Raw genomic sequence first — 42,077 nt, 5'->3', positions numbered from 1 at the left:
CAGGATAAGGATAAAAAAGATCAGCAGGATAAAAATCAGAAGAACAAGAACGATCAGAATAAAGACCAGAACAAACAGAATCAGGATAAAAAGAATGACCAGCAAAACAAGCAGCAGCAACCCCGTCCTGACCAGCTTTCAAAGGAAGACGCAGAGAGAATGCTGGAAGCCCTCAATAACCAGGAACAAGGCACACAAGACAAACTGAAGGATAAAAAGTTTAAAGGTGCCCGGCGTCCGATATCGAAAGACTGGTAGCTTAACCGTGAAAAGACCATGATGGCCAGACATTATATACTTGCTTTTTTATTAATTATTAACGCCGGAGCTTTTGCCCAGGGAGTCAGGTTCACTGCCTCAGTCAGCAAAACGATAGCAGGCACCGGGGAGGAATTCGAGATTTCGTTTTCCGTCAACAGCAATGCCGACAATTTTACCCCTCCCGATTTCAGGGGCTTCCAGGTATTGGCCGGACCGAATGTTTCGTCGAGCATGACGTCCATCAATGGCAACATGTCATCCAGCACCTCCTATAGTTACTACCTGATGCCGGTAAAAGAAGGCACTTATACCATTGGGCCGGCGGCAATATCCGTTAACGGCCGCACCATCCGGTCAAACGCGGTACAGGTCAGGGTAGTAAAAGGGCGACCGGTTCCCCGGAGCGGACAACAGGCACAGGCAGCTCCCCCGGATGAGGATATCATCGAAAGCCGCCCGGCAAAATTGTCTAATTCAATTTTCCTCCGCACGGTTGCTGATAAAACAAATGTATTCCACGGACAACAGATCACAGTAAGTTATAAGCTCTATACCCGGGTATCGATTGTTGCGAGCCAGGTCGACAAGCTGCCCGACCTGAATGGCTTCTGGAGCGAAGATGTCAAAACTGATAACCAGAATGCAGAATGGACAACTGAGACCTATAAAGGACAGAAGTATCACGTTGCAACTGTGAAGAAAACTATCCTTTTTTCTGACCACGCAGGAAACCTGACTATCGACCCCCTGCAAATGACATTTGTGGTCAGGCAGGCAGCACCCGCCAGGACCCTCATGGACGAATTTTTCGGAACGTATGAGGATGTAAAATACAAGGTCAAAAGCCTTCCCTTAACCATCCACGTGAAACCTCTTCCGGAAGCAGGGAAACCACAGGATTTTACAGGAGCGGTAGGAAATTTCACCATAGCGGCCTCCGCTGATAAAAAAGAACTGAAAGCCAACGAAGCACTGAATTACAGCTTTAAGATCAGCGGATCCGGAAATCTGAAACTATTAAAAGCTCCCCTCATCAGCTTTCCGCCCGACTTCGAAAAATATGATCCCAAAATTACCGATGCTATTTCAGTTCAGGAATCTGGTGTCTCTGGCAGCAGAAGCTATAATTATTTGCTGATCCCCAGACATGAGGGTGACTACGCGATAGAAGCTCAGCACTTTTCTTATTTTAACCCCTCTACGGGAAAGTATGTTACGCTCAGTACCCCTTCTTTTCCGGTTAGGGTCAATAAAGGGAATCCTGCAGACAACCAGGTATACACTTCTTCGGATAAGCAAGACGTTAAGCTGTTAAATAAAGATATCCGGTACATTAAAACCGGCGATCCCGAACTCTATAAGGAAGGAGAAGAATTTTATGGTTCTTTCCTGTTCTATATACTCCTGCTCCTGGGGCCTCTCGCGTTTGCCGGCGCCCTCTGGTACAGAAACTGGCACCGGAAGAATAATGCTGATCCGGTACTCGTTAAAAGCAGGAAAGCCGCAAAACTAGCTGCAAAGCACCTGGCGAATGCCGAAAAACAGCTCACTGCCAATCGCGGCAAAGAATTTTACGAAGATATCTCAAGGGGGCTTTACGGTTATCTCAGCGACAAACTGAATATCCCGTCTGCCGACCTCAGTAAAGAGAGAATTGCGGCAGACTTGAGGTCTCAGAACGTGAATGATGAAACGATCGGTCAGCTGACCGAAACCCTCAGTCTGTGTGAAATGGCCCGCTTCGCACCCATCACCGGAATTTCAGCGAAGGAAGTATTTGAAAAAGCAAAAAGCACGATCTATGCAATTGAAAGTAACTTATAAAATAGCCCGAATCCTGTTTTTTCTGCTCTGCTTCTGGCAATTGTCTCCTGTGTTCGCAAATGACGACAGTGAACAACTTTTTGCCAGGGGCAATAACCTGTTCGCCAAAAGCAGGTACAAGGAAGCCGCAGACACCTGGTTAAAGATCGTTCAGGCCGGGCACCGTTCTGCTTCCCTCTACTACAATCTCGGTAACGCCTTCTACCGTACCGGGGATATTCCCTCTGCCCTCCTCTACTATGAGAAGGCTCATAAACTCGATCCGGGCGATGAAGACATCATCTTCAATATCCAGGTAGCAAATCTCAGGACTACCGATAAGATGGAAGCCGTTCCCGAATTCTTCATCTTCCGCTGGTGGCGCGGGTTTATCCTCCTCTTTTCCCTTAACACACTGGCGGTTTTAAGCATTATCTTCTTCATCCTCGGATGCAGCAGTCTTATATTCTACTTATTTGCCGGCTCAGTCTCTTTAAAGAAAGCGACCTTCTTTCCCGGCGTTTTCCTCTTGCTTTTTGCTTTCACCACCCTTTTTATGGCCAACCGTCAGGCCCATTACTTCTCACTGCAGCGTGAAGCCATTATCTTCAGCGGTTCTGTCACAGCGAAAAGTGAACCCGACGATGTCTCCAAAGCAGTATTTGTCATTCATAGCGGCTCGAAAGTAGATATCACGGGGAAAGAAGGCGACTGGATGAAGATCAGGCTCCCTAACGGCAATTCAGGCTGGATCAGAAGTTCTGCTGCCAGGGAAATATAGCCTCTGAAAATTTCTGCACGCAAAAATTCACTTTTCCTGTTGACGTTATCATTTTTTATCACTTACTTTGAAACACAAAGTTCTTTTATAAAAAACATAAAGATAAAATCTAATAGCCGCAAAGAGCACAGAAACTAAAATCAGCCTGATAAGGGCTCATTTTTTTAACCATTAACTTTGAATCACAAAGTACTTTAAGCAATATGACACCTCAAGATCCATCCTCGCTCTATAACAGCTTCAGAAGCTGGTTTGGAGAATCCGTCTTAATTAAACTGTTTCTTATCGGAGTACTGACACTAATCCTGTTAATCCCCTCCGTCGCCATCCAGGACCTCATCCGGGAACGCCAGGCACGCCAGGAAGAAGCCACAAGTGAAATATCCGATAAATGGTCAGGAAAACAGGAAGTAGCCGGTCCAGTTATGGTGCTGCCCTATAAAACAACAATAGGCACGCGCGATACTACCGGCAAAATGACTTACAGGGAAGCCATTACCAATATCTGTATCCTACCCGAGGTACTGAATATCAAAAGCAATGCCTCTCCCGAGGTACTTCACCGGGGAATATTTGATGCGGTAGTATATAACAGCACGGTCTCGTTCAGCGGCAAATTCGCGCCTCTCGAACTAAAAAAGTCGGGAATCAATCCGGCGATGATCCAGTGGGACAAAGCCAGGCTGGTAGTGGGCGTTTCCGATCTGAAAGGACTCAGAAGCAATCCCGCAATCCGGCTGGGTAAGCACACTTATGAAGTAGAACCAGATTTCTCTCCGCTGAAACTGTTTGACAACAACCTGATGATCATGCCCGGACTGCTCCCGGAAGAAGGCACCTCCCTGCCTTTCAGTTTCAACCTCAACCTGCGCGGAAGCAGTGCCCTGAGCTTTGTTCAGCTAGGCAAGACCACCACAGCGACCCTTTCCGGTAACTGGAACAATCCTAAGTTTATCGGCCGCACCCTTCCCGACAACCGGAATATTACATCCGGAACATTCAGGGCCAGCTGGAACCTGCCTTATTTCAGCAGACCTTTTCCTCAGCAATGGATCCAGGAGAACACGGCATCTAAAATCTTAAATGAAGAGGCAGCCTTCGGGGTAGAATTTATCCTGCCTGTCGACCAGTACCAGAAAACCATGCGCTCGGCCAAATACTCGATGCTGATCATCCTTTTGTCTTTTATAGCCCTGATCTTTACAGAGCTCCTGACAAAAAGAAAAGTTCATCTGCTTCAGTATATCCTGATCGGCGCCGCCATGATCATCTACTACACACTCCTTTTGTCGTTCAGCGAACGCTGGGGCTTCAGCATCGCCTACCTGATCGCTTCAATCGCCACAGTAACGCTGATCACCAGCTTCATCACAGCCCTTCTCAGGAATAAAAAAGCGTCGCTTGTTTTTGGAAGTATTCTGGCCGTCTTTTACAGCTTTATATATGTCATTATCCAGCTGCAGGATCTGGCACTTCTCTTCGGCAGCATAGGTTTATTTATCATCACCGCAGTACTCATGTATCTCTCAGCCAAAATAGACCTTTATAAAAGAAGTCTTCCTCAGGATGAAGCTGCGGTGTCATAAGTTAAGGTAAAGGCGGGGCTTAAAAAAGCCCCTGCCTGCTTAAAAATTGACAGTAGCACCGCCATCAACGGGCAATACCACACCTGTAATATATCTTCCGGCCTCCGAAGACAGGAACACCACAGCATTGCCGATATCTCCGGGATTTCCGAAGCAAGACATAGCGATCCTGTTCTCTATTTTTTCCTTCCTGGCAGGATCAGCGTTTACAGCATTCAGGAACATAGGCGATTCTATCCATCCCGGAGCAATTGTGTTTATCCGCACGTTATGCTTCGAAAACTCAGTCACCAGGTTGTTCATCAAACCGGTAAGGGCAGCCTTAGAAGTACCGTATGCAGATACCCTGTCGATACCGAAAATACCGGCCATAGAACCAATGAAAACGATCGAACCGCTTTTCCGTTCCGTCATATACCTGCCACATTCCCTCGACAGGGAGAATACCGACAGAAGATTGGTCTGCATAATACTTTCGAACTCGTCATCCGATGTCTCCAGGGCCATCTTCTTCAGATGAATCCCGGCATTGTTCACCAGGATATCAATTGCCCCGTATTCTGTGTTCACCCGGGACACGAATGCCGGAATGGCGGTTTTATCTGTGACATCCATCACCTCATACCCGGCGTTCCCTCCCAGCTCTTCCACCGCTTTCCTCAGCACCTCTTCCCTCCTGCCAGTGATCAGCACCCTCGCTCCTGCCTCAGCAAGAGCCTTACTGATCCCAAACCCGATCCCGGTACCTCCGCCAGTAACCAGCGCAACTTTATCTTTCAGAGAAAATGCTTCAAGTCCCATTTAAAATGCAATTTCAGTTAAACGATCGTCAATAAAATTAAAGCCCCATCCCGGTCCCTCGTGCGGATAAGCAAACCCATCCTTTATTACCATCGGATTGTCGATCAGCGGATCTATCCAGTCAAACGATTCTACCCCGATACCGTTAGGCACCGAACAAACCAGCGGCACATCATAATCCTTGTAATAATGCGGCAGCACCGGCACATGATAACTGCCGGCAAGCGCAGCACTATCACGCCATGCCTCTACACCACCTATCCGCAGCAAGTCGGGCTGCCAGATATCAATGGCCTTTCTTTCCAGTAACTGGCAAAGGGCAAGCGTATCATATTCCCTTTCACCCATTGCCAGCGAGATACCGGTCTGCTGCTTCAAAGCCTGGTAACTGTCAAAATCCTGGTGGTGCACCGGTTCCTCAAACCAGAATATATCAAGATCCCTTGCTGCCCTGGCCAGTTGTATAGCCGAAGGAAGTGTCATGCCCTGGTTGGCGTCCATCATAATGTTTACCTTATTACCCACCGCATTCCTGACAATCTTCAAACGTTCAACATCTGTGCGCCAGTCAGGCGATCCAACCTTAATCTTGACGGCCGGAAATCCCCTGCTCACGTAGTCAGAAACTTCAGCAACCAACTCATCAATGGTATAGGAGATCCAGCCGCCGCTTCCGTATATCGCACACTTGTCGCGGTTCGTACCAAACAGCTTTCCTACCGGCTGATTCAGATATTTACCCCATGCGTCCCACATAGCCACATTGATCGCCGCCTGCGCCCACCGGTTGATCCCGGTATTTCCGAAATACTCAGACACCCCGTCGAGCATGCTGAACACCTTGCCTGTCTCATTCACAGAATAGCCTTTTACCAAAGGCAGCAGGTCTTTAAAGGCGCCCTGTATCGCATTAGGAGAATACTGGAACGACAAAAGATAAGACTCTCCTACAATTCCGTTTTCAAGCTGCAGCCTCAATACCAGAAACGATATCTCATCCAGCGTATGTGTAGCATCCGCAATTGGTTTCTTTAACTGCGCAACAGCCTTGTATAATTTAAAATCCCTGATTTTTATTGAAGAACTCATGTTTCTTTTTTTCTTCAAATTAAAAGCAGATCACTTTTTAATTGCAGCCTTTTTTGGCTAATTTAACGCCAATTATTTCCCAAAATGAGAAAAAAAGTATTTGTACATCTCGAATCAGGAAGAGGATACAGCAGGGACCTTCTGAGAGGTATTTACGACTATAATAACCAGGTCAGCCAGTGGCAGATCATATTTGAACCGGCCTGGTTTCTCAAAACAAAGCCCGCCAGGAACGACTTAAGTATCATCAGGACAGTTAAGCCTGATGGCTGCATCCTCGAATTCGGAGACAATATCCCCGAACTCCGCGAACTGGGGATTCCCATCATTCAGGTTACTTCCGTTAATCATTTTGAAGACATCCCGTACGTAAAAGGGAATTACGACACAGACGGAGCACTGGCGGCCAGCTACTTCAGCAACAAAGGATTTAAAAACCTGGCATTCTTTGGTATCGAAAAACTGGAATGGTCTGTTGCACGGCTCAAAAGCTTCCAGAAACACGCACAGCAGTCAGGAGCACAATTTTTCTCCTACCTGCTTAAAGGAAACGAGAGCGACATCCTAACCCATAACTTCGGCGAACTTATCCGATGGTTAAGGAGTCTGCCCAGTCCTACGGGGATCCTGTGCTGCAACGACGACTTCGGGCAAATCCTCATTAATGCCTGCTCAATGGCCGAAATAAAGGTACCCTACGAAATCGCTGTACTGGGAATTGATAACGACGAACTGATCTGCAATATCACCTATCCTAACCTCTCCAGCATCTCCCGGAACCACCATCAAACCGCCGCCATCATTTGTTCCACGCTGGGCGATATGATGAACGGAGCAGAACCCCGGGAAAAAGTAATCCTGACGGAGGCTGCAGAAGTTGCAGAACGCTCTTCCACCGACACCATCGCAGCAGCAGATGAAGAGGTCGCCAGGGCTATAAACTTCATTTCCCGTAACACAGGGAGGCCAATAAATCCGGCCGACGTGATTGCGGAGACCTCCCTGTCGGCAAAAACCCTGAACAACCGGTTCAGAAAAGTAACCGGACATTCCATTCATGACGAAATCCAGCATAGAAAGCTCATCAGGTTCAAGCAATTGCTGAGAAATAATATGAGTATAAAAGAAATAGCCTTTGCATTAGGTTTTCCCGACCACAGTCATGTCAGCAGATGGTTTTCCAACCTCGAAGGGATTAGCCCCGTAGAGTGGAAAAAGAAATTCTCACCTGCCCTTTCTTCCGGCAATCATCATATGGGGACTAAAACTCAGTAGGTCTTCCCTGTCCTCTGTCAATTTCAAAAGCTCCAGCAGGCGCTGTTTTTTTTCAGGATTGTTCCAGCTCTGAAAGAAACTACCGTCCAGCCATGCCATCCCTTCCACTGCGAGAAGGGCTTCTGTTGAAAAGCCCGCCATTTCGAGCTCCGTCCTCAGTAAATCAGGCCGGTGGAAAAAGGCATCGGAAAGGATCCCGGGAAACTCGGCCGGAGGATGATGAATCCCGGTAATGAGCTCTTCCCTGCACATATTGAAAATACTATCATGATGGATCAGACCATTGCCAAGAGCGGCAACCGTCGATGCGGCAGAGGTAATGGCAAAGCCCAGCACCACACCGCCCTTTCTAAGTACCCGGTGTGCCTCATTTAGTGCAGCAATCCGGTCTTTTTGTTGCTGCAGATGGTACAGGGGTCCGTGCAGGATCACCATATCAGCCGATCCGTCCGCGAACGGCAACTTGCGCGCCTCTCCCAGGATACATTCAAACGGCTTCTTCGCATTACGCGAACGCTTCTGAGCTAGTTTAATATGCTTGGTTACCGGATCAACCAGGGAAACCCGGTGCCCCACAGACGCCAGCCATTCCGAGTAATGCCCTGTGCCGCCTCCCACATCGAATATATCTGCCCGCTTCTGAATAAAAAAGCGGGAAATGAGGTCCCTATTCCTCTCAAATTCAAGTGGCCCGACTCCCTGGGTTAAACGCGTATCCTCAGAGCTTTTAGCATAAAAATCAGAAATGCTGGAATCTATCAAATTCATAAAGCCCCGAAGATAAGGAAACAAACGGCCCTGTTCAAAATGATATTTGCGACTTTTGTACCGATCATTTACCTTCGGAGCCCATACATATAATACACATGAAAATAGAGCATTTAGCCATCTGGGTCGGAGACCTTGAAAAGATGAGGAATTTTTACGAAAAGTACTTTCAGGCGAAAGCAGGAGAACAGTATCATAATCCAGTCAAACAATTTAAGTCCTACTTCCTCGCATTTCCGGGCGGAAGCACCCGGATTGAGCTGATGCAAAAGCCCGGCATCGACAATTCAGGAACAGCGCGCGGGTTCAGTCAGGGCATCGCTCACATGGCTTTTTTAGTTAGCAGCAAAGAAGAGGTCAGGCAACAAACCGAACGGTTGCGCGCAGAAGGATACCAGGTGGTAAGCGAACCCCGGCTTACAGGAGATGGATATTACGAAAGTGCCATTCTGGATCCTGAAGGAAACTATATTGAGATCTGCAGCGAATAAACTTTTCAGCGAAAATATTTCCCGTAACCCTTATCAATTTTTCGGCGTATAAGATCGCATAGAGAGCAACTAAGTTGTTCTCTTAAAACATCTTATAACATGAAACAACGAAACTACTCTTCACCATAAGTATCCGATAGCCCCCAACTGGCGCTTCTTCACAATACCCCACCGGCAATAAATTAATTCTCATATGACTAATGTTTATTTCTCACTTAAAAACTGGCTTGTAATGTCGATCATTATAAGTATAGGATTTACTTCATGTAAGAAAGAAGATTCTGGCGAACCGGGACAACGAGGACAGCAAGGCATCAGCGGAATCGCAGGGCTCAACGGGAAAACCGTTCTATCTGGCCTCACAGCCCCCTTAGCGAGCGCCGGAGCAACGGGTGATTTCTATCTGAATACAAACACCTCTGAATTATACGGCCCTAAAACGGCACGGGGCTGGGGTGCTCCGGTTATTCTGATCGGCGCCAAAGGAGAACCCGGAACTCCTGGAACGGATGGAACAAATGGTCAGAACGGTACCAACGGGCAAAATGGACAGAACGGTACCAATGGCCTCGACGGAAAGAATGGGACAACGATTCTTAGTGGCACAGGAACCCCATCAGTGACGACAGGCAATACCGGCGATTATTTTATCAATCTCACTTCTGCTCTTGTGTTCGGGCCAAAGACCGCTAACGGATGGGGCAACGGAGTAAGTTTATTCATTACGAACACTGAATACGGAGTCAAAACATTACATTATATTACCCTTCGGCTGCAGAATATAGTAACGTCTGCAGAAACCGGTATCACAACCGGCACCATCAACATTGGTCTGCCAGGCCTTACAGGAACTCCATATGAAGACGGAACAGTCCTGATCTATTTCCGGGACAGCTATGATCCCGAAAGCGTGTGGAGATTGGCATTTGTACAGGCACAGGATCTTTGGCAGGGAACAACCCGGGTCTATGCCAATCAGGCAAAGTCAACCAACTCTAACCTGGTAATACAAGGAACTTCTTCAGAAAGCACTGCAGAATCTGACCTTACGGCCATCGCTGTAGATGTTAAAATAGTGATGATTCCGGCATCCGGCGTTCCTCCATCGATGTAAGAATAAAGAGAAATGAATAAGTAACCAATGAAATATAATGATATGAACATTTTTTCATCGTCTATAAAAAAGACATATCTTCTGTGTTTCGTCCTGATATCTCTCGTCGCAGTATCCTGTCAAAAGGGGGCACAGGGAGAATTAGGCACCACAGGAGACCAGGGGATTCAGGGAGTAAACGGGCTGGACGGCAAAGTAGTCTACTCGGGCCCTGTTGCACCATCTGCGGAAACCGGTGCAAACGGAGACTTGTACATCAATACATCCAGCTCAGAAATATACGGTCCTAAAACAGCCGAAGGCTGGGGAACACCTTTCAGCCTGAAAGGCCTGAAAGGCGAAAAAGGGCCAAACGGCATCAATGGACAAAACGGAACAAATGGCCGCGACGGCATCAACGGTTCCAACGGGAAAGACGGAAAAGATGGTACAAACGGGAAAGACGGTTCTGCATTGCTAAGTGGGATGGATGCTCCGCAAGCATTTATAGGGAAACCAGGGGATTTTTATATTGACAAATCGCGGTCAGCCATTTACGGTCCCAGGACCGAAAGCGGTTGGGGAGCAGGGCTCAGCATCAGCTCGTCGGGTTCAGAATCTGGCATTAAAACCATTTTCATCACAGGTTTAACTTTCTCAGTCGCCCCCTCAGCACCTCCGCTGCTTAGCACAGGCGAAATTGTTGTGGTTCCCGGAGGTGATTATGCATCGGTGTTCGAAGCAGGAAGTGTGAAAATATACTTTAAACTAGGACAGCAGGAAGATTCCGGATGGCACGATGCCGATTTTTCGGGCCAGACATATTATTACACTCCCACCTCGGAAATATTTATATATCGTGATCTTAAGTCCTCTACCCGCACCTCATTTAAAATGGTAGGAGAAGCGAGGGTAGCTGATGATCTCGCCAGAAGTACGATAGACATTAAAGTTGTATTAATTCCGGCAGCAAAACTCAATTAAAGAACATCTCAATTACCCTGAAACGTTGCTATATAATTATGAAAACATTTTACTTCCCATTTAAAACGTACAGCCTGTCACTGCTCGTGATGTGTTTGGTCTTTATATCCTGCAAAGAAGCTGAGAACGGCGAACCAGGCGACAAAGGAATGCCGGGAATACAGGGTATCGCCGGGCTGGATGGCAATTCAATCCTGAGCGGTATAACAGTTCCGCAGGCAAGTACCGGAATAGAAGGCGACTTCTACCTGAATCTTAGTACAACCGAATTCTACGGTCCTAAATCCTCTTCAGGATGGGGACAGCCCCTTACGCTGCGCGGTGTTACAGGGGATAGAGGCCAGGATGGAACAGATGGCGTAGACGGAGCTGATGGAACAGATGGTAGCAATGGGACAGATGGCCGCGACGGCGTAAATGGTAAGGACGGCGCCATCATTCTGAGTGGGAGCGCTGCGCCCGCAACCAGTCAGGGAAAAGAAGGCGACTTCTTTATCGATATAGTAAGTGCTCAATTTTACGGGCCTAAAAGCTCTTTTGGATGGGGACCAGGTATCAACCTCACTAAATCCTCCTTTGCAAACAAGGTGATCTTTATGACAAACTGCCGTTTTTCAGTTCCAGCAAACAGCACACGGGGAATCAGTACTTACTACTTCAATGGCTATTACACGCAAGCCTATGATCAGGGAGGAATTTTGGTCTATATCCGGGAAACAAATGATCCATCCGGAAAATGGTATAATGCTTTCGATAAGTCTAATGATCTTCTGATCACAAATCCTTTCGGATCTGTTAAAATATACGGAGATGCGGCAAACAGCGGCAAATTAGGTTTGACTTTTGTCGCATGGACACAAAGCGGACAGACACAAGCAGTTACCGAATGCAGGTTTGACCAAAAAATCATACTGCTGCTTCCTAATACCCTCTCTATGATGAAAGCAGCCAATGTCAATAGTAATAATATGGCCGAAGTTGAGAAATTTCTGAAAAGAACTTCCCTAAAGTAGATCATCAAAACAATTCGCGGCTATTTTAAAATTGTTTAACAAAAAATTAAAACAAGTATAAATACGTATCTGTTATAAAGGTCGTATAAGTTGGATCATACCGAAACGATCCACAATCAAAGATTCTAGCTGCGTCGCCCATCGGCGCAGTTTTTTTTTTTGCCCCAATCCTGACAGGTATTAATACCTGCTCTCAGATATCTATCGCATAATTTTAAACCGGATTGTAAATACTAAAAATATTAGCATATTTTTGTATTCACAATCGATAGTATCATGCAGACAGAGCGGCAGATCATTCACATGGACCAGGATGCTTTTTTCGTATCGGTAGAAACACGGAAAGATCCCTCACTGGCTGGAAAGCCGGTTATCATTGGCGGCACCTCAGACCGCGGAGTGGTAGCCTCCTGTAGTTACGAAGCCCGGAAATATGGGATCCATTCAGCCATGTCATCCCGGATGGCCAGGATGCTGTGCCCTCACGCCATGTTTATCCGCGGAAATATGGACGAGTATTCCAAAGCATCGCACGAAATTACCGACATTCTCCGTCAGCATGTCCCGCTCATTGAAAAGGCCTCTATCGACGAACACTATATTGACATGACCGGCATGGACCGGTTCCATCACACACAGCTCTACGCACACGAATTACGTAAAAAGGTCATAAAAGAAACCGGCCTTCCCATCTCCTTCGGGCTGTCGGTCAACAAGACCGTATCCAAAATGTGCACCAATGAGTGCAAGCCCAATGGCGAGCTCAACGTGCGGCAGCCGGAAGTCCGCAACTTCCTGGATCCGCTTTCCATAAAAAAGATTCCCGGCCTCGGAGAAAAAACCTTTATGAAGCTCAGTGACATGGGGGTGCGGAAGATTCGCACCCTCTCCCAAATGCACCCGGATCAGATGAATACCGTATTAGGTAAAAACGGACTCGTCCTCCTTCAGAAAGCAAAAGGAATAGATATATCACCCGTTATCCCCTATCATGAACAAAAAAGCATCGGGACCCAAAGTACGTTCAAGACCGACACCATTGATGTAGCCTCTATCCATACCCTGCTGACGGCTATGGTCACCGGGATTGCCTACGAGCTAAGGCAAAAACGGAAGCTCGCCGCCTGCATAACCGTCACCGTCAGGTATTCCAATTTTGAAGACGTCACCAAACAGGCCGTCATTCCCTATACATCCCTCGACAGCGTCCTCATTCATAAAGCAAAAGAGCTGTTCAACCAGGTATACCAAAAGCGTATGCTCATCCGCCTTGTCGGCGTACGGCTGTCCAACCTCGTCAGCGGCTTCGAGCAGATCGACCTTTACAGCGACTCGCGTGAACAATACAGCCTGTACCAGGCGATGGACAAGATCCGGTCCCGGTTTGGCGAACAGGCCATTTCTCTGGCGTCAACAATGAATATCAACCTGTAAACACCATGTATCTCAACGTTCATTCCTGGTATAGCCTGCGCTACGGAACCATGCCGGTAGACAAACTCATTGAAGAAGCCTGTGCCAGGGGCATTACCCGCATGGTACTCACCGACATCAACAACTCCACAGGTGTCATGGAATTTATCCGGAAATGCCGGAAAACAGGCGCTTTATCCCCCATCGGCGGCATGGAGTTTCGGCACGACAAGAAACTGCTCTATATCGGCATCGCACAAAATAAAGAAGGAATGAAAGAGCTCAATGAGTTCCTGACAGAGCACAACCTTCAGAAAAAAGATTTACCTGCCCGTCCCCCTCAATTTAATCATGCCTTTGTCGTCTACCCCTTCAGCCAGGTTAACACAGAGCTAAGGCAGAATGAATTCCTGGGCATCCGGAGTACCCAACTGCATCACCTTTATAAGAAAGACATTTCTCTCATTAAAGACAAATTAGTTGTCCTTCAACCCGTCTTCATTTCCGGCCGCATAGAATACCGCCTCCATGAATACTTAAGGGGAATTGACCTGAACACGGTACTGACTAAAGTGGACGATGACGATAAATGCCTTGAGACAGACCAGTTCCTGGCGCCAGGGGAACTGGAAGCGAAGTTTTCTGAGTACCCCTTCATTATCGGAAACACACACAAATTATTGGATCAGTGCCACATGGACTACCCTGAAGGACGTGTAAGGCTGAACAGGAAAACCTTCACCGGCAACCGTGAGACAGACAGAATACAGCTTGAAAAACTCGCGCAGGAGGGCTTGCTTTACCGCTATGGACCAGATAACAAAGAAGCGCAGAAAAGACTGGAACATGAACTGCAGGTCATTAACGATCTCAGTTTCTGCTCTTATTTTCTCATCACGCATGATATCATCCGTTATTCTATGTCAAAAGGCTATTATCATGTAGGCCGGGGTTCGGGCGCCAACAGCCTCGTCGCTTATTGCCTGCGCATCACGGATGTCGACCCGATTAGCCTCGACCTGTATTTTGAGCGGTTTCTAAACGAGCAGCGCACATCCGCGCCCGACTTTGATCTTGATTTCTCCTGGGACGAACGCGATGACATCCAGGAATATATCTTTAAAAAGTATGGCAGCACCCATACGGCATTGCTCGGAACCATCACCACGTTCCGCGACCGGTCGGTCATCCGGGAGATCGGCAAAGTAATGGGCCTGCCCAAAGCAGAGATCGACAGCTTCACTGACCGTACCAAAGAACTGGAAAACCGCGATAACGCGACCTATAAAAAGATCATGACCATCCATGGGATTATGAGCGATATGCCCAACCAGCGAAGCATCCATGCCGGAGGCATCCTGATATCCGAAGAACCTATCACCTATTATACCGCCCTTGACCTTCCTCCAAAAGGATTGCCTGTGGTTCAATGGGACATGTACGAAGCCGAAGAGGTGGGCTACGATAAGTACGACATCCTCAGCCAGCGCGGAATCGGTCATATAAAACAGGCCGTCCGTCTCATAGAAGAAAACCAGCAGCAAAAGATCGACATTCACCAGGTACGCGGGTTTATGAATGACCGGCGCCTTAACGAACGGCTGAAAACGGGTGATACCACGGGCTGCTTCTATATCGAATCGCCCGCCATGCGCCAGCTTCTCAGCAAACTCCGATGCGACAATTACCCTGTGCTGGTGGCCGCCAGCTCCATCGTCAGACCCGGGGTAGCCTCTTCCGGTATGATGACCACCTATATTCGCTTCCATCATCACCCCGAAGAAGTCAGATATCTTCACCCCGTAATGGAAGAACAGCTGAAAGAAACCTATGGAGTGATGGTATACCAGGAAGATGTGATGAAAGTATGCATCCATTTTGCTGGCATGGACGGATCAGACGCCGATACCCTCCGCCGCGGCATGAGCGGCAAATACCGCTCCCGGCTGGAATTCGACCGGCTGACAGACCGCTTTTTCGAAGGCGCCCGCCGCCTCGGCAGGCCCGAAGAAACCATCAGGGAAGTATGGCGCCAGGTAAGCAGCTTCGCAGGATACAGCTTCAACAAAGCTCATTCAGCGAGTTTCGCCGTCGAAAGCTACCAGAGCCTGTATTTAAAAACGTACTATCCCATCGAATTCATGGTGGCTGTGCTCAACAACTACGGAGGCTTCTACACCCGCTGGCTATATGTCCACGAACTCCACAATGCCGGGGCAAAGGTTCATCTTCCCTGTGTGAACCATAGTGACAGCGCCGTCAACGTGAAAGGAACAGATTGCTGGCTCGGGTTTATCGGGATCCAGGGACTGGAAAACAAACTTATCCAGCTTATTCCAAAAGAACGGGATCAGCACGGCACCTATCTCAGCCTCGAAAACTTTGTAAAACGCACCGCCATCAGCCTGGAACAGGCCATCATCCTGATACGCCTGGGAGCTCTCCGTTTCACGGGAAAAAACAAAAAACAGCTGCTTTGGGAGGTCCACACGCTGCTGGGCAACAAAGTAAAGCCGGTGAACGCAGCGGAACTGTTCCAAATAGATAAGAAACAGTACCAGCTGCCCGAACTCACCGTCAGCCCCCTGGAAGATGCCTATCACGAACTCGAACTTCTCGGATATCCGCTTTCTCTATCCATGTTCGGTATGCTGAAAACCAGCTTCAGGGGAAACGTGATGGCCCGGCAAATGAACAAACATGTGGGCGCAATAGTACGAATGGTAGGACTTTACGTTTGCGAAAAAACCGTATACACGAAGAACAATAAAAAAATGTGGTTCGGCACCTTTCTGGATGCCCGGGGCGATTTCTTCGACACCGTACACTTCCCCGATTCCACACCCTCCTATCCTTTCCGTGGGGCGGGCTGCTACCTGGTAGAAGGAAAAATAGTAGAAGACTTTGGTTATCCGGGTCTCGAAGTAAGGCGGTTTGCCAAGCTGGAGATCAAAAGCAATCCCGTGATGGATTAGGCCAGCCCCCCGTTATCCCCCTTATTTCCCAACCGCCTTCCCCTTCAGGCTGCGTAAACTAAAGGTAATGCTGTCGGCTTCCATAAGTTGCTCATCCGCTTTCTGTTTTTCTGCTGAAGCATCTCCCCTGGCTGATTTATCATCAGGCATCTGCTGAAAAGACATTTTTGCTTTACCCCGGTATTTCCCGGCACCAGCGTCAATTTGCTCCCCTTTTCCGGAAACGACAAGCTTATTCCGATCAATTACCTTACATCAGCCACGAAATTAACGCCACTTAAAAACCTAACAGGATTGCCGCATCCGCGGTATTTTGATGCGATGGTTTATAACCGTTGCTTAAAGTGTTCAGGGTTTCTGTGCTGATGTACTATAGCTATTATTACAATCTGCTTTAACGAGTCGTTCACATAAAATGTACTGCATAAGGAAATATTGGTGTGTAGGCTACACGAACATGCTTATAACGAGGTTGATATATCAATGGAGTCTCTTGAAGCCTTAGGATAGTCTCTTTGACACTTGAGGCAAACCTCTTTTCCAAACCGGTCTGCGTTTTCCGATACCATTCTTTAGCATCTCTAATGTCAAATCTGACTTCATCATAATAGAATAAACTCCATGAAGACATTTAACAATTTCTATAACTCATCAAATAATTCACTTCCGGGTCTGATGCGGTCAGGGTTCTCAGCTATCGCCTTTAATCGCATATCCAGTAAATCTTTTTGCCAAGCCGGCAAATCACCAGAAAGATATTCAATATCGGGATATAAGCTTTTTATGCGCTCCCAGTCTTCCAATGACATTTGTACTGCTGTTGTACGCCCTCTCCCGTCCGACAAAAACTGTAAATCCATACGCAAAAAATGAATACTAACAAATATAGTTATTCAACCTTAAATATACGTCAGACAGAAGCTCAAATTTCAAAACAGTAAGGCATCACACTTCCTCACAAATTTCAAAACTCAAATCCCCAAAGCCCCGTCTTAAAACTTACTACTTACTACTTACTCCCCCCGGCACCACCACCTTCAACTCATTTCCAGCCTGAAGGCCGCTCAAGCCCGAAGCAATATACCGTACAGTATAGCTCCCCGGCTTAACAGCATATCCCTTAGCCAGGTTGAAAGTAGCAGACACGCTGTCGTGAGGGTTCACCAGGATATAACTTTCAGACGGCGGCGGCATCACCCTGCGGGCCATCGCTCCCTTATAATCCGCTTCTGTTCCTGCCTTATCGGTTACACTCAGATATTTGCCCAGAAGAGGCTCAAAAGGCGTATCCCATTTACAAAAATGCTGAACCGTATCCGAGTGATTATAAACCACAAAAGTCAGCATCACTGAATCAGCATTCACAGGCGCACCCGCAGTTTGCAGCTTCACAACGGGACCAGAACCACTTTCAAGTCCACTTCCGGACTCTTTCCTGGTTTTACATCCCACGGCCAAGAGGCCCCCTATCAATACTATAAGCAAATTTTCACGAATCATTTCTCTATAAATAAACTTCAGTAAAGGTAGCAAAAGAGGATAACCATTATGACCCCATTGTACATTATTGGACAACCCGCGGCTGATTCGTATCCAAAATATTCGTTTATATTTGCCACACACAATAAACACCAGTTACACACACTCCTTAAACATGTTTCGCACCACATTCCGTTCCACCCATTTAAGAATATTCAGTTTACTCATCCTTTTACTCCTGCAAGCCAAGACTCATGCAGAAGATGGTTATAAACTGTGGCTGAGGTACGACCGGATCCAAAATAAAAAAACACTCAGCCTGTACCAGGATCAGCTGAAGCAATATACCTTCATGGGCAGTTCAGCTACCATCAACGCTGCCAAAACTGAACTCCGTAACGGCCTCAGCAGCTTGCTAGGCAAAAAGATCCCCGAAACAGACGCAATAAAGAACAACAGCATCGTGGTGGCCCCCCTTTCCAGGCTTGGAGCAAATGCAGATAAAGAGCTGCGTGCACAGCTTCGCCAGCTTGGCAAAGAAGGCTTCATCATCAAAAACATCACAGGAGGAGGAAAGAATTACACGCTTATCACTGCCAATTCCGACATCGGGCTGCTCTACGGCACCTTCCGTTTCCTGCAGATCTTAGCTTCCGAAACCAGTATCGCCCGCCTTTCTGTAAGCGATTTTCCCAGACTGCAAAACCGCCTGCTCAATCACTGGGATAACCCCGATGGGAGCATCGAGCGCGGATATGCCGGAAGATCTATTTTCGAATGGAACACACTCCCCGGAAAAATATCCCGGCGATATATCGATTACGCAAGAGCCAACGCCTCCGTCGGCATCAACGGGACCGTCCTCAACAATGTAAATGCCAATCCCAATATCCTCACCCCTGAATACCTGGTAAAGGTAAAAGCGCTAGCCGACGCATTCAGACCGTATGGAATAAAAGTGTACGTTTCTGTCAACTTCGCCGCTCCCATCAGGATCGGGAAACTGGCCACTGCCGATCCCGCAGATCCGGCAGTAAAACAATGGTGGAAGAAGAAAGCAGATGAGATCTATCAGCTCATCCCCGACTTCGGTGGGTTCTGCGTAAAAGCAAATTCAGAAGGGCAGCCTGGTCCCCAGGATTATGGACGATCACATACCGACGGAGCAAATATGCTCGCCGAAGCTCTTGCTCCTCATCGGGGGATCGTGATGTGGAGAGCCTTTGTCTATAAAAACAGGGAACAGGACCGCATCCGGGAGTCCTATGACGAATTTCATCCCACCAACGGCAAGTTTGCATCCAACGTATTCCTGCAGGTAAAGAACGGGCCGATCGATTTTCAGCCGAGAGAACCCTTTCATCCCCTGTTTGGAGCGATGGACAAAACGCCCCTGATGCTCGAAGTTCAGCTTACGCAGGAATATCTGGGCTTCAGTACACACCTGGTCTATCTCGGGCCGCTCTTTGAAGAATGCCTTCAGAGCGACACCTACGCAAAAGGACAGGGAACGACCGTGGCAAAAGTAATTGAAGGCAAGGTCAGCCCTCAGAAAATGACGGGTATCGCAGGCGTTGCCAACATCGGTGATGCCCGCAACTGGACGGCACATCCCTTTGCCCAGGCCAACTGGTATGCCTTTGGCAGGATGTCATGGAATCCCGAACTTAAAGCATCCGGCGTGATCCGCGAATGGAACATTCTCACCTTCGGGAACAATAAAGTGCTGCTTGACGGCTTGCAGCAAATCACCATGCAATCCCGTGAAGCGGCCGTCAACTATATGGGTCCGCTTGGTTTGACGATGCTTATGGATATCAGCCACTATCGCCCCGCCCCCTGGAGACGCGATAAACCGGCGCCAACCGGCACCAGGGAGAGCTTCCACCGCGCAGATGAAAAAGGCATTGGGTTCGACCGCACAGCAGCCGGAAGCGATGCAGTCAGCCAGTATGCCGGCGCCTTGAAAGAACGGTTCAACGATATTCATACCTGCCCCGAAAAATTTCTGCTATGGTTTCACCATGCCGACTGGGACTACAAAACCTCCTCCGGGAAAACCCTCTGGAATGAACTTTGCTACCGTTATTCCGCCGGAGTCTACACCGTCAGGGCCATGCAAAACAAATGGGAAACCCTGAAAACGCTCGTCGATCCCGAACGCTTCACACTCGTAAAGAACTTGCTGACCGAACAGGAAAAAGAAGCCGTGATATGGCGGGATGCCTGCCTGCTCTATTTCCAGACTTTTTCAAAAAGACCTATTCCAGCAGAGCTGGAAGCGCCGGCGCATGATTTGGAATATTATAAGGCTTTGAAAGTAAGTATGAATTAGGATAGTATATACATTATTTACGTAACCAATATGCAGCCAATGCATCTTCAATGTCTTCTTTTATAAATTCCCAATAATTTCCACGTAAGCATTTGGGGTCGAAATCCTCATCAGCAAGACTGAAATCTGAAAAATTATTCAGAATAAGATGTTCGTCGTGGTTGTATTGATAGCGTTGCTGATGCAGGCCCAGCATCCTCTCAATACTTAAAACGGATAATAGTTCATGAAGATCCCAAAAATCTTTTTTACGACCACCACGTTGCACCACATCAATCTTCATCGCTGCAATTTCTTCGGCAGTTGCAAGCCGGATATTATCTTCCACTAAAGCGGGTTGAATAAAAGAATCAGTATAAAAGACATCCAGTTTAATAGAATGCCCCGCCTCTGCCCCAATGAAATACGACTTGCCCATCGCAGGAATCAAATCTGCCGAGTGTTCCGTATAAGGAAAGGTACTTTGCAGGAAACTGTCAAGTTCGGAAAAATCAATACTTCCGTAAGGAGAGTCTGTAAAAAGATCAATATCTATTGATTCGCGATGTCCTAATTGTAAACTTAATGCTGTCCCTCCAACCAAGCGGAATTTCTCAAACTCCCTGGAGTTCATCAGGACAAGAAGGTATTCTCGTAAAAGATCACCAATCGTATTATAATGTAACATCACAGTCTACTTTGAGGCACCCGGTATGTGGAAAGAACGAGGAGTCCTCCCCGTGTTTAAGGCCGACTGAACCAGCTCTTCCCCATAAAACCGCACGAGCTCATTCTTCTCCTGCTCATTGCCACGTTCAAAAACCCGCTGAATAACCGCTTTATAGTGCTTGTTCCAATCGATTCGATCGATATCAGCATCCCAGAATAAAGACTTTCTCAAAAGAGATAAATCGGGTTTAGCTCTCTCCCATTTCTCTTTTTCCATACGAATATCGTAATAGGCCTGTAGTAATACCAACGTTCCTTCTTCAAGGCCCAATTCCTTCTCTATTTTTAGAGCGAGGGCTGTACTGATTCCCCTCTTTCCCCTCGCTATTGCATTAAATGTCTGAGGATGTTCGGCAACCGACAAAGCAAACGGCCGTTGCTTGAGCGAGCGTTTTTTTAATTCACGCTCAAGAACTACTCCAGGATGAATACCCTTATATTTCTCAAACCGCTTGTCCATATACAAATATAAACAAAATTGTTTACAAAAAAACACCCCAGATCGGCCCCCTTTAAACGCCAGCCACCACGTCATGCCAGAGAAAAGTATAAGTCTTTCCCTTAAATATTCAAATACAAGCCGACATCATCCCGGAACTTTGTCTTATAAAATTTCCGCAACATGAAGACAAATAACGAACAAGCAAAAATCGTCCTGGTAACCGGGGGAAGCCGCGGGATCGGGAAAAGCATCGCATTACACGCCGCAGAACGGGGACTCGGCGTGATCCTGACCTATAACAACCGTTCAGAAGAAGGGCTGGCAGTAGCCGCAGAGATCAAAGGCAACGGAGGCAAAGCAGTCGCCCTTCAGTTAAATGCCGCCGATATCCGCTCCTTCAGCCGTTTCGCCGGCCAGGTTTCAGAAGCACTCCGGCAGGAATGGAACCGGGAAAACTTCGATTACCTGGTGAACAATGCAGGGATAGCTCAGCGTACACTTATTAAAGACACCACAGAGGAGCAGTTTGACGAACTGGTGAATGTCAACTTCAAGGGTGTTTTCTTTCTCACACAGAAGCTCCTGCCGCTCATCAATGATGGCGGCCAGATCATTAACATCACCTCCGGACTGGCCCGTTTTGCATTTCCAGGTGTAGCCGTGTATGGAGCATTGAAGGCAGCAACAGAAGCACTGACACGGTATTTCGCCAAAGAATACGCCGACCGCAAGATCCGGGTGAATTCCGTGGCGCCCGGGGCCATCGACACTGAGTTCGGCGGCGGAAAAGGCGACGAAGCCCACCGCCAGCAGATAGCCGCCAGTACAGCGCTCGGCCGCCTGGGCGAAGCCGACGACATAGGCGCTTTCGTCGTCTCCCTCCTTTCCGACGACAGCCGCTTTGTTAATGCGCAGCGCATTGAAGCAGGCGGGGGCATCATGATATAAACGGCACCCGCGCATCCATGATGCGTGCTAAAAGATAGGAGCTCAAAACTTGTTTTATATGCAACTTTATCAGAACTTGCATATAAACAAGTTCATCTTTTCAATTTTCAACCATCCGAACGCAATGGAGTATACAGATATCCGGTCAGTTTCAGAGCTGCACGAGTTTTTTCATTACGATAAGCCGCTGCATCCCCTGATCACCATTGTCGACCTCGCCAAAGTCGACCGTTCACATAGAAAGGAAGGCGCCAGATACAGGCTCAATTTATACTCTGTGGCCTGCAAAAAGATAGAGGGCCGGATGAAATATGGCCATACAAACTACGATTTCTCCGAAGGCACCCTGATGTTTACCGCGCCCCACCAGGTGTTATCGCCAGGCATTGAGAATAAAGTGACAGGATGGGCCATCTACATCCATCCTGATTTCCTGAATGCAAGTGCCCGGGGAAGCAAGCTCACCGAATATTCTTTCTTCGGCTATGAGGCCAACGAATCCCTCCATATCTCAGACGCTGAAAAGAATGTCCTCGAAGACTGCCTCCGGAACATCTCCAGGGAGATATCCGGCAATTTAGACCAGCACTCCTACAATCTCATCCTCACGAACCTCGAACTGCTGCTGTCGTACTGCTCGCGGTTTTACGACCGCCAGTTCCTCACGAGGACAAAAGTCAGCCATGATATCGTGGAAAGGTTCGACAGGCTTCTGAATGATTACTTTGCCAAAGGTTCGCTGATAGAATCGGGCCTGCCCGACGTAAAACATTTCGCTTCAGAGCTCAACCTCTCAGCCAATTACCTCACCGACCTGTTAAGCAAATATACCGGCAAATCCACCCAGGAACACATACACCTGAAGCTGATTGACAAAGCAAAGGCATTGCTCTGGAGCACCGAAAACGCCATCAGCGAAATAGCGTACGACCTTGGATTTGAGCATCCTTCTCATTTCACGAAGCTTTTCAAAAGCAAAACCGGGTATTCTCCAAAAGCCTACAGGCAACTGAATTAATCAAGGCAAGTTTGGTTCAGTCGTTTCAGTTTCTTTGACGGATAATACTTCCAAAATCTGTTACATTTTAAAATTTCTGACGTAGAACCATATAAAGAAAAGCCAACCGCGATGCAGGTCTCTATCAACTTTGACGATATTTATGATGCTGTCTCGATATCTGATGATTTAACAGAAATGATTTTCAATGCCCCGCAGAATGATGGAAACACTTGTCAACTGCTTGTTAAAATCAAAAAGCATCCGGATCCGCACTTGCCAAATGTTTATAACCTTGGATTTGGGCCGCCTAACAGAAGCGGAGGTTTCCGTGACAATGTCAGATTGCATCACAAAAATATAAACAAGGTATTTTCAACCATCTTAATTCTGGCATTGGTCTTTCTGGATGAAAATCCGTCTTTAGTAATAGGAGTCGATGGGTCTGATGATTTTCGGGCAAGATTTTATCACCGAATGTTAAAACACAACCGTCAATATTTGAGTGACTATTTTATTGCAATTGGCGTTGACTGGTATGTACGTATTTTTAGAGATGGAAGCTATGAACAGAATTCGGATGGGACATACATAGCCAAACCAAGATCTGAACCTTTTGATTACAATCGGGAGAACAGAGATCTCTATCGATATTATATGTTCCGTCGATGTTCGTAGCAGGCATTGTTTTTGTTGAGAATTGGATATATTTGTATTATGAATCAGCGTGTTCAACAAAAGATGGCCGAACTGAAGAAGATGGCGAGCAAGTCAGCAAAACCTGCTTCTGCCACTAGCGAGATGGCGTTCGGATCAGACAGTTTAAGTAAAGTGATCAGAAACAGCAAGGATGCTGAAGTTTTTATGGCCGAACTTGATTCAATCGCCAGAAGAGCAAAATAGGGCGATCAGGCTATATTCCGACAGCAAAGTTTCCTTGTTTATCTAAAGCTGCCGCTGTTTCTTAAACTCCGTAGGCGTACACCCGTACTTCGATTTAAACGCAGTCGAAAAATAATTGGGATTTGCGAAGCCGATCATGTATGTCACTTCCGCAATTGTATAATCCTCATTTGCCAGGAGATACTCTGCTTTTTTCATTCTGCGGTTCAGGATGTAATCAGAAACACTATAGCCAAGCAGCGCCTTAACCTTCCGGTACAGCTGCACCCTCGACACCCCGATCTCTTTGCAGATATCATCCACACTAAACTTATCATTAGACAAGTTCTGCTCTATGATCCCGTTAAAATCGTTGATAAACTTCCGGTCTAAACTTTTGGGGAGCGCCAGCTTCTCTGTTCCGCTGATATCACTGGTAAAATGTTCCTTCAGCTTAATCCTGTTCCTGATCAGGTTCTGAATGCTGGCCAGTAAAAAATCAAAGTTGAAGGGCTTGGTAATATACAGATCAGCCATAGCATTCATGCCCGAAATCTGCTGTTCGATGCTGTTCTGAGCCGTCAGCAGGACCACCGGGATGTGCGAGGTTCTAAAATCCGATTTAAGCTTCCCGCACAAACTCTTTCCCGACAGGTCAGGAATCACCACATCCGACAATATAAGATCGGGCACCCATTGAAACGCAAGGTTCAACGCAGCAGGCCCGTTGCCGGCCGTGTATACCTCGTAATGCTCGCTGAGCTTTTCCTCCAGGTATTGCAGCAAATCTTCGTTGTCTTCCACAAGCAGGACGGAAAATTCCTTAGGAGCTGCCAAAGCATCGCTTTTCTTTACAGCAGGAACCAGGTCAAAGTCGGCAGTATAGAGTTTAGACTGCCGATCCAGGTCCACCATATCCTCCTGCGCCGTTACTTTTTCCTCCTGACTCAGATGCCCGCTTCCCAATGGCAGGCGAACCGTAAAGACTGAGCCATTCCATTTTTCACTTTTAACTTCGATCATTCCCTGGTGCAGGCGGACGATTTCACGGGAGAGAGACAAGCCGATTCCCGAACCTACAGTCGGGGTATGATCAGCCTGGTAAAACTGGTTAAACAGCTGCCCCGTTTCCCCCGGGCTCATACCGATGCCATTATCCTCCACCGCCACACATGCATACCCCTCACCATCCTGCCAGATGCGGACATATACCAATCCCTTATCCCTCGTAAATTTGAGCGCATTAGATATCAGGTTAAAAAATACCTTATCAAGCATCTGGGTATCAAACCAAACCTTCATCTCACGGTCCTGCGAGATACAATTCAGCTGCACATTAAGCTTTTGGGCATGATGGCGGAAACTCTCTGTAATCTCCCGGACATAAGCAACCAGGTCATTTTCAGAAGCTTTAATCTTCTGTTTATCATATTCAATTTTCCTGTAATCGAGCAGCTGGTTCACCAGCTTTAAAAGACGGAAGGCGTTCTTCCGGATGATCTGGATATTCTTCCCCCCCTCCGGCATCCGGTCCTGCTTCAGCAAATCATCTACCACCGAGAGCATTAAGGTAAGAGGTGTGCGAAACTCATGGGATATATTCGTAAAAAAGTTCAGTTTCGCTTCCGCTGCCACTTTTGCTTTCTCAGACATTTCAACCAGCTGGTTCCGCTGCGCCAGGATCTCCATGTTCTTAGCCTCCAGGCTCTTATTGATCTTCCGGTTTTCCATCAGCGAGAATGATGCCAGTCCCCCCAGCACGATCGTTAAAACAAGTGTAATCACCAGGATATTCAACACCACCTGCTGACTGTTATAAACGGCCCGTTGTTCTTCCAGCAGCGCCTGCTGCTTTTCTATATCTTTCTGCTGGCTGTTGATCTTGTTCCACTGCATTTTCATTAACTGCACATTGGAAGAATCAATCACCAGCGACTGCATATTATTTTCCCGGCTGAACGGCTCTTTGCTGAGAATACGGAAGGCAGTAACAATAGCCTCCTTGCCACCGGTGGGATACAGCAAACTGGCATTCAGCATTTTGCCTGACACCATTTCCAGGCCGCCGCCGGTACCGGGCAACGCATCCACGCCGATCACCTTTACCGACCCCGACAGGTTTAGCTTATTCAGTATATTCCGGGCACCTGCCGCCATCACATCGTTCTGCGCAAAAATATAGCTCGCATCCTTCAACTGTTCCCTGATCTTCCAAAGCTGTTTTTCGGCATGTTCTTTTAACCAGTTGCCGTACACTTTCGCTTTCAGGCGAACATTTTTGTTGTCCCTGATAGCCTCAGTCAGGCCCCTGTCCCGTTCTATGGCGGGGGATGAACCAGGCAGGCCCATCACTTCGATCAGGTTAACAGGGGTGGTAGCCTGAGAGGAAATATACTGCCCGGCAATTTTGCCTACCTGGTAGTTGTCGGCACCTACATACGAAGTATACAGCGGCGAGGCTGTTTTCCGGTCTATGATAATCACCGGTATTCCGCGGTTATATACTTCTTCCACAATGGGCGTTAAAGGCCTGGCTTCATTAGGGGAAATAATAAGGAGATCGATGCCTTTATCAAGCAAACGTCTGACCTGCTGGATCTGCTGTGCACTATTTCCACCGGCATCTTCATAGATAAAATTCGCGCCGGGATGCAGGGAAAGCTCCATTTTCATCTCCTCCAGCATCGTTCTTCTCCACAGGTCAGATCCCACACACTGGGAAAAGCCGATCGTAAACTTTGCTTTTTTGTTATCCTGCCCACACCCCGACAGCAAAAATGTTATCAGCATGATCACCCAGACACCCGCACCGTATAACCGCATCTTCGACGTTGTCATCAACATAAACTTTAAAAAGAATAATCCCGGGAAAAAATAATTGGCTTAACGACTCTTCCTTCAAATGTAAGAATAAAGTTTTTAGCCCGACAAATCAGGACTGCTGATGATCACCTGGCTCCATAGAAAATATGAAACACAACCGAAGATTGGTGCAACATAATTGTAGATCAGTATGACTACCACAACGCAAAAACCAACACAAACACCTAACAAATAGCCACTTAACAAAACCGAACAAAATTCAGAGATTTTTGAAATAAAATCAATGCCTTCAGGCAGACAGGCACCGTAACTTGCCGGAGTTAACTAATTAATACCCTCATACCCATTTAAATTATATGAAAAAAAATTCTGTTTTGGCCTGGTCCATGGTCGTGGCTCTCGGCGGATTTCTGTTTGGCTTCGATACGGCGGTGATTTCAGGTGCTGAAAAATCTATCCAGCAATACTGGAACCTGTCGGTTTTTGAGCATGGCCTGACCATTTCGATTGCACTCATCGGAACAGTTATAGGCTCGATGCTCGGGTCCCGTCCGTCCGACCACTTCGGACGTAAGAACACCTTATACATGGTCGCTTTTGCTTATTTAATATCCTCTTTAGGCACCGCACTAGCCGACAACTGGCATATCTTTTTATTTTTCAGATTTCTCGGAGGCTTAGGTGTCGGCACTTCATCCGTTACCGCTCCTATCTATATTTCAGAAGTATCACCTGCCGACAGGCGCGGCAGGCTGGTTGGTCTGTTCCAGTTTAACGTGGTGTTAGGCATCCTGATCTCCTATCTCTCCAATTACCTGATCAGCCAGGGCGGCGAAAGTTCATGGCGCTGGATGCTGGGAGTTCAGGCAGCCCCTTCCTTGCTGTTTCTTATATTAATCCGTTTTATCCCCGAAAGTCCGCGGTGGCTCATCCTCAAAAAAGGAGCAAGTGCTCAGGCTCTTGAGATCTTGCGGATTATCAATCCGCTTAACTGCGAACAGGAGCTAAGATCGATCGAAAATTCTAAGTTAAGCCAGACAAGTGCCCCTGAGACACGGCTTTTCTCCAGGCAATATAAAGCACCGGTCATCCTGGCGGTATTGTTCGCATTCTTCAACCAGGTTTCCGGCATAAACGCCATCATCTATTACGCTCCCCGGATCTTCGAAATGGCGGGACTAGGCGCCCATTCCTCGCTCCTGTCAACAGTAGGCATCGGAGCCATTAACTTTGCATTCACGCTCATGGCCATCAACTTCATTGATAAAGTAGGAAGGCGTGTACTGATGCTAATCGGGTCCGTCGGCTTAATCGGCTCCCTCTTCCTGGTGGCGGTCACATTCAATTCAGGGCAGTTCAGCGGCTTTGCAATCCCCATTTACGTGATGGTGTTCATCGCGTTCTTTGCTTTTTCGCAAGGTGCCGTTATCTGGGTATTCATTTCCGAGATCTTCCCCAACCAGGTAAGGGCCAAAGGCCAGACTTTGGGCAGCTCTACCCACTGGATAATGGCTGCATTAATCGCCTTCAGCTTCCCCTACCTGGCCGAGAAGCTAGGCGGCGCCGTCACCTTTTACTTTTTCGGCTCCATGATGATACTGCAGCTCATTTTTGTATGGCGTTTCATGCCCGAAACAAAAGGAAAATCACTGGAACAGATAGGAACAAACGTTATACTCCATTAACTGATATTTTTATGAATAATAGTGAAATTATACCGGTAATTTGTTACGGTGAAATCTTATGGGATGTATTACCGGACGGACCTCAGCCTGGAGGTGCTCCACTTAATGTAGCTTATCATCTCAATAAACTTGGACTGCCTGCCAGCCTGATCAGTAGAGTGGGAAAAGACGACAACGGCCGGAAACTAGAGAACCTTATGGATAAATGGGGTATCAACCGCCAGTTACTACAGGAAGATGGAGACCATCCTACCAGCGAAGTAATCGCTAAAATGAACAATAGGAATGAAGTGTCTTATGAAATTGTATTTCCAGTAGCCTGGGATTATATCAATGACGCAACAGAAATCAGTAGCTATATTAAGCCGCAGACGTACTTTGTATTTGGAAGCCTTGCCTCCCGCAATGACATCACACGGAATACACTTTTCAAGCTACTTGAAAAAGACTCATTTAAGGTATTCGATATTAACCTTCGACCACCATTTGTCAACAGGACGCTCTTGATGAAATTACTTGAAAAGTGTGATTTGGCAAAGCTTAACGAAGCCGAGCTGGAAATGGTACAGTCCATTTTTCATGGATCATATGAGAAGGAGGCAGATCAAATCAAATTTATCCAGGACAAATTCAGCATACAAGAAATAATTGTAACGAAAGGGGAATTTGGAGCTTCGTATTATAAAGGAGACAAAGCGTATCATTGTGCAGGGCGTGAAGTAAAGGTAGCGGATACCATCGGCAGTGGCGATGCGTTTCTGGCAGCTTTTTTATCCAATCATTATATAGGCGAAGAGCCAAGGATTATGCTTCGAAACGCTATTGCTATGGGCGGTTTTGTAGCAACCCGTAAAGGTGGCTGCCCGGAATACGACGCAGAAGAATATCTTACCTTCCGAAGAGAAATTTTTTTATAAACCATAATAAACCCAATTTAAAACCGATATGAGAAAATTAATACTTCTCTTAAGCCTGATATGTGCCTGTGCAGGTACATCTTTCGGGCAATCCAGGATGGTATCAGGAACAGTCACCAGTAGTTCCGGAGAACCCCTGGAGGCAGCTAATGTCGCTGTTGCAGAAACACAGAAAGGAACACTAACAGACAACAGGGGGAAATTCCAGATCCGTGCCTCTGTCGGACAAACATTACGTATAAGCTACATAGGGTCGAAGCCTTTTACCTGGAAGGTCGATGCTGCAACCGCTAATGTAAATATTAAACTTGAAATAGGGTCCACTGCCCTCAACGATGTAGTCGTAACCGGCTATCAGGCACAACGCAAGGCCGATATTACCGGAGCGGTGGCGGTTGTAAATACAAAAGACATTGCCAGCATACCCACCGGTAATGTAACTTCTTCCCTGCAGGGAAGAGTCCCGGGTTTAACTGTCTTTAATGATGGTACTCCCGGCGGTGTTGGCACTTCAACCGCTATAAGAGGGCTAACCAGCCTGGGCAACAACACCCCTCTTTATGTGGTGGACGGAGTGCAAACACGCGACAATATTGCCACCCTTTTAAATTCAAATGATGTCGAATCCATCCAGGTGTTAAAAGACGCCGCTTCAGCCTCTATTTATGGTGTACAGGCAGCAAACGGAGTAATTATAATTACGACTAAGAAGGCTAAAAAGAACGAAGTCAGGATAAACTTTGACTCTAATCATTCCTTGCAGCAGTTTCACACCGGAATTGATATGCAGAATACTCAGCAATGGGGGGAGGCGTACTGGACTGCCTACCAGAATGACGGCGTAAAGCCCCATCACGACCTGTACGGCAGCGGGGATGCTCCGGTAATTCCTGAGTTTATAGATGCAAAGAAAACAATTCGTGCCGGAAACACCAATTGGGCTAAAGAGGTGTATCATAACGCCTTACTGCAGAACTACAACTTGTCCGTATCAAAAGGCTCAGACAACGGGAGTTCGACCTTCTCTTTCAACTATTTTGATCAGGATGGTTTGATTAAACATACGAATTTTACCCGCTTTAACGGGCGGTCGAATTCCGATTATAGCTTTTTAAAAAACAGGATCCGGATTGGTGAGAACTTAAATGTCAGTAAATGGAACGAGAAGTTTAAGCCAGGTGGAATAGAGGAATTAACTATTGCCCAGCATCCGATTATCCCTGTCTATGATATATACGGAGGATATGCCGGCCCGACACAGGGTATTGGCGACAAACCTAATCCTATCCGGCTGCTTGATCAGCAGCGCCAGAACAGGTCTGAGCAATGGCGTATTTTTGGCAATGCGTATTTAGAAATCGAGCCTTTAAAAAACCTCGTTTTCCGTTCCAATTTCAGCATTAATTACCGTAATGGCTTCTCATCCAATTTCGAGCCTAAATGGAAGGAGGGCGACAGGACCGTGGATAAAAATATGCTGACTGTTAACTCTGATTATGACCGCCAGTGGATATGGACAAACTCAGTGTCTTATCAATATATCATGCAAAAGCATTCGGTTAATTTATTTGCAGGTACAGAATCAAAAGAACAGCTTAATGAAAACCTCACCGGTTACCGGGAAAACTTTTTGATCGAAGCCCTGGATTACCGTTACCTGAATGCCGGAGATGGTAAACAAACTAATGGAAACGGAGCCTCCCGTTACGCTATTTCCTCTTATTTTGGCAGGTTAAATTATGCCTACAGTGGCAAATATCTGCTACAGGGGACATTAAGACGAGACGCCTCCTCCCGGTTCGGGGCCAATAATAACGAAGCATTCTTTCCCTCTGTTTCAGCCGGGTGGAGAATCAGTGAGGAAAGCTTCCTGAAAAATGTGAGTTTCATCTCTGACTTGAAACTCAGGGCGAGCTGGGGGAAAAACGGAAATGATCAGATTGATAACGAGGCTACCTATACGAAATACCGTACAGACCTCATACGTGCCGGATATGATTTGGGAGGTATCAATCAGGGGACAATTCCCAATGGTATTATCAAAGAGCGAACAGGTAATCCAAATATAAAATGGGAATCTACAGCTCAGACCGATTTCGGATTTGATCTTTCTGCCTTAAAGAACAGGTTGAATTTCACATTTGATTATTTCATAAAGAACACAAGTAACCTGCTCTTTGACCGCCCTTATATCGGGATAATCGGGGAAGGCGGATATATGGCTTACAATGGTGTCTCTTTGAGTAATAAAGGTGTCGAAGGGACAGTAAACTGGCAGGATAAAATCGGAAGGGATTTTAGCTATAGCCTTACCCTTACTGGTTCGGGCTACAAAAACAGGGTAACTGAGGTCCCTGAAGACATTTATTATACCTATGGCGGCGGAAACGGAATAAACTTAAGTATTGTTGGTCAGCCCGCAGGGTCCTGGCTCGGTTATAAAACCAACGGTTTATATCGCACCACCGAAGAACTGAATGACGGTATTAATCAGCCGGGCAAGGGATTGGGAAGGATCCGTTATGTTGATGTCAATGATGATAAAATAATTGACGATAAAGACCGTGTGTGGCTGGGTTCTGATCAGCCAAAATTCACAGGAGGGTTAAACGTGGCCCTCAGCTATAAAGCTTTTGATTTCGCGTTTTTCGTAAATGGCATGATCAGAGACGCATATAATAATGCCAAGTTCTACACCGACTTTTTTCAACTATGGACAGGTAATCACGGAACCCGGCTGCTCGGCGCCTGGAATCCAACAACGAATTACGATTCTTCGATTCCTGCATTGACTGCAGTTAATCTGAACGACGAAGGCAGGCTATCTGATTATTTCATTGAGAACGGATCCTACCTCAAACTAAAGAACATCCAGTTGGGCTATACGTTGCCCTCGTCAGTGGCAGGCAGGTTAAATATAAAAAATCTGCGCATTTATTTACAGGGACAGGACTTATTAACTATTACTAAGTATAAGGGTGCAGATCCTGAAGGCCTGGGTTATCCATATCCCCTGCCAAGAATTTATACTGTTGGTCTGAACGTTGGATTTTAATTATAACCAAATTATAAATATATAAGTTATGAAATATATCTGTGTATTACTGGGGTTGCTGCTGTTTGGCACCGCTTGTAAAAACGATTTTTTAGATACTAAGCCTAAAGGAAAACTGAGCGACGAACTGCTCAATACGCCCGACGGCATCGAATCGCTATGTGTTTCTGCTTATGCGGCACTGGCAGGTCCGGAAGGGAATGACGGAACTTTTCTATCCCCGACAACTAACTGGGTTTACGGGGACGTACGTGCAGAAACTGCTTATAAAGGGGGTGGCGGCATTGGAGACATAGGCGAATTTAATGCTTTTGAAACCTTTAACGGGGTGTATGCAACAAACGGATTGCTGGATCGTAAATGGTTCAATCTCTACATCAGTGTTCAGCGTGCTAATAATGCTATAAGGAGGCTGAATGCGGTGACCGAACAACAAGTGCCTCTGAAAAACATCCGACTGGGAGAAATGAGATTCTTGCGCGCGCATTTTTTCTTCGAACTAAGCAGGCTGTTTAACAAAATCCCATATTTCGATGAAAATGTTGCTACGAAGGATTATATTAAAATTTCAAATATTGAGTTTACCAGGGATCAGATCCTGGAAAAAATTGCCGCAGAATTTGCTGCTGCCGCAGAATTATTACCGGCCACTCAGCCCGAACCCGGTCGCGCGACCAAGTATGCAGCTAAAGCCTACGAGGCAAAGGTGACCTTGTATCGTGCCTATAAGCAAAATGCAGATAATACGCTTGCTGGCGTTGACCAAACATTGCTGAACAAGGTAATCAGCCTTTGTGATGATGTTATCGCCAACGGAGGTTACCATTTGTTATCCGACTTCCAGCAACTTTCGCAGGCCGAATATGACAACAGCAGAGAATCGGTATTCGCCGTTCAGTATTCCATAAATGATGGCACTGCCCAAGGCAGGATTAACTGGAGCAATTTATTGAATGCGCCGCGTGGCCCGGCTTATAGCGGTGATGGCTTTTTTCAACCCAGCCAGAATCTGGTCAACTCTTATAAAACTGACGCAAATGGATTGCCGTTATTTGACAGCTATAATAACAGTAATATCATGACTGTCGGGGACGGTCTTAATAACAATGTAGATCCCCGACTCGACTTTACCGTTGGCCGGATCGGAATACGCTGGAAAAACTATGCAGCGGCGCCGTATGGTGCGGACTGGGCCCGTGAACCGGCAACTTACGGGTATTACGCCAATAAAAAAGCATTAGTATCTCCAGAATCTCCTTCCATGGTAAAAGGTTTTCCCTGGGGCGGTTCAGCACTCAACTTTTGCATCATCCGCTATCCTGACCTTTTATTATGGAAAGCAGAAGCATTGATAGAGTTAGGTCGTCAGGTGGAAGCCGTTTCGCTGATAAATGAGACCAGGACCCGTGCCGGGAACAGTAAGTATGTTCTGGCATGGAACAATACCAGCTCTACTGACTATGCTGCGAGATATACAATTGCGACCTATCAGCCGGGAGTAAATTGTAACTGGACCCAGGATTATGCACGAAAAGCTTTGCGGTTTGAAAGAAAGCTCGAGTTTGCAATGGAGGGGGAACGCTTTTTTGATCTTATCAGATGGGGAATTGCAGAACGGGTGCTAAACGAGGAGTACTTTGCAAAGGAAAAGAACCTGAGAACCTACCTGCAAAATGCAAAATTTATAAAAGGGCGTGACGAGTATTTTCCAATACCTCAAGCTCAGATAAATTTTTCGGGAGGTCTGTATAAACAAAATCCTGGGTATCTATAATGGGATAATCCCTGGAAGCAGAATGCGCGGTTAGCATTCTGCCCTCTTTTAAAGGAATTGTTGACATGATTAAAAATTCTGATATGATCCGTTATAGATACCTTCTCACAACCATTATTTCACTTGTATTTCTTTTTAGCCAGACAAGAGCTGCAAATGGTCAGAGTACCTGGCATTTTGAAGATGAGTCTTTACAGGCTGAAACAAGGAGGCCAGGCTCCATAGAGCTGCATATTACCAGTAACCGGAGTAGACCAGAGTTAGTGAATGGTTTTAAGGGTAAAGGCCTGAGGACAGATGGATACTCCACCTGGCTTTCCGGTAAGGTTGGGGATTCGCATCTGCGCAGCCTGCAGGCAGAATTCGCCCTCGAAACCTATCCAACAGACACTGCCGGCTTTTTTGCGTTGGGGAACGGACAGTTCTGGATTTCGGCATGTGTTGACCGTTTCGGGCAACCCATACTGGGAGTCAGTAAGAATGATAGGGTAAACTATTATGGTTCGAATGTGACTATTGAAAAATTTAAATGGATCAATGTCGCGCTCAATCTCACCAGCAGGGAAGTGGAATTACTTCTCAATGGCAAATCTGTAGTTGCAATTGACATTACCACAAATCCGGTTTATGCAGGTGCCGATACTGTCTTAATTGGCCGTGACTGGAGGGAAAAAAGTGTCGGAGTTTTTCCGGTGACAGCAATCAACGGCATCATTGATGAACTTGTTGCCTCTCCTGACGAGCTGAATAAGACAGAAATTACCAGGCTTAACGATCGCCGTAAGCATCAAAAAGCCATACTTGCAATTCCTCAGGAACGATTTAAAAATGATTTTACCCGGCCGCGCTATCACCTTTTGCCTGCCGCGAACTGGACGAATGAAACTCATGCGCTGATTTTCTACAAAGGGAAATATCATGTATTCAATCAGAAAAATGGAGCAAACTTATTTCTGGGACAAATAAACTGGGGACATTTCAGCAGCCCCGATCTCATTCAGTGGACCGAACATAAGCCTGTTCTTACACCTCAGCCAGGCTATGATCAAAACGGTATATGGTCAGGCTGTGTTATTACTGACGACACCGGTCATCCCGTAATATTTTATTCAGCAGGCGGCGATAAGGGTATGAATATCAGTGCTGCATACCCTGATGATGACAGCCTCAATGGCTGGCATAAATACTCCGGCAACCCGGTAATAAAAGGCAATCCGGGACAATTCAGCCGAACGGATTTTCACGACCCGATCGTATGGAAACATGAAGAAACCTGGTATATGGGCGTTGGTTTCGGCCTTGAGGAAAATGGTATTCAGAAAGGAACCATCTTACTTTATAAATCAACCGATTTAAAAAATTGGACGTACCTCCATCCGCTGTTTACCGGTGATCCGGAGTGTGATGATTCGGGCGTGTTCTGGGAAATGCCCCTGTTCTGGAAAATGGGAAATAAATACGTCCTGCTCGTGAATAAGGTACCCGAAAGGCGAAAGCCTGCGGTTGCCATGTACTGGACAGGCGACTTCACCCGCGAAAAGTTCGTCCCTGACGATCCGGCGCCAAAGCGACTGGAAGTCATCAACCGGCTGTTGTCGCCTTCAGTTGCTATAGACGCTATGGGCAATACCACCGCCATTGCCATTATTCCCGATGAAACCAGTGCACAAGAAACCTTCAGCAGAGGATGGACTCACTTATACAGTATTCCGAGAGTTTGGACTCTTGATAACGGCAGAATCAAGCAATCGCCACATCCGGCATTATCCGGGTTAAGATCATCGGTAACAGAATTCCCTCAAACAACCATTGACACGACATCAACTTTATTGCTGACCAGGGATAACCACCAGGTTGAGATCAGTGTAGATATTACACCGGCAGATGCAAAGCAATTTGGCCTACTCCTCGGAAAAGATGCAGAAGGGAACGAGGTCAGCAAGATATATTTCGATGTCGACAAGCGTCTTTTAGTGGTTGATCAAACGCATTCGAGCCTTCGGAAATATGTTCCGCTCCAGGTTCGTACAGGAGGCTTTACTGTTACACCCGGCCAGAAAATAAATCTGCACCTGTTTATAGACGGGTCTGTTATAGAAGGATTCATCAACAATCAGGATGCTTTTACAACCAGGATATTTCCTTCAAAGGCTGAAAGCAACCGCGTAGAGCTGTTTTCCAGAGGTGGGAGCATTCAGTTATCGGAGGCCAAAGTATGGATGCTAAAAAGCAGCAATAACCAAACGGCATTCTAGTCAGTTAAAATAACGACGATGAAACGATTCAACATAATTCTTGCAGAACTAACGAGTGCGACAGTCATGCTTGCTGTGTCCTGTGGATATTCACAGCAAACCACACCCAAATATCCGTCAGCGGAAGTCACTTACCACGAAAAATATAGGCCGCAATACCATCTGACCCCGCCGCGTGGTCCGTTATTTGATCCTACTGCGCTTGTTTACGTAGATGGCGAATATCAGGTCAACAAAGGAATCGCTCTGAGCAAAGATCTGGTGCATTGGAAATTAGGGAGGGCACAGAGCTTGAGCACAGATTCGGTTGCCGAAATGTCCGGTTCTGCACTAATTGACAGCTTTAACACCAGCGGTTTTGGAGTAAATGGAGAACCTCCCATGGTTGCCATCTACTCGGGCTTGCGGCGGAAAGACGGGCGTCAGTTTCAAAATATAGCCTACTCCACGGATAGTGGCAAAACATGGACCAATTATAAAGGCAACCCAGTGATAGATATAAACTCAACAGAATTCCGGGATCCGCAGGTGTTCTGGTTTGCACCCGAAAAGAAATGGGTGATGGTTGTCGCACTGGCAGCCGAAAGGAAAATACGGTTTTACTCCTCCGCCAATCTTAAAGAATGGCAATTCTTAAGCGACTTTGGACCGTTTGGTGCGGTTAACGGTGTTTGGGAATGTCCCGATTTCTTTCCCCTTCAGGTCAGGGATTCCACCGGAGTATCTAAGTGGGTACTCGAAGTAAGTGTTCAACCAATCGGAGGCCAGTATTTCATAGGAGATTTTGATGGCAGGGCGTTTACTGCTGATGCTGAGTTCATGAAAACATCAGGTATTGAATTACCTGAAGGCAAGGTGATCTTTGATTTTGAAGAAGGATTAGCAGATTGGAAAAAAGAAGGTGGAGCTTTTTCCGCATCACCGGCCAGCGGACCGCTTCCCTATCAGAATGCAGTCCTGGGATATGCGGGAAGACACCTGATCAACAGCTTTTATCCGGGAGATAAGGGGACTGGTAAATTGACTTCGCCGGAATTCCTGATTGACCGTCCCTTTCTGAATTTTCTGATTGGAGGAGGTTTGCACCCCTCGACAGCATGTGTCAATCTTATAATAGACAATAAAGTTGTAAGGACACAAACCGGAACGGAGACAGAAGCGCTCTATTGGACCGGATGGGACGTGTCATCATGGAAAGGGCGGAAAGCAAGACTTGAAATAGTCGATAACGAAACAGGCCCGTTTGGTCATATCATGATCGACCACGTTATGCTGGCTGATAAACTTGCACGGAAAAGCCGGGAGAATGCATTCTGGCTTGACTACGGCCCCGATTTTTATGCAGTAAGATCGTGGGTTAACGGACCAGCCCAGGACAACCGCAGGATTTCCGTTGCGTGGTTGGGCAGTTGGCTGTATGCCACAAAAGTGCCCTCTATGCCATGGAAAGGGGGACACACTTTCCCGCGTGAGTTAAAGTTAGTAAATACATCTGAAGGGTTCAGGATAAGACAAAACCTTGTCAGGGAAATAGAGATATTACGTCGCGATGCAATACATCGGGAAAATCTGCAGGTCAGTAATAGAAGTACCATGCTGGATCAGCGTATTCCGGCGAATGTGTACGAAATGGTCGCGGAAATAGAACTGCCGGAAAATGGTAAATTTGAATTAGGACTATGCGGGAAGAAAGAAAATAAAACGATCGTCAGTTATAATGCCGACGAAGGGATATTAAGTGTCGATCGCAGTAAGTCAGGAGACGTAAGTTTTAGTCCTTCATTTCCCGGATTTTATTCCGCCCCTGTTAAGTTGAAATCAGGTCTTTTAAAATTACATATTCTGATTGATCAGTCTTCCATCGAAGTTTTTGCAAATGACGGTGAGGCGAACCTAACCTGTCAGTTATTTCCCGGGTCCGACGCTACAGAGATAAGTTGGAGGGCCCCAACAGGAAAGGTAAAAATACAGAAATTAACTATCTGGCCACTTAATGGAATATGGCAGAATGAGGAATAACAACACGCCACTTAAATAAATTGTTATGAATTTAAAAAAAGTCCTTTCATGCTTATGCTGCTTGCTCTGTATTATAAGCTCAAGAGCACAGCAGACAAATCTGAAGTATAACGAACACCACCGTCCCCAGCTCCATTTTTCACCAGCCGCTAAATGGATGAATGACCCCAACGGGATGGTATATTTTCAGGGCACCTATCACTTGTTTTATCAGCATTTTCCCGGCGGGACTACCTGGGGGCCGATGCACTGGGGACATGCCACCAGTAAAGATCTCGTCCACTGGCAGCAAAAGCCCATAGCCTTGTATCCCGACAGTTTAGGTTATATTTTTTCGGGAAGCGCCGTTGCCGATGTCAACAACACCTCCGGCTTCGGAAAAAAAGGACAGGTTCCCCTGGTGGCCATCTTCACCCATCACGACCCTAAAGGAGAGAAAGAAGGGAAAGAAAACTTCCAGAACCAAAGCATTGCCTACAGTGTGGACAATGGCAACACCTGGACGAAATACGCCGGTAACCCTGTCGTGAAAAACCCGGGTATCCGCGATTTCAGGGACCCTAAGGTGATGTGGTTTGCAGCAGGTAAAAAGTGGATCATGACTCTGGCCACCAAAGACAGGATCACATTTTATTCCTCTCCTGACCTGAAGAACTGGAAAAAAGAAAGCGAATTTGGCGAACAGCGCGGAGCACACGGAGGAGTATGGGAATGCCCCGATCTGTTCCCTTTGGCGTTAAATGGTAAAACATATTGGGTACTGCTCGTCAGCATTAATCCCGGAGGCCCGAATGGGGGCTCTGCAACCCAGTATTTCATAGGGCAGTTCGACGGGCACACATTTAAGTCGGATCAGCAGCAGACCCGCTGGATAGATTACGGTCCGGACAACTATGCAGGAATTACCTGGTCGAATACCGGTTCAAGAAAGATTTTTCTTGGATGGATGAGCAACTGGAACTACGCCAACGAGGTTCCTACCGATACCTGGCGTAATTCGGCGACCGTACCCAGGGACCTCGGCCTCGTAAATATAAAGGGGCAGATACTTCTTACGTCACATCCTTCACCCGAGCTGAATAAACTTGCCGGAAAACCTGTTGCAATCGCCAGTTCAGAAATCGCGAAGACAGGGAGCCTCAAGGTTACCAACCATATAAAGTTACCCGGTCAGTATACTTTGGAATTCAAGCTGGATAAGATCGATTCCTATTCCATAGAGATGTTTAATGACCAGGGCGAAAAGCTGATTTTGGGATACAATAAAGCCGAAGACAGGTATTTCATTGACCGCACCCACGCAGGCTTATCCGGCTTTAACCCGGGCTTCGCGGGCATCGCCTATGCGCCGCGGCTTACCGCAGCCTCTTCAGGTGACCTGAAGTTAGTTGTCGACGCTTCTTCCGTTGAGCTGTTTGCCGATCAGGGACTGACTGTAATGACAAGTTTATTTTTTCCGGCGAAACCCTATCAGCAACTGATCATTAAAGTAAACAAAGAAACAGTGGTAAAACGACTGGTCCTTGCCCCTATGAAATCGATTTGGTAAAACCTTCAGAAACAAGTTGTATCAGCAGAATAAGGGATGGTAAACAGATTATTGCATTTTTTTAAATCAAACTTCATGAAGATAGTATCAGGCATTTTCTTTCTCACTTTATTATCCATCACCGCATGGGGACAGCAAAGTAACGCGCCGGCCGAGGTAAACTACAGTAATTATTTTACAGCCGAAAAGAACTTCCTTGTTCTGCCTGTAAAAAATGGGGCACCCAAACGGAACATAGAGCTTTGGGTAGATGGGGTTAATACCCGTTTTTTTGATATAGAACTCGCGGAGGATACGCCGGACTGGCTGGCTTATCTGGATATCTCGCAATGGAAGGGTAAGCAGGTTGAATTAAGAGTGGACAAGATTAAGCAGGGATCACGCGTATTCAATGCGGTTGCTCAAAGTGATACCGATGGCGACGACAGCAACCTGTATAAGGAGAAGTTCAGGGGCCAGTTTCATTTTTCACCTAAAAGAGGCTGGACAAACGACCCTAATGGAATGGTCTATTACAATGGCGAATACCATCTCTTCTTTCAGCATAACCCGTATGGCCGCGGATGGGGGAATATGACCTGGGGGCATGCTGTCAGTAAAGACCTCCTTCATTGGGAAGAAGTAGGAGACGCATTGCATCCTGATCAGTCCGGGCCCATGTTCAGCGGAGGTGCGGTGATCGATGAAAAGAACACCAGTGGATTAGGAAGTCCCGGAAAACCTGCGATGGTAGCATTTTATACCGGAGCCAGATCCTGGGCGCAGTGCCTGGCCTGGAGCACAGACGGCCGTACGTTTCAAAAACTCGACAAGCCGGTTCTGCCCCGGATTAACAAGGACAACCGCGACCCCAAGGTAATATGGCACGAACCCTCAAAACAATGGGTAATGGTGCTTTATGTTGAACGTGATAAAGGGCAGCACAGCATTCAGTTCCTCACCTCTCCCAACCTGAAGAACTGGACTAAAGTCAGCAGTGTAAACGGAGGAATTGGGGGAGACGGCTATCTTTTTGAATGCCCCGAGTTCTTTGAACTGAAAATCGAAGGAAGCAACGAGAAGAAGTGGATCCTAACCGGAGCGAACAGCGAGTACGCCATCGGGACCTTCGATGGAAAAGTATTCAAACCTGAGATTGAAAAGCTTAAGGGGCAGCAGGGGCGCGACTTCTATGCCGCTCAGACGTTTAGCAATGAACCAAAAGGCAGGCGGATAGAGATTGGCTGGTGGCGTACCAACACCGACCGCGAAGGAATGAACTTTAATCAGTCGATGAGTATTCCCCTCGAGTTGAAACTTGAAAGCAGGGCGCAGGGCCTCAGGCTAACCAGAATGCCCGTTAAGGAGCTTGAAGGTCTTCGCGACAAGACTTATTCCTTTGGTAAAATGAAGCTTGGCAAAGGCTCAGCTAACCCATTGGCTTCCGTTGATATTGAGCTGGCCGAAATAAGACTTGAGTTTGCACCCGGCACCGCAAAAGACGTTGCTCTAAATGTCCGGGGAGTGCCGGTGGTTTATAACGCCGAAAAGCAGCAGCTGACCATTGATGGAGTTACAGCCCCCGCACCCTTAATAAAAGGAAAGCAAAGGTGGATAATTTATGCTGACAGAACCGGACTTGAAGTTTTCGCCGGAGACGGCCTGCTGTTCATGCCTGTAAATATTAACATAAAACCCGAAAACAGGACTCTTTCGCTTTCTGCCAGTGGCGGCACCGCTGCCATTTCCGATATAAAAGTCTACGCGTTGAAGAGTATCTGGCATTGATTTGCCAGATACTTCTGTGTGGGCAGCATTTTAACGGGGGCTGATAGGGTTTGTCTGTCAGTCCCCGTTTTGTAGGATGATTGCAAGTCTTCACCCTTTTTTACATTCG

Annotated in this window: 32 protein-coding genes and 1 pseudogene; 24 read left to right on the top strand and 9 right to left on the bottom strand. The window is 46.9% G+C overall.

Annotated features, from left to right (window positions below):
* The 4 genes and pseudogenes from DDR33_RS26735 to creD form a co-directional block, all read left to right on the top strand.
* Positions 1-258: pseudogene (locus DDR33_RS26735) on the top strand (tetratricopeptide repeat protein); the annotation flags it as partial.
* An 18-nt stretch (positions 259-276) separates the two neighbouring features.
* The gene (locus DDR33_RS17560) at positions 277-2,085 is read left to right on the top strand and encodes a BatD family protein (protein ID WP_109417114.1); all 1,809 of its coding nucleotides are present in this window, start codon (positions 277-279) and stop codon (positions 2,083-2,085) included.
* The gene (locus DDR33_RS17555) at positions 2,063-2,845 is read left to right on the top strand and encodes a tetratricopeptide repeat protein (RefSeq protein ID WP_109417113.1); all 783 of its coding nucleotides are present in this window, start codon (positions 2,063-2,065) and stop codon (positions 2,843-2,845) included. The genes DDR33_RS17560 and DDR33_RS17555 overlap by 23 nt, the downstream gene beginning before the upstream one ends.
* Positions 2,846-3,048: 203 nt before the next feature.
* The gene (creD, locus tag DDR33_RS17550) at positions 3,049-4,431 is read left to right on the top strand and encodes a cell envelope integrity protein CreD (protein WP_109417112.1); all 1,383 of its coding nucleotides are present in this window, start codon (positions 3,049-3,051) and stop codon (positions 4,429-4,431) included.
* Positions 4,432-4,470: 39 nt separating this feature from the next.
* Here the strand turns inward: creD and DDR33_RS17545 are convergent, their stop codons facing one another.
* The gene (locus DDR33_RS17545) at positions 4,471-5,232 is read right to left on the bottom strand and encodes an SDR family NAD(P)-dependent oxidoreductase (protein ID WP_109417111.1); all 762 of its coding nucleotides are present in this window, start codon (positions 5,230-5,232) and stop codon (positions 4,471-4,473) included.
* Complete coding sequence (locus tag DDR33_RS17540; RefSeq protein WP_109417110.1) at positions 5,233-6,321, bottom strand: mandelate racemase/muconate lactonizing enzyme family protein; 1,089 nt, start codon at positions 6,319-6,321, stop codon at positions 5,233-5,235.
* Positions 6,322-6,405: 84 nt separating this feature from the next.
* On the opposite strand from DDR33_RS17540, the gene DDR33_RS17535 reads away from it, so the two are divergent.
* Positions 6,406-7,596: a DNA-binding transcriptional regulator gene (locus tag DDR33_RS17535; protein WP_109417109.1), complete on the top strand. Its 1,191-nt coding sequence runs from the start codon at positions 6,406-6,408 to the stop codon at positions 7,594-7,596.
* On the opposite strand, the gene DDR33_RS17530 is transcribed toward DDR33_RS17535, so the two are convergent.
* Positions 7,546-8,364 carry a class I SAM-dependent methyltransferase gene (locus tag DDR33_RS17530; protein ID WP_109417108.1) on the bottom strand — a complete coding sequence of 273 codons (819 nt, stop codon included), beginning with the start codon at positions 8,362-8,364 and terminating at the stop codon, positions 7,546-7,548. The genes DDR33_RS17535 and DDR33_RS17530 overlap by 51 nt on opposite strands.
* 98 nt (positions 8,365-8,462) lie before the next feature.
* Between DDR33_RS17530 and DDR33_RS17525 the strand changes: the two genes are divergently transcribed.
* From DDR33_RS17525 to DDR33_RS17500, 6 genes are all read left to right on the top strand, one after another.
* On the top strand, positions 8,463-8,855 hold the full coding sequence (locus DDR33_RS17525) for a VOC family protein (RefSeq protein WP_109417107.1): 393 nt from the start codon (positions 8,463-8,465) through the stop codon (positions 8,853-8,855).
* A gap of 193 nt (positions 8,856-9,048) precedes the next feature.
* A complete protein-coding gene (locus DDR33_RS17520) occupies positions 9,049-9,969 on the top strand; it encodes a collagen-like domain-containing protein (RefSeq protein ID WP_109417106.1) in 921 nt (306 codons plus the stop codon).
* 42 nt (positions 9,970-10,011) lie between these two features.
* Complete coding sequence (locus tag DDR33_RS17515) at positions 10,012-10,932, top strand: collagen-like domain-containing protein (RefSeq protein WP_158280791.1); 921 nt, start codon at positions 10,012-10,014, stop codon at positions 10,930-10,932.
* 38 nt (positions 10,933-10,970) lie between these two features.
* Positions 10,971-11,945, top strand: a complete 975-nt coding sequence (locus DDR33_RS25935) for a collagen-like domain-containing protein (protein WP_158280790.1) — start codon at positions 10,971-10,973, stop codon at positions 11,943-11,945.
* Between the two features lie 276 nt (positions 11,946-12,221).
* Complete coding sequence (gene dinB / locus DDR33_RS17505) at positions 12,222-13,379, top strand: DNA polymerase IV (RefSeq protein WP_109417103.1); 1,158 nt, start codon at positions 12,222-12,224, stop codon at positions 13,377-13,379.
* A 5-nt stretch (positions 13,380-13,384) separates the two neighbouring features.
* A complete protein-coding gene (locus DDR33_RS17500) occupies positions 13,385-16,333 on the top strand; it encodes a DNA polymerase III subunit alpha (protein ID WP_109417102.1) in 2,949 nt (982 codons plus the stop codon).
* A 21-nt stretch (positions 16,334-16,354) separates the two neighbouring features.
* Here DDR33_RS17500 and DDR33_RS25930 read toward each other — a convergent pair whose 3' ends face one another.
* From DDR33_RS25930 to DDR33_RS17485, 3 genes are all read right to left on the bottom strand, one after another.
* The gene (locus tag DDR33_RS25930) at positions 16,355-16,498 is read right to left on the bottom strand and encodes a hypothetical protein (protein WP_158280789.1); all 144 of its coding nucleotides are present in this window, start codon (positions 16,496-16,498) and stop codon (positions 16,355-16,357) included.
* Between the two features lie 476 nt (positions 16,499-16,974).
* A complete protein-coding gene (locus DDR33_RS17490; RefSeq protein WP_109417100.1) occupies positions 16,975-17,193 on the bottom strand; it encodes an addiction module protein in 219 nt (72 codons plus the stop codon).
* Between the two features lie 142 nt (positions 17,194-17,335).
* The gene (locus DDR33_RS17485; RefSeq protein WP_109417099.1) at positions 17,336-17,833 is read right to left on the bottom strand and encodes a protease; all 498 of its coding nucleotides are present in this window, start codon (positions 17,831-17,833) and stop codon (positions 17,336-17,338) included.
* A 154-nt stretch (positions 17,834-17,987) separates the two neighbouring features.
* Between DDR33_RS17485 and DDR33_RS17480 the strand changes: the two genes are divergently transcribed.
* Complete coding sequence (locus DDR33_RS17480) at positions 17,988-20,147, top strand: alpha-glucuronidase family glycosyl hydrolase (RefSeq protein WP_109417098.1); 2,160 nt, start codon at positions 17,988-17,990, stop codon at positions 20,145-20,147.
* A gap of 13 nt (positions 20,148-20,160) precedes the next feature.
* Here the strand turns inward: DDR33_RS17480 and DDR33_RS17475 are convergent, their stop codons facing one another.
* Positions 20,161-20,814, bottom strand: coding sequence for a nucleotidyl transferase AbiEii/AbiGii toxin family protein (locus DDR33_RS17475; protein ID WP_109417097.1), 654 nt, complete (start codon positions 20,812-20,814; stop codon positions 20,161-20,163).
* 6 nt (positions 20,815-20,820) lie between these two features.
* The gene (locus DDR33_RS17470) at positions 20,821-21,315 is read right to left on the bottom strand and encodes a helix-turn-helix transcriptional regulator (protein WP_109417177.1); all 495 of its coding nucleotides are present in this window, start codon (positions 21,313-21,315) and stop codon (positions 20,821-20,823) included.
* Positions 21,316-21,477: 162 nt separating this feature from the next.
* On the opposite strand from DDR33_RS17470, the gene DDR33_RS17465 reads away from it, so the two are divergent.
* The 4 genes from DDR33_RS17465 (at position 21,478) to DDR33_RS17450 (ending at position 24,145) form a co-directional block, all read left to right on the top strand.
* Positions 21,478-22,245, top strand: a complete 768-nt coding sequence (locus DDR33_RS17465; protein WP_109417096.1) for an SDR family NAD(P)-dependent oxidoreductase — start codon at positions 21,478-21,480, stop codon at positions 22,243-22,245.
* Between the two features lie 58 nt (positions 22,246-22,303).
* Positions 22,304-23,263 (top strand): helix-turn-helix domain-containing protein, encoded by a 960-nt coding sequence (locus DDR33_RS17460; protein WP_238387848.1) that lies wholly within the window; start codon positions 22,304-22,306, stop codon positions 23,261-23,263.
* Between the two features lie 111 nt (positions 23,264-23,374).
* Positions 23,375-23,920 (top strand): DUF6934 family protein, encoded by a 546-nt coding sequence (locus DDR33_RS17455; protein ID WP_109417095.1) that lies wholly within the window; start codon positions 23,375-23,377, stop codon positions 23,918-23,920.
* Between the two features lie 39 nt (positions 23,921-23,959).
* Positions 23,960-24,145 (top strand): hypothetical protein, encoded by a 186-nt coding sequence (locus tag DDR33_RS17450; RefSeq protein WP_109417094.1) that lies wholly within the window; start codon positions 23,960-23,962, stop codon positions 24,143-24,145.
* A gap of 42 nt (positions 24,146-24,187) precedes the next feature.
* Here the strand turns inward: DDR33_RS17450 and DDR33_RS17445 are convergent, their stop codons facing one another.
* A complete protein-coding gene (locus DDR33_RS17445) occupies positions 24,188-26,962 on the bottom strand; it encodes a substrate-binding domain-containing protein (RefSeq protein WP_238387847.1) in 2,775 nt (924 codons plus the stop codon).
* A 341-nt stretch (positions 26,963-27,303) separates the two neighbouring features.
* Between DDR33_RS17445 and DDR33_RS17440 the strand changes: the two genes are divergently transcribed.
* The 8 genes from DDR33_RS17440 (at position 27,304) to DDR33_RS17405 (ending at position 41,968) form a co-directional block, all read left to right on the top strand.
* On the top strand, positions 27,304-28,632 hold the full coding sequence (locus tag DDR33_RS17440; protein ID WP_109417093.1) for a sugar porter family MFS transporter: 1,329 nt from the start codon (positions 27,304-27,306) through the stop codon (positions 28,630-28,632).
* 11 nt (positions 28,633-28,643) lie between these two features.
* A complete protein-coding gene (locus tag DDR33_RS17435) occupies positions 28,644-29,549 on the top strand; it encodes a carbohydrate kinase family protein (RefSeq protein ID WP_158280788.1) in 906 nt (301 codons plus the stop codon).
* A 28-nt stretch (positions 29,550-29,577) separates the two neighbouring features.
* Entirely contained in the window at positions 29,578-32,604 is a 3,027-nt protein-coding gene (locus DDR33_RS17430; RefSeq protein WP_109417091.1) for a SusC/RagA family TonB-linked outer membrane protein, read from the top strand.
* Positions 32,605-32,632: 28 nt separating this feature from the next.
* Positions 32,633-34,378 (top strand): RagB/SusD family nutrient uptake outer membrane protein, encoded by a 1,746-nt coding sequence (locus DDR33_RS17425; RefSeq protein ID WP_109417090.1) that lies wholly within the window; start codon positions 32,633-32,635, stop codon positions 34,376-34,378.
* Between the two features lie 83 nt (positions 34,379-34,461).
* On the top strand, positions 34,462-36,633 hold the full coding sequence (locus DDR33_RS17420; RefSeq protein WP_158280787.1) for a GH32 C-terminal domain-containing protein: 2,172 nt from the start codon (positions 34,462-34,464) through the stop codon (positions 36,631-36,633).
* Between the two features lie 18 nt (positions 36,634-36,651).
* Positions 36,652-38,652: a glycoside hydrolase family 32 protein gene (locus tag DDR33_RS17415; RefSeq protein WP_109417088.1), complete on the top strand. Its 2,001-nt coding sequence runs from the start codon at positions 36,652-36,654 to the stop codon at positions 38,650-38,652.
* A gap of 25 nt (positions 38,653-38,677) precedes the next feature.
* Positions 38,678-40,201 carry a glycoside hydrolase family 32 protein gene (locus DDR33_RS17410; protein ID WP_109417087.1) on the top strand — a complete coding sequence of 508 codons (1,524 nt, stop codon included), beginning with the start codon at positions 38,678-38,680 and terminating at the stop codon, positions 40,199-40,201.
* Between the two features lie 75 nt (positions 40,202-40,276).
* Entirely contained in the window at positions 40,277-41,968 is a 1,692-nt protein-coding gene (locus DDR33_RS17405; RefSeq protein ID WP_158280786.1) for a glycoside hydrolase family 32 protein, read from the top strand.
* Positions 41,969-42,077: the final 109 nt, after the last annotated feature.

The sequence above is a fragment of the Pararcticibacter amylolyticus genome (assembly GCF_003130405.1).
Lineage (GTDB): Bacteria > Bacteroidota > Bacteroidia > Sphingobacteriales > Sphingobacteriaceae > Arcticibacter > Arcticibacter amylolyticus.
Note: the sequence above shows the minus strand (reverse complement) of the source record. Positions and strands in the feature narration are given on the sequence as shown.

Excerpts from the sequence above, each read along its gene's own strand:
- DDR33_RS17560 (WP_109417114.1), top strand. The coding sequence starts at position 277 with ATGATGGCCAGACATTATATACTTGCTTTTTTATTAATTATTAACGCC.
- DDR33_RS17555 (WP_109417113.1), top strand. The coding sequence starts at position 2,063 with ATGCAATTGAAAGTAACTTATAAAATAGCCCGAATCCTGTTTTTTCTG.
- creD (WP_109417112.1), top strand. The coding sequence starts at position 3,049 with ATGACACCTCAAGATCCATCCTCGCTCTATAACAGCTTCAGAAGCTGG.
- DDR33_RS17545 (WP_109417111.1), bottom strand. The coding sequence starts at position 5,232 with ATGGGACTTGAAGCATTTTCTCTGAAAGATAAAGTTGCGCTGGTTACT.
- DDR33_RS17540 (WP_109417110.1), bottom strand. The coding sequence starts at position 6,321 with ATGAGTTCTTCAATAAAAATCAGGGATTTTAAATTATACAAGGCTGTT.
- DDR33_RS17535 (WP_109417109.1), top strand. The coding sequence starts at position 6,406 with ATGAGAAAAAAAGTATTTGTACATCTCGAATCAGGAAGAGGATACAGC.
- DDR33_RS17530 (WP_109417108.1), bottom strand. The coding sequence starts at position 8,364 with ATGAATTTGATAGATTCCAGCATTTCTGATTTTTATGCTAAAAGCTCT.
- DDR33_RS17525 (WP_109417107.1), top strand. The coding sequence starts at position 8,463 with ATGAAAATAGAGCATTTAGCCATCTGGGTCGGAGACCTTGAAAAGATG.
- DDR33_RS17520 (WP_109417106.1), top strand. The coding sequence starts at position 9,049 with ATGACTAATGTTTATTTCTCACTTAAAAACTGGCTTGTAATGTCGATC.
- DDR33_RS17515 (WP_158280791.1), top strand. The coding sequence starts at position 10,012 with ATGAACATTTTTTCATCGTCTATAAAAAAGACATATCTTCTGTGTTTC.
- DDR33_RS25935 (WP_158280790.1), top strand. The coding sequence starts at position 10,971 with ATGAAAACATTTTACTTCCCATTTAAAACGTACAGCCTGTCACTGCTC.
- dinB (WP_109417103.1), top strand. The coding sequence starts at position 12,222 with ATGCAGACAGAGCGGCAGATCATTCACATGGACCAGGATGCTTTTTTC.
- DDR33_RS17500 (WP_109417102.1), top strand. The coding sequence starts at position 13,385 with ATGTATCTCAACGTTCATTCCTGGTATAGCCTGCGCTACGGAACCATG.
- DDR33_RS25930 (WP_158280789.1), bottom strand. The coding sequence starts at position 16,498 with ATGTCTTTTCAGCAGATGCCTGATGATAAATCAGCCAGGGGAGATGCT.
- DDR33_RS17490 (WP_109417100.1), bottom strand. The coding sequence starts at position 17,193 with ATGGATTTACAGTTTTTGTCGGACGGGAGAGGGCGTACAACAGCAGTA.
- DDR33_RS17485 (WP_109417099.1), bottom strand. The coding sequence starts at position 17,833 with ATGATTCGTGAAAATTTGCTTATAGTATTGATAGGGGGCCTCTTGGCC.
- DDR33_RS17480 (WP_109417098.1), top strand. The coding sequence starts at position 17,988 with ATGTTTCGCACCACATTCCGTTCCACCCATTTAAGAATATTCAGTTTA.
- DDR33_RS17475 (WP_109417097.1), bottom strand. The coding sequence starts at position 20,814 with ATGTTACATTATAATACGATTGGTGATCTTTTACGAGAATACCTTCTT.
- DDR33_RS17470 (WP_109417177.1), bottom strand. The coding sequence starts at position 21,315 with ATGGACAAGCGGTTTGAGAAATATAAGGGTATTCATCCTGGAGTAGTT.
- DDR33_RS17465 (WP_109417096.1), top strand. The coding sequence starts at position 21,478 with ATGAAGACAAATAACGAACAAGCAAAAATCGTCCTGGTAACCGGGGGA.
- DDR33_RS17460 (WP_238387848.1), top strand. The coding sequence starts at position 22,304 with ATGCAACTTTATCAGAACTTGCATATAAACAAGTTCATCTTTTCAATT.
- DDR33_RS17455 (WP_109417095.1), top strand. The coding sequence starts at position 23,375 with ATGCAGGTCTCTATCAACTTTGACGATATTTATGATGCTGTCTCGATA.
- DDR33_RS17450 (WP_109417094.1), top strand. The coding sequence starts at position 23,960 with ATGAATCAGCGTGTTCAACAAAAGATGGCCGAACTGAAGAAGATGGCG.
- DDR33_RS17445 (WP_238387847.1), bottom strand. The coding sequence starts at position 26,962 with ATGACAACGTCGAAGATGCGGTTATACGGTGCGGGTGTCTGGGTGATC.
- DDR33_RS17440 (WP_109417093.1), top strand. The coding sequence starts at position 27,304 with ATGAAAAAAAATTCTGTTTTGGCCTGGTCCATGGTCGTGGCTCTCGGC.
- DDR33_RS17435 (WP_158280788.1), top strand. The coding sequence starts at position 28,644 with ATGAATAATAGTGAAATTATACCGGTAATTTGTTACGGTGAAATCTTA.
- DDR33_RS17430 (WP_109417091.1), top strand. The coding sequence starts at position 29,578 with ATGAGAAAATTAATACTTCTCTTAAGCCTGATATGTGCCTGTGCAGGT.
- DDR33_RS17425 (WP_109417090.1), top strand. The coding sequence starts at position 32,633 with ATGAAATATATCTGTGTATTACTGGGGTTGCTGCTGTTTGGCACCGCT.
- DDR33_RS17420 (WP_158280787.1), top strand. The coding sequence starts at position 34,462 with ATGATCCGTTATAGATACCTTCTCACAACCATTATTTCACTTGTATTT.
- DDR33_RS17415 (WP_109417088.1), top strand. The coding sequence starts at position 36,652 with ATGAAACGATTCAACATAATTCTTGCAGAACTAACGAGTGCGACAGTC.
- DDR33_RS17410 (WP_109417087.1), top strand. The coding sequence starts at position 38,678 with ATGAATTTAAAAAAAGTCCTTTCATGCTTATGCTGCTTGCTCTGTATT.
- DDR33_RS17405 (WP_158280786.1), top strand. The coding sequence starts at position 40,277 with ATGAAGATAGTATCAGGCATTTTCTTTCTCACTTTATTATCCATCACC.